Below are 55,829 nucleotides of genomic sequence, written 5' to 3'. Positions count from 1 at the left end.
GGCGACCTCGACAGCGGCCACCGCGCGCAGGTACTGCCATTGGGCAAGCGGCCTCCGCAATCGGTCGGTGAGCAGCCGCATCGGCCCCAGCGCCGCCTCCGCGTCGTCGACCCGGCCGAGCATCATGTACCCGTCGAACCGCCAGAGCCAGCCCCACAGCGTGGTCTCGTCGTCCTGTTCGGACTGGCCGAGGGCGTGCATCCGCTCGGCCAGCTCGAGCCGTTCGTGCACGCCGTCCGGGCCCGAGCGCGCCATCTGCCGGGACCGCAGCGCCGAGCGGAGCACCTGGGTGTCGCCGAGCCGTTCCGCCATCGCGAGCGCCTCGCCGGACACGCGTTCCGGGTCGACGCCGCCGACGAATCCGGCCTCGCCCGCCAGCAACGCGAGAAGCCGGGCGCGCATCGGGCTGTCCTCGTCGGGCAGCTGGGCCAGTGCCTCGGCGGCAAGCCGGTCGCCGCGGAAGCCGCCCCACGGATCGGAAAGCCCTTCCATGGCAAGGGAAACCGACCCGAGCGCGTACGGGTCGCTCGCTTCGCGCGCGGCGTCGGCCGCCCGGGCGAGGATCGCTCCGGCGGGCTGGATGTCGCCGTTGCGGGTCAACGCGGTGGCCTGCCGCAGCAACAACCGTCCCCGGTCGCCGGGCGACAGCGGCGCGCCGGCGTCCAGCGCCTGCTGGTAAAGATCGGCGGCCTGCTCCCAGGCGAGGCGGTCCAGCGCCAGGTCGCCCGCGCGCTCCGCCCACGCGACGGCCTCGCCCGGCTCCCCCACCGGCAGCGACGCCAGCCAGTGGTGCGCGATTTCCGCGGCCCGCTCGGCGGCGTCGGGACGAGCGGCCAGCCAGGCCGCCATCCGGGCGTGCGCTCCGGCGCTGGTCGCCGTCGGCAGGTCGGCTCGCGCGGCTTCCCGGATCAGGTCGTGGCGAAAACGCCAGCCATCGCCGCGGACGAGCAGACCCGCCGCGCCTGCCTCGTCGAGCGCGCCGAGCACGGCCTCGACCGGATGGTCGGTCACCGCGGCCAGTTCCGGTGCCGCAGGCTCGCTGCCCAGTGCGGCGGCGATGGCGATCAGCTCTCGGCAGCAGCCGGTGAGCCGGGCCAGCCGCGCGCGGACGGTGTCGAGCACGCCGTCGGGCAGCGTGTCGCTTTCGAGCAGCGGGGCCAGTTCGTTGACGAAGAACGGATTGCCTCCGGTGCGGCGGCTGACGACGGCGGCCACGTCCGGGCGCACTGCCTCGCCGGTCGCGAGTTCGAGCTGGCGCTGGACATCCGAAGGCGGCAGGCCGACCAGGCGGACGCGGGACTGTCCGGCTTCGTGAGCCAGCGCCGCCAGCGCCGAGATCAACGCCTCGCGGCCGCCGGTCTCAGTGTCGCGGTAGGTCGCCACGAGCAGCAGCCTCGACCGCGACATCCCGCGCGCGGCGTGCACCAGCAATGCCAGCGACGCCGCGTCGGCCCACTGCAGGTCGTCGAGCACCAGAAGCAGCCCGTCCGGCTCGGCAGCGTCGCGCAACTGGCCCGCGACGGCTTCGAACGCCTCGAAGCGAGCAGTCGCCGAGTCGGCCGACGGGTCGCCTTCGGCGAGCGCGGCGGGCAGCGTGCCGCCCAAATCGCGCACGAGCTGCCGGAAGATCCAGTACGGCGGGCTGCCTTCGTCGTCGCTGGCCCGGCCCCAGGCGACCGGGACGCCCAGCGCCGCGGCCCGCGCGGCGGTCTCCTGGGCCAGGCGGGTCTTGCCGATCCCGGGCTCGCCGGTGATCAGGACGAGCTGGCCGCGCCCGGACCGCGCCTCGTCGAACCGGGCGGCGAGCAGTTCGGCCTCGCGGGCCCTCCCGACGAACTCGCCTGTCATGCCCAGAACCATAAGGTTCGCCCTGCTTGTCCGCCTAGGCGTGGGAAAGCACTTTCCCGCCCCGGGCGTACACGGCGACGACCCGCCGCAGCGCCGCCGGATCGGCCAGCGGGTCGCCGTCGACGGCAAGGAGGTCCGCGTCGAATCCCGGCGCGACGCGGCCCTTGCGATGCCCGAGCCCGCACACCCCGGCCGCCACGGACGTCATCACGCGCAGCGTTTCGGCCGGGCTGAGGCCGATGCCGCGCAGCATCACCGGCGCGGTCGCGAGAACACCGTGCGGCTTGACCGGCGCGATGCCCGCGTCGGTGCCGGCGACGAACGGCGTGCCCAGCTCGTGCAGCCGCCGCAGGTTGCGCGTAAGGGCGGGCAGCCGGCTCGCGATCTCCGGCGGCGGCGCGATGCCGGGCACCGGCTCCATGCCGACCGTCGCCCCGACGACGACGCGCCGCGCGGCGATGCCGGCCATCAGGTCCTCGCGCACGTCGACGCCGGCCGCGGACCAGAACGTCACGTGCTCCATGCCGTCGACCCCCGCGGCCAGCGCGTCGGCGATCGCCGGGGTGCCGTGCGCGTGCGCGGTGACTGGCAGGCCGTGGCGGTGCGCCTCGTCGACCGCCGCGCGCAGCACCTCGACGTCGAACTGGGCGCACTCCTGGCGCGTGCCGGGGGTCATCGTGCCGCCGCTGGCCATGATCTTGACGACGTCCACCCCGTTCTCGACGTGCTCGCGCACGGCCTTGCGGACGCCGAACTCGGTCGGCTCGGCGACCCCTCCGAGGAAGTGGCAGTGCCCGGACGGGGTGGTGATCGGCGGTCCGGCGGCGACAATCGTCGGCATGTCCGGCCGACCGCGCAGCCGCAGGGACAGGTAACCGCGGTCGCCGAGGTCGCGAACGGTCGTCACGCCCGCCCGCAGCGAGGCCCGGCCCGCCTCCGCCATCGCGGCCAGCGCCTCGTCGTCCGTGCGAGCCGCGAGCGCGCCCACGGCGTCGGCGCTGGCATCGAACGCCAAGTGGACATGGGTGTCGATCAGCCCGGGCAGCAACGTCGCCCCGCCGAGATCGACGACGGGCACTCCTGCGGGCGGCGCCGCACCGGACTCGACCGAGCGGATCACCGGCCCGTCCAGCACCACGAGCGGGTCGGCGAGCAACCGGGATCCGGTGCCGTCGAAAAGCCACGCGGCGCGTATCGCGGTGAGTTCGCGCCGCTCGGTGACAATCAATCGGGTCATGCGGACGACAGTCGCGGGTCGGGAGCGCGGGCGCGTCCGCAGTAGTACGGAAATCCGCTACGCAATTGAGCTTTCGAGCTCACGCCGCGAAAAGCAGGCTAGCCAGCAAAACATGCACCGCAGTACCGCCGACGATGCTCAGTACTGCATTGCGGCGCCACAGATGCAGGGCGATCGTCACCGCCAGCGCGATGGTCGGGGCGAGGGCGCTCGGGGACGTCCATGACACGTCGCGCAGGCAGTAGATCAGCAGGATCACCATGACTCCCGCTGGCATGCGCGTGCTCAAGTACTGCACGGTGCGGCTGGCGCGCAGCGGGGCCAGGACGGCGAACGGGAGCGCGCGCAGGCCCCACGTGACCGCGGCGGATACTGCGACCGCGGCGAGGAGGTAGGCGGGGTCAGGCATTGCTCACGCTCCGTTCGGCGACGAGGCCGCGGACGATCAGGCCTCCGACGAACAGTACGAACGCCGCCAGCAGCATCTGCCCGGGGAAGACCACGCGGGCGACGACCGCGCTCAGTGCGGCGAGGACGGGGGTCGGCAGGTCGCCCTTGCGGTCGCGCACGGCGTCCAGCGCGAGGACGACGAACAAGGCGGTCATGGCGAAGTCCAGGCCGACGACACCGTTCGGGATCAGCGCGCCGAGCAAGCCGCCCGCGGTGGCTCCGCCGACCCAGAACAAGTGCAGGAACAGTTGCAGCCACAGGATTCGCGCGCCGTTCCATTCCCTGGCGGCGTCCGTTGTGGACAGTGCGTAGGCCTCGTCGGTGAGGGCGAAAGTGCTGTACGCGCGCGCTCCGCGTCCGCGTACCCGGTGCAGCGGGAAGGACAGCGCGTAGAAGACGTGCCGGACGTTGACCAGGAACGCCGAGAGCCCGATCGACGCCAGCGGAGCCGCCGTCGCGGCCAGGCCGATGAGCAGGAACTCGAACGAGCCCGCGTAGATGAACGTGGTGAAGACGGTCGCCCACCACCAGGCGAGGCCCGAATGGGTGAGGAACGCGCCGAACGCGAGGCCGAGCGGGACCAGGCCGATCCCGACGGACCCGCAGTCCTTCAGCGCGGCCAGCGCGGGCGAGCGATCACGAACAGCCAGGCCGGAGACGGTTTCCACGCTTGGAACACTACGTCAGCCCGCGGCTAATTTGGTGTCCGATCATGGCGCTAGAATGGGCCGGTGAGCAATGTAGTTAGGCTGGATGCGCTGGATCGGGATATTTTGTTTCACCTGCGTCAGGACGGCAGGCTGACCAACGTCGAACTCGCCAAACGCGTCGGGCTCACCCCTCCCCCGTGCCTGCGCCGGGTCAAGCGCCTCGAGGACGCGGGCGTGATCGCCGGCTACCGCGCGGTGATCGACCCGGCCACCGTCGGCCGCGGGCTGGAAACGCTCATCGACCTCGAGGTCTACGCGACCGACCGGGCGACGATCGAGGCGCTCGAGGACACCATCGCCTCCTACGAGGAGGTCATCGAGTTCCGCCGTCTGTTCGGCCGCCCCGACTACTTCATCCGCGTCGCGGTCGCCGACCACGCCGCGTACGAGGAGTTCCAGACCCGGAAGCTTTCCGGCCTGCCGGGCGTCCTGCGGGTCACGTCGCACCTGACGATGAAGAAGATCAAGGGCGACGCCTGAGCCCGGTGGCACGATCTCCGCGGTGCCGTCCGGAGTTGAACCGGTGAGGCGCGACGACTGGCACGAACCGGATCGCCCACTCGGAGCGGGGCCCGCGGCAGGGCCCCGTTTGCCGTGTCAGGGGCCGGAAATCCCTCCCTCTGAGACAGGTGAGTGATTCGAGGTGGGCACCATGGACGAAAACCTGGCCTGGCAGATCGCGCTGGCACTGCTCCGGGTCGCGATCTCGTGGGTGGCGCAGCAGACGAGGCCGATGCCGGCGATTCCCCGGCTCGGGCGTCGCGCTGCGCCGAGAAAGACCCGCTGAATTCCCCGGTGCCGGGTCGGGCGTCGATGCCCGACCCGGTGCTCGGTTCTTCCGGGAGTTCCGCGATCAGTCCATCCGCAAAACAACTTTGCCGAGCTTGCCCGGCGAGCCCAGCCGGACGTAAGCGTCACGCGCCTGCTCCAGCGGATAAACGCTGTCCACCGGCACCGTGAGCCGCCCCGCCGCGAGTGCGCCCAGGAGTCCTTCCCGCATCCGGCTCGCGAGCACCGCCTTCTCGACCGTGCTGCGGGCGCGGATCGTCGACCCGAGCACTCGGCCGCGGGCGCGCATCAGGTCGAACAGGCGCAGGGACGCCTCCTCCCCCGCACCGACTCCGATCACCAGGATCCGGCCGTACGGCTTGAGCCACCGCACGCGGCGCAGGCAATCCTTGCCACCGACCAGTTCCACGACGATGTCGTACGGGCCGTGTTCCTCTTCTTGCTCCGGCGTCACGACCGTCGCGTCGGGAACCAAAGCCTGGACGGCGGCGTGCGTCTCCGGGCGGCGCACGCTCGCGACGACATCAGCCCCGGCGAGTGCGGCGACCTGGAGCATCGCGGTGCCGACGCCGCCGGCCGCGCCGGTGATCAGGACTCGGTCGCCGGGGCGGACGTCGGCCTGGTCGACCAGGCCGTCCCAGGCGGTGCTGAACGCTTCGGGGAAACCGGCCGCGTGGACGTCGTCGACCGAGTCCGGGATCGGCAGCAGCAGGCTCGTCGGGACCGCGATGCGTTCGGCGTGGGCACCGCCGCCCACTACGGCCATGACGCGGTCTCCGGCGGACCAAACGGCCGTGGCCGATTTTTCGACCACCCCGGCGATTTCGAGTCCGGGAATGTCGTCCGGCCAGCCCGGCGGGGCGGGGTAGGTGCCTCGGGCCTGCTGCAGGTCCGCCGCGTTCAAACCGGCCGCGCGGATCCGGACCACGACCTGGTCGCCGCCCGCGGCCGGATCGGGCGCCTCGCCGAGTTCGAACTCGCCGTTCCTGATTTTCACCGCGCGCATGCGTGTTCCCCTCGCCCGAATAGCTCCCGCCGCTGCGGGAAATCACGCCACGACGTTAGCGCTCCGGCTTCCCGACACGACTGAGCGAGCCAGCGCCTGTCCCAGCCACTCGTTGATCACCCGCGTCGACTCCTGCCCCGGCTGGTCGGTCAGCGGGACTGGCCGGTGTTCGGGCCAGCTCGCGGCCAGCGTCGCCGGATCGGGTATCGGGCCCAGTGCGGTCAGCAGGGCCGGCAGGGTCGGGTGGAAGCGGGCCGGGCGGCCGGCTGATCGGAGGGACCAGCCGGCCGGTCCGGCGGTGACGCGGACGCCGGGGCGCAGCGTCGACAACCGAGCCGCGACGACAGTGCGGGCGTAGCTTCCCGACAGCACGCCGGTGAGCCAGTCCGTTCTGACAGTCCCGCAACTGCCGCACATCAGGGCATCACGTCGCCGCTGTTCGGGCCGAGCACCTGGCCGACATACAGGTTGCCGCCGGGGTTGGAGGCGAGCAGGACGGCGGTCGGCGCGATTTCCTCGACGGTGCCGAAGCGGCCGAGCGGCAGTTCCGCGGCTTTCGCCGAGCGCCAGTCGTCGCTGATTCCGGCCAGCAGCGGCGTTTCTACCGGGCCGGGAGCGATGGCGTTGACCAGCACGCCTCGGCTCGCCGCTTCCAGGGCGATCGACTTGGTCATCGCGATCACCCCGGCCTTCGCGGCGGCGTAGTGCGCGAGACCGACGCCACCCTTGATGCCCAGTTGCGACGCGACGTTGATGATCCGTCCGTCGCCGCGTTCGAGCATCGGGCCCAGCACTGCGCGGTTGAGCAGGAAGACACTGGTCAGGTCGATGTCGATAGTCTGCTGCCAGGTCTCTAGCGGCATCGTGTCGGCGGGAGCCTCGGTCAGCAACCCGTGCGAGGTCACCAGGACGTCGATCCGGCCGAGCAGACGGGTCGCCTCGGCGACGCCGTCCGCGACCGCTTGTTCGTCGGACGCGTCCATGACCACGGCACCGGTCGCGCCGAGTTCCGCCGCGCGTTCGGTGACCCGCGGCTGGACGTCGGCCAGCACGACGGTCGCTCCGGCGGCGACGAAGTGCTCGGCGATCGCGCGGCCGATGCCGCTCGCCGCGCCGGTGACCAGCGCGGTCCGGCCGGCGAGCGGACTGGGGTCGATCATGGGAATCCTTCCGGTTTCGGTGGTGCGCTAGCGATCACGGGCTCAATCCCGCATCGCGACGGTGAGCGCGCCGTCGACCGTGATCGCCTGGCCGCTGACGTACGAAGCCGCCTCCGAGCTGAGGAACTCGATCACGCTGGCGATCTCCTCCGGCTTGCCGACCCGGCCCCACGGGATCGTGGCACCGGCCCGGCGAAGTCCTTCGGGGCCAAGGGAATTGGCCGCGTCCAGCGACTGCGGCGTCTCGATCAGGCCCGGGACGATCGCGTTCGCCCGGATTCCGCGCGGGCCGAACTCGACCGCGAGGCTGCGGATCAACCCGAGCACGCCTGCCTTCGCGGTGGCGTAGTGCGCGTGCTCCGCCCAGCCGTACACCCCGCCGGCGATCGACGAAATGGCCACGATCGAACCGCCCTCGCGCAGGTGCGGGGCCGCCGCCCGGGCCAGCCGCATCACGCCGTGCAGGTCGACTTGCAGGACTTCGTCCCACTGGTCGTCCGTCATCGTGTCGAAGGCGGCGCGGCGCAGGATTCCCGCGTTGGCGATCACGTGGTCGACCCGGCCGAAGGCGTCCAGGGCCGCGGCCACGAAGGCTTGCGCCGACGCGGTCCGGCTGACGTCGAGTTCGACGATCAGCCCGGTGCCGCCCGCCTGCTCGACCCCGGCCAGCGTTTCCCCCGGATCGTGCGGGTCGCCGGGGAAACTGCCGATCACGACCCGGTCGCCGCGCGCTGCCAGGCGGATCGCGGCGGCCCGGCCGATGCCGGACGCCGCGCCGCTGATCACTGAAACCGCCGTCATGCCGCTTCCGCTTTCGTTCCGGCCGGGCGCACCGCGGCCCCGGCGTCGGGGGTCACTGTCTTGGTGCCCAGCATGATCAGGCCGGACGCGAACGTCCCGAGCGCGCCGACCAGCAGGGCGGCCGTGGAGAACGACATCGCGTCCGCGACCAGTCCGGTCAGGATCAGGCCGCCGACGATCGCGCCGGGCTGGCTCATCGCGCCGATGAACGTGCTTCCGGTCGCGCGGCAGTCGGTGTCGTAGCACTCGGCCTGGAAGAACATGATCGCGGCGTACGGGCCGAGCAGGAAGAACAGCCCCAGCATGTACGTGACCAGCACGTAGGCCGGGTTCTCCGGGCCGACCAGCATCGCGGCGAAGAAAACGCCCGCCAGCAGCCAGCCGGTCACGATCACCTTCTTGCGGCCGAACCGGTCGCCCAGCCAGCCGTGCGTGAGGTAGCCGAGCGCGCCGACCAGGTTCGACACCACGACCAGCACCAGCGCGTTGCCCGCCGAGATGTGCTTGCCGGATTCCAGCACCGTCGTGCCGAGCACCGAGAAGGTCTGGATGCCGAACCAGTTCACCAGCCAGGCCAGCGACAGCATGATCGTGTTCCGCAGGTGCTTGCCGGAGAAGATCCTCTTGAACGGAGCCGCGTGCTGCTCCTCGAGCCCGACCCGCGCGGCGAAGGCCGACGCCTCGTCGCCGCGGCCCTCCTTGCGCAGCCGCCGCAGGGTCTGTTGGGCGACGAACTGCGGGCTTTCCTTCAGCCGCAGGCACAACAGCGCCACCACGAACGCCGGGATCGTCGCCAGCAGGAACGCGATCCGCCAGCTGCCGGGGCCGAAGACCGCGGTGATCAGGCCGACGAACGCCGCCGCCAGCAGCGCGCCCAGCGGCCAGCCGGTCTGCACGATCGAATAGACGAAACCCTGGTGGCGCTTGATCTTCCGGTCCTCGGTCAGCGCGTAGAGCTCGTTGAGGTAGGTCGCGTTCACCGACTGCTCGGCGAGCCCGAGGCCGCTGATCCCGCGGACGCCGACCAGGCTCGCGGCGCCCGCGGTCGCGGCCGTCGCGGCCGAGGACAACGCGGTGCCGCCGACCGAGATGATCATGCCCTTGCGCCTGCCGAGCCGGTCGACCAGCGGGCCGACCGCCAGCACCACGACGAAGGTGCCGACACTGACCAAAGTGGACACCAGCAGCGCGAAACTCGCGTCCCAGTGGAAACTGTCGGAGATCCGGGGCAGCAGCGTGCCGAACATGATGAAGTCGTAGACCGCGACGGCCCAGGCGAAAAAGGCGATCTTGGTCGCCCGTCTGGTCTCCTTGACCGAGACGGCGGGCAGCCCGCTCCCGGGTGCTGAGGTGGTCATCTGGACGCTCCTGTCGTGAGCCGGGTCAGGCGGTGCGCGGGAAACGCGCCTGGAAGTCCTGGGCGATCTGGTCGAAGGTCGCCCAGCGGACGCCCTCGTGCCCGTTGATGTGCTCGATCAGCCGCTCCAGCATCAGCAGCACCTGCGGGCGGCCGGACACGTCGGGGTGCACGGTGAAGGTGAAGACCGCGTAGTCGAGTTCGCGGTAGACCCAGTCGAACTGGTCGCGCCAGATCTCTTCGAGGTGGCGGGGGTTGACGAACCCGTGGCTGTTCGGGCTGGACTTGACGAACATCATCGGCGGCAGGTCGTCGAGGTACCAGCTGGCCGGGATCTCGACCAGGTCGGTCTCGGCGCCGCGGACCAGCGGCTTCATCCAGGTCGAAGCCGGCTTGTCGTAGTCGATCTTGCTCCAGGAGTCGCCGACCCGGACGTAGTACGGCGTGAAGTCGCGGTGCATCAGCGAGTGGTCGTAGCGGATCTTCCGCTCCACCAGCAGTTCGTTGGTGACCGGCGAGAACTCCCACCACGGCGCGACGTACCCGGTCGGCCGCGTGCCGGTGCGCGCCTGGATCAGCTCCAGGCAGTAGTCGAGGATCTCCGATTCCTGCGCGCGGGTCATCGCGATCGGGTTCTCGTGGCTGTAGCCGTGCAGGCCGATCTCGTGGCCCGCCGCGACCACCTGCTCGAACTGCTCGGGGAAGGTTTCGATCGAGTGGCCGGGCCAGAACCAGGTCGCCGGGAGGCCGTAGCGGGCGAGCAGCTGGTTCAGCCGCGGCACGCCGACCTCGCCGGCGAAGATGCCGCGCGAGATGTCGCCCGGCGAGTCCTCGCCGCCGTACGACCCGAGCCAGCCGCCGACGGCGTCCACGTCGATGCCGAAGGCGACGAAAATTTCCTTGGCCATGCTCAGATTCCTTTCTCACGGTTCGCGCGGCGCCGCAGCCGGTCGGCGGCGGCGCCGGCGGGAAAACGGGACAGCAGCAGCGCGAGCAGGATCCGCGTCTGCGTGAACGGGAGGGCGGTCGCCGGGACCGCGCCGGCGGCGATCGCGTCGACCGCGCCGCCGCTGCCGTAGATGGCGGCGCCCGGTCCGAACGGGACCCGGCTCGACAGCGCCACGACGGTCCCGGCGTCGACGGCCGCGCGCAGCGAGCGCAGGTAGCCGCGGTTGAGGTTCCCGGAACCGGTCCCGGCCAGCACGATCCCGGGCGTCCGCTGCTCGACGAGGTGGTCGAGCAGTTCCGGGGTCGCGCCGGGCGAGAGGGTCAGCGTTTCGACGCGGAGCGAGCCGAATCCGGGACCGGGCAACGGAAGCGGCGCGGACCGGACCGGCCGGGCGGTGATCAGCGGGCCGTCGTCGAGCACCTGTCCGATCGGTCCGCCGGACTGCGCGGCGAACGGCTGCGGCAGCAGGGTGTGCGCCTTTCGCAGGCCCCGCGCGGCGAAAAGCTCGCCGGCGAACGAGACCAGCACGCCGAGCCCGCGGGCCTCGGGCGCGGCCGCGACGGCGATCGCCTGCCGCAGGTTGCGGGGCCCGTCGGAGCCGTCGCGGTCGGGCGCGATCTGCGCGCCGGTGAGCACCACCGGCCGGTCGTCGTCGTGGACCAGGTCCAGCAGGAACGCTGTCTCCTCGATCGTGTCGGTGCCGTGGGTGAGGACGATGCCGTCCACCTCGGGGCGGGCCAGCTGGGCGCGCACCGCCTCGGCGATCGAGGCCAGGTCTTCCAGGGTCAGGTTGAACGAGTTCTCCCGCAGCACGTCGACCGGTTCGACCTTGACGGCGGGGTCTTGCCCGGCCGCCGCGAGCAGCGCGCCGGCTCCGTCGGCGGCGACCGAGGCCCCGCCGGGACCCGTGCGGGAGGCGATGGTGCCCCCGGTGGCCAGGACCACGATGTGCGTCATGGGCGTTGAGTGTGAGCTACACAAACGTTTGAGTCAATCGTTTGTGTCAATCGTTTGTGGCGAGGTGCGCGCGGGCCGGGCATACTGAAGCCCGACGACAGGAGGCAGATGCCCGCGACCGTGCGGCCCTTCACCCAGCGGATGATCGCCGAGGACGTGGGCGTCAGCGTGACGACGGTGTCCCGGGTGCTCAATCCGGCGGAAGAGCATCCGGAGCGCTGGGCGTCGCCGGAGAAGGTCGCGGCGATCCTCGACTCGGCCGAGCGCAACGGCTACCGCCGCAATCCGCACGCCGCGAGCCTGCGCACCGCCCGGTCGAACGTGATCGGCGTGCTGGTCCCCCGGCTGCAGGACTTCGTGCTGGCGACGATCTACGAGGGCATCGACGAGGCCGCGACCGAGGCCGGGATCTCGACCTACGTCACGAACTCGCTCGACAACCCGGAGCTGCAGCGGCAGCGCACCCAGCAGATGCTGGACCGCCGGGTGGACGGGCTGATCTTCGGCGACGCGCACTCCGACGACACGTTCCTCGACGGCCTCGCCGAAACCGGCGTCCCGTTCGTGCTGACCTCGCGCAGGCTGGGCAGGCACGTCTCGATCACCTGCGACGACCCGGCGGGCGGGCGGCTGATCGCCGACCATCTGCTGGAGACCGGCCGGCGGGACGTCGCGATCGTCGCCGGGCTCCCGTTCGCGTCGACCGCGCAGGAACGGACCCAAGGGCTGGTCGACCGCTTCGCCGAGGCCGGCATCGAAATCCCCGCGCACCGCATCGTCTACAACGGATTCGACGCGGCGGCCGGACGCGAGGCAGCCGATCAGCTGCTGGCGCGCAAGCCCTATCCGGACGCGATCTTCGCGACCAACGACTTCGCCGCGATCGGCGCGATGGGTTCCTTGCGGGACAAGGGACTCCAGATCCCCGAGGACGTCGCGCTGGTCGGGTACAACGACACTCCCCTCGCCGCGTCGATCTCCATCCCGCTCACGACGATCCGGTCGCCGATGCACGAGATGGGGCGCCGGGCGCTGGCGACGCTGCTCCGCAAGCTGGCCGGGCAAGAGGTGGAATCGGAGCGACTGCAGCCGGAGCTGATCGTGCGGGCGTCGACGGTCGGCTGAGTTCCGCAGAAGTCCGTGAGGGGACCCCTGGCGGAATCTGATTCCTGCAGGGTTCCCCTCACGACCGGCCCGCCGCGCGGCGGCGGGTCACGATTGCCGGTCCATCGAGCCCCAGTCCGCGGGAGCTTCCTGATCGACCAGCCGCAGCGCTTCGTGCATGACGGCGTCCTCGATCCAGGCCAGCGGCTCCGCGTCCACGACCAGCGGCTCGTTGTCCGGGCCCCGCGCGATCTCCCTGCCCCGCAACAGCCACGGACGCACGCCGGGGCCGCCGCGTTCGCGCAGGTGCTGGTAGTCGTGCAGGCGCCGGGCCAGCCACAGCCGGAGCGAGCGGCCGCGCCACCACGGCTGCCGCGCCAGCGAGTTCGCCGACAGTCCCGGCAGCAGCATCCCGGTGAGCCCGTCGCGGCTTTCCTCGCCGGAGCGCAGGTCCGCGTCCGGGCCGCGCGACCACCGGATGTACAGGTCGTCCTCGCCGGCCCGGCGGAACGCCGAAACCAGTTCGTCGAGGTCGCGCACGACGGGCAGCCGGTTGTCCCATTCCGTCATGGGCCCGGGATTACCCGCGTCCAGCGGAGGCAACCTCAGCGGGCGACAACCCGCACGCCGCGCAGCAACGGATCCACCGGGTCGGGCAGGAACATGCCCGCGGCCACCCCGCTCCGCAGATAGTCGAGCATCGGACGGGTCAGCACCTCGCCAGGCAGCACGGCCGGGACACCGGGCGGGTACGGGCTCATCGTTTCGGCGACGATCCGTCCGGCGGCCTTCTCGACCGGGATCTGTTCGGCCGGGCCGAAGAACGCGTCGCGCGGCAGCATGGCCTGGTCCGGTTCCAGGTCCTCGGGCGCGGGCAGGTCCACCGATTTCGCGCGGGGCAGCTCCTCGGCGTGATCGGACAACGCTTGCAGCGCCTCGACCAGCCGGGCGGCCGTCTCCTCGTCGTCGCCGACGGTCAGCTGGGCGGCGATCCGGCGATGGTCGGAGAGTCCGACGTCGACCCGCTGGTGTTCGCGCAGCCAGTGGTTCGCGTCGTAGCCGGAGCAGCCGAGGCCGGACACGTCGATCAGCATTTTCAGCGGATCCCGGTCGTCCGCCCGGCCGGGGCCGAGGAGTTCGGCATCGCCCAGCACGGTGATCCCGGCGATTCCGGCCAGCCGCTTCCGGGTGTCCGCGGCCAGCTCCAGCACGGTGTCGAGCAGGCCCTTTCCGTGTTCGACCATCTGCCTGCGCCAGCCGTCGAGTCCGGCGTAGACGAGCGACGACGGGCTGGTCGTGTCGAGCAGGTCGGCGCGCATGGCGAGCACGTCGGCGTCGACCAGGTCGCCGCGCAGGTGGTAGACCGAGCCCTGTTCCAGGCCCGCGCCCATCTTGTGCACGCTCGTCACGCACAGGTCGGCGCCCGCGTCCATCGCCCACGCCGGCAGGTCCGGGTGGAACGGGAAGTGCGCGCCCCAGGCTTCGTCGACGATCAGCGGCGCCCCGCGCTCGTGGCAGATCCGCGCGACGCCGCGGATGTCCGCGCAGGACCCGTAATCGGTCGGCGTGATCAGCAGCATTCCCTTCGCCGCCGGGTGTTCCGCGAAGGCCGCCTCGGTCTCTTCCGGCCCGGGCGGATGGGCGAAGTGCAGGGTCCGGTCCCAGCGCGGGGACACCCACACCGGCCGGACGCCGCTCAGGATGAGCCCGGCGACCACGGATTTGTGCACGTTGCGGGAAATCAGCAGCTCTTCGCCCGGGCCCGCGACCGACAGCATCGCCGATTTGACCGACAGCGAACTGCCGCAGGTCGAGAAGAACGCGCGGTCCGCGTGCACCGCGTCCGCCATGAGGTCTTCGGCCTCGTTCAGGACGCCGCGGGTGAGCGCCCGGTCGTCGAGCCCGTTCATCAGGATGATGTCCGAGGCGAACACGTCGCGGCCGACGATCTCCGTCAGCCGGGGGTCGGCGCCACGGCCCTGTTTGTGCCCGGGCGGCAGGAAGGACACGTGCCCGGACGCGCGGAACCGCCGGATCGCCTCGAGCACTGGTGCGCGGGAATGATCGGCCACCCGCCCCGCTTACCCAGCCGGGCCGATCTCAAACAACGACCCGTTTCAGGGGCCCCGGAAGGGGTAATCCCCGCTGGTCTTCACCCGGAGACGGAGGAATCATGACTCAGATGACAGAACAACCGCAGCAGGCAGGCGGCTCGCTCGCGACGCCGCGGCGCACGTGGATCGGCGACCACGACCCGACGGACCAGAACTGGCAGGAGGTCGGCGACGAGATCCAGCTGGCCGCCCAGCGGGCCGGAAGGGCGTGGCAGCAGCCGGAAACCGATTGACCGAAACCCCGGGAACGACGACGGCGAAGAGGGATGATCGGGCAGGCGCAGGCGCCTGAACGTCCTCCGGCTTTCGCCGCCGTCGCTTTGTGCGCACCCTCGACCGCCGTCGCCGCACCCCTGTCGACGGCCGGGTCGTCGCAGGTCAGCGCGGCGCGGGTCGGCCAGATGGCCGATGCCCGGACGGGGTTGCCCGCCGACTGGCCTGAATGGACGGACTTTTCGGACGATCCTGTCCGTCCCCTGGTCTCCCTACCTTCGGAGCGCTCCCGCTTCCCGCAGAAGCGGACCGTTGCCGAAGGAGTGCGCATCGATGAAGATGCTCGTGGGGCTCGCCGCGCTCGCCGTCGCGGGAGGTCTGGTCGCCGCGATCTGCCTGGCCGCCGACTCCGGCGGCACCGACTGGCAAGCCGCGTGCGGAACGGCCCCGGCTTCGACGGCGGGCAAACATCCCGGAGCCGTCGCGGACGCCCGGAAAGCGTTGCTGAGCAACGGGAACGACCCCCGGCTCGAAATGGAGGTCGTCGACCTCGACGCGTGCGCGGTGGAGGTCGGCTGGAAGGCCGATCAGCCGCAGCCGACCGCGTCCGTGGTGAAACTGCTCATCGCGCTTGATCTCCTCGACCGGTCCGGGGTCCCCGAAGACAGCGAGGCCGACGCCGTCCACGCCATGCTCGCGGCGAGCGACGACCGGGTCGCCAGCCGGTTCTGGCAGCAACTCGGCGGACCGGCCATCGTCCGGCGGCAGGCCGGGAAACTGGGGCTCACGCACACTTCGCCGCCCGACGATCCCGGCCAGTGGGGGTCGACGAAGATGTCGCCGGAGGACGTCGTCACGGTGTACCGGCACATCACCTCGGCACGGTCCGACGACGAACGCGATTTTCTGACCGAGGCGCTGGAAAGCGCCCCGCTCACCGCCGCCGACGGGTTCGACCAGCATTTCGGGATCCCGCGCGCCTTCCCCGGTGCGACGTGGGCGATCAAACAGGGCTGGGGCACGTCGGAGGGGCGGCGGGTGCTCAACACGACCGGTCTGGTCCGGACCGGGTCGCGGACGTTCGCGGTCGCGGTGATGAGCACGTGGGACGACAGCATCGATGTCGGGACCGCGACCAAAGCGCTCACTACGGCCACGGGGGCGTTGAAGGATTCTCTTGTCGCCAACGGCAAGCTCACCTGAGTTCGTCCTTTGTGGACACGCGCGTGCTCTCAGTTCATGCTTTGGCGCTCTGCAGTTTCAGCGGATTCTTCGGCGCGTCCGGCCGCGCGTCGATCATCCGCTGCCCCAATTCCTGCAACTGCTTTCGGCCCATGGCCGAGCGGACCTCCGGGAACCACTCGTCCTCTTCTTCCTCGACGTGGTGGCGGACGTTTTCGGTCAGGACGGTCACCTTCGCGTCGAAGGTTTCGTCCTCCGGGTCCAGGTCGAGCAGCTCCGACAGCATCCACACCACGACGTGGTGCTCCTCGACGCTTTCCAGGACGTGGTCCTTGGTCTCCGGCACGGCTTCCTTGGCCGCCGGGTAGAAGATCTCTTCTTCGATGTAGGCGTGAATGGTGAGCTCTTCGATGATCGAGTCGACGATGCGGCGCTTTTTCCGGTAGGCCTTGTCGCCTGCTTTTTCGAACTCCTTGAAAAGCTTCTCCACCGTCTTGTGGTCGTTCTTGAGCAGCACGATCGCGTCGGTCGACATCGGGGTCCTCCCAGGCGGTCCGGGCGCGGGCAGCGCAGGGTCGCCCGCCCGCCGTTTCTTGCTCCGCGGATTACCCTTTTCCGGGCGGGGAAAACGTCGTTTGCGCGCGAGGCCGCCGGGGTACTCCGATGCCCCCGACCCCAGGAGAACCTCGGTGAACGACCAGACCGGCGACGAGCTGACCTTCGGCATCGAGGAGGAGTTCTTCGTCGTCGACCGCGACGGCCGGCTGGCCCAGGCGGACGACGTCGTCGACCGCGCCGCGGAAACGGGCGGCGACAACGGTGAACTGCAGCACGAACTGACCCAGGCGCAGGCCGAGATCGCCACCGACGTCTGCCGGACCCGTGGCGAGGCACTGCAGCGGCTGCGCGAGTTGCGCGAAGACCTGGCGGCGGCCGCGCGGCGGCAGAACCGCCGGTTGCTGCCCGCGGCCTCGCCGCCGGTGTCGGAGGAGGGGTTGCCGGACGTCACGCCGAGTCCGCGCTACGAGCGGATCGGCGAGCATTTCGGGGCGACCGCGCGGACGTCGCTGACCTGCGGCTGCCACGTGCACGTCGCGATCCCGGACAAGGAGACCGGCATCCAGGTGCTCGGGCGGATCCGGCCGTGGCTGCCGGCGCTGCTGACCGTGACCGCGAATTCCGCGATCGCCGACGGCTACGACACCGGTTACCGCAGCTGGCGCTACCAGCAATGGAGCCGCTGGCCCTCGGCCGGCCCGCCGCCGCGGTTCGCGTCGCTCGACGAGTACGAAAGCGTCGTCGACGCGTGGCTGCGCTCGGGCGCGATCCTCGACCGCGGGATGGTCTACTGGGACGCCCGGCTCTCGGAGAAGCAGCCGACGATCGAGTTCCGCATCGCCGACGTCGCCGCGACGCCCGAGGAGGCGGTCTTGCTGGGAGTGCTGGCGCGAGGCCTGGTCGCCACCGCACTGGCGGACGACAATCCCCCGCCGGACCTGCCGAACGAGGTGCTGCGAGCCCACCTCTGGCGCGCGTCGCGGGACGGCATCAGCGGTTGTTGCCCGCACCCGCGGAGTGGCGATTTGGCCCCGGCGAAGGCGGTGCTCGCGGATTTGATCGAGGTGACGTCGTCCGCGCTGGAATCGGCCGGGGATCTGGAGTTCGCGCAAGAGGCGACGGCGCAGCTGTGTGCCGAGGGCTGCGGCGCGGACCGGCAACGGCGGCGGTTCGCTGAGCGGGGGCGGGGCGAGGATGTCGTGGACCTGCTTGCGGGCACTCCCTGACTGCGGGCTCGTCAGCAACACCGCTCTGGCCGAGCTGACCTCATCCGAGATCCGCGCAGGAACCCACAGCGCAACTGTGCGCCGAAGGCTGCGGCGCGGACCGGCAACGGAACCGGTTCCCAGAGCGAGGCCGCGGCGAGGATGTCGTGGACTTGCTCGCGGGCGCTCCCTGACCGCCAGGCCCGTCAGCGCCGATGCGCCCACGCCGCAGCCAAGCAATAAACACCGAAGGCCGCGAGACCGAGCGCCACCACCGTCAGCAGCACCGCGCCGAACGGCTGGGCGGCGAGGGTTTTCAGGCTGGCATCCAACCCGCCCGCCTGTTTCGCGTCGGAGCGGAAACCGGCGTAGCCCAGCAGGAACGCGGTCACCGCGAAAACGACTGCCTTCGCCAGGTACCCGGTGCTGCCCAGCCATCCGACCCAGCGGCGGGTCTTGCCGGGCAGCCCGGCAAGGTCGAGATCCTCGAGGAAACTCTGCTTCACGCCCTTGACCCCGGCCGCGACAGCGACGCCGAGCACGATCGCGGCGGCGGCCACCACGAGTGCGGGACCGGCGGGCAACTGGAGCAGCTTCGCGGTGAATTCCTGCTGGGTCTGGTCGCTCGAACCACCGCCGCCCTGGCCCGCGGCGAGGCGGAAGGCGGTGGCGCCGATCGCGAGCACGACGATTCCTCGCGCGGCGGCGCCGAACCGTTTGCGCGTCCGTTTTCCGCCGCTGGTCCAGGTGTATCCGGTCGCGGCCATCAAGAACTGCCACAGCCCGAACGCGACGAGCCCGGCCGCGAGCACCCACAGCAGGACCTGGCCGAACGCCGTCGACCCGACCTCTTGCAACGCGCCCTTCTGATCGGGCTGTCCGCCGCTGCCGAAGGCGACCCGCAGGGCGAGGTAGGCGAGGATGAGGTGCACGAGCGCGTAACAAACCATTCCGGCCCGGCCGAGGAGCTGGGCGGTGTCGGTCTTTTCGCCTCGGGCGACCTTGGCGGCGATCCGGTTCATGGGGTGGGGATACCCGCTGTTGCCCCCGCTACCACTGGGCCAGGTGGCGCAATCCGCCACCTCGGTGAGCCACGCTCACGGAGGGTAAGTCCACAGAGGACGCGCTCGCTTGAGCCAAGGCGGGACCGGGACCGGCTGCGCGGTTCTGCGGCGCGTGCGCGCGTTCAGAACGGCGTCGTCGAGACTGCGCATGACGGGCAGCACGCGGTTGAGACCCAGCAACGCCAGCGGGCGCAGCACAGCCCGCTGTTGCGCGACCACCGCGAACCGCACCCCGGAGCCGCGGGCGTTCTCGGCCAGTTCGGCGAGGGATTTCAGGACCCGGGCGGAGCAGAACGGCACCTCGGTCAGGTCTACGAGCAGGGCAGGCGGCCGCAGCCCGAGTTCACCGGACACGATCCGGCGGAGCCGGGGAACGTCGGCGGCGTCGAGGTCCCCGGCGAGGGTGACCACAGTCGACTTCGCGGTGCGGGCGAGCGTCGTCGCGGGGCGGCCGGCCGGGCACACGACGGTCAGGCTCAACGGCGGGGCGTTGCCGTGCATGATTTTCGTTCCCTCCTCGCGAAAAGCGGGGCGGGGACCGGGAACACGCGGGGCCGGGCCTGCGGTCGGAACGCCCCCTCGTTCGGCTGGTCGGGTGCGGCGAGACCGGCGATGCCGCCAACATACCTTCGGGGCGCCCGTTTTGTGCAACCCTGCCTCACCCGGCCGGCGGTACGCGACGGCGTCAGGCGTCCTCGATCCGCCGGTCGATTTCGCGGATCACAGCAAGGCTGCCGTACTCCGCGTTCGACATGACCGCGCGCCGATCGGCGGGTAGCTGAAGATGTTCTGCCGCCACCCGGTGACCCGCCCCCGGCATCGACGACCGGATCGCAGCCCTCGGCAATGTCCACCACCGCTTCCCGGCGGTCGAAGAAATCCGACGCGGTCATGCCCCCTCCCCCGGCGGGAAATTCGGTGGCTTGGCGGCGAAATTCGGCAAATGGTGGCGCGTCCGGGGCAAGTCGACGATCTCGGTGATCGGCGTGTCCAGCTCCAGCCGTCCCTCGTCCACCAGCGGCAAGGCGGCCACCGCCGTGAAGAGCTTGGTGATGGACGCCGTATCGAACCGGAGGGCAAGCCGGTTCGGCACCGCCCACCGGCGGCTCGAGCGCTCAGCCAGGCGTCGAGGCCGGTGAAAGACATTCTCCGAAGGCAGCTCATCCCACCGTGACCACCCGGGCCCAATCGGGCGGGGCCTCCGGCCGGTAATCGGGGTCGTTTTCGTTCACCTGATGTTCCCGGCGGAACAGGCCCACCACCGTCCGGCACGGCGGTTTCGTGGCGGGCCAAGGGGTTTGGCCGTCGGTCAACGCCACGAGGACGTCCGGGCGCGGGCTGCGCTTCAGCGCTTCGGCGAAGCCGGCGCACAGATCCGTCCCGCCGCCGCCCAGCAACGGGATTCCCTCGTCTCGGCACAACTGCGTCACATACGCGGCGGCGTCGCACGACAGCACCGAAACCAGATCGCGTCGACCGCCGACCGCGCGGACGATCTCGGCGATTTCGAGGATCGCGCTGCCCAATTCGGCGTCGCTCACCGAGCCGGAAGTGTCGACGATGACGCAAACCTGCGGCGGGCGGCGGCGCAGGCTCGGCAGGACGACGCCGGGCAGGCTGGCCGATCTGCGCGCGGGACGGCCGTAGGTGTAATCCTCGCCCGCACCGGAAATCGCCGATCGGAGGGCCGCGCCCAGCAGTTTCCGCCACGGTTGCGGCGGGTGGAACGCTTCCTCGGCCCAGCGTTTCCATCCCGCCGGGACCGCGCCGGGGTTGCCGTTGATGCCTTGCGCGACGCGGAACCGGACGGCGTCTCGTTCCTGCTCGCTGAGTGCGTTCGCGCCGTCCGGGCCCAGCTCCCACTCGCGGTCCAGACCGTCGGCGCCGCTGCCGCAGTCGAGCCAGGCGTAACCCGCGGTGTAGGGGCCGAGGCGGAATTGCGTCAGGTATTCCTCCATCAGCTCCCCCTCGCGCAGCCTGAGCAACTGCGGGTCGACGGCGCCCTCCGGCCGGACCAGGCCGCCGCCGAAGACGTCGTCGTTGATTTCGCAGTCGGCGGCGATGTTCATCCGCAATCGCTCCCCCGGCCCGGTGAGCTCGTGTTCCGCGGCGAACCGGTCGCTGCGGCCGTGGTGGTCGCGCAGCAGGTGGGAGACCTCGTGCACCCAGACTCCGGCCAGCTCCTCCAGCGGCATGCGGTCCACGAACCCCGGCGACACGTAGCAGCGCCAGTGGCGGTCGACGGCCATCGTCGGCACTCTCCGTGACTCCACCACATGCAAGGCGAACAACGCAGTCGCCAGATACGGTCGCTGCCGGACGGCGTATAGCCGCGCGGCGTAGAGCTTCTCCTCGTCCATCACTTCTCCCCCACGCGGTCCGCGCGCCGGGACAAGGCGACCGCTCCGGAAAGCCGCTCGATCGCCGGTGGGACCTGCCAGTCGTCGCGGCGCAGCGAGGCGAGTGTCGACGCGGGCACGACCACCAGGTCCGGCGCGCCGGTTTCCAGTGCCAGCACCAGCAGCGACCACGCCGCGTCCCAGCGGGACTGATCCGGTCGTTTCCGTACCGCTTCCACCACACCGTCGAGCACGGTCTGGCGGAGGTCGCCGCGTTCGGGCAAGACGGCAGTGTGCGGGTTCGCGAGCAAGGTTTCCGGGTCTGGCAAATCCATCCGGTCCAGGCTGGCCAGCAGCTCCAGCCCGGGACCGTCGCCGACCGTGCCGCGCACCAGCATGGACAGCACTTCCCGGGAGGCGCCCGCGGCGGTGGCGAAGGCGATCAGGCGCAGGGTCATTTCCCAGCTGCGCGGCGAGGGCCACGGACCGCCGCGGCGGGTTTCGCTCTTCGGCAGTTGGTGCACGAGGCCGGGCCGGGCGGTCAGCAGTCCGCAGACCGCCCGGCGAGCGAACGTCACGGCGTCCGGCAGCAGCACTGGGTCTAGCTGGGGCAGCGTTGCCTTCGGCCACGTGCCGCCGAGTCCGCGTACCACGACGTCGTGGTCGTAGGTCCACTGCAGGTGTACGAAGCGGTTGGCCAGCGGCGGGCTCAGTTCCCAGCCGTCGGCCGCGGAGGAACGCGGGTTCGCGGCGGCCACGATCCGGACGCCCGGCGGAAGCCGCAGCGCGCCGACCCGTCGTTCCAGCACGACCCGCAGCAGCGCGGCCTGAACGGCGGGCGGCGCGGTGGAAAGCTCGTCCAGGAACAGTAATCCCTGCCCCGCTTGGACCAGGCGCACGGCCCAGTCCGGCGGGGCCATCGGCACGCCCTGCACGGCGGGGTCGTCGCCGACCACCGGCAGGCCGGAGAAGTCGGATGGTTCGTGCACGCTGGCGATCACCGTCGTCAGCGGGAGTTCGAGGGCCTCAGCGAGGTGGTTCAGCGCGGCTGTCTTGCCGATGCCGGGCTCGCCCCACAGCAGCACCGGCAGATCGGCGGACACGGCCAGCGTCAAGGCTTCCAGCTGACTGTCCGGGCGCGGTTCGGTTTTCGTGTCGTCCAGGAGGACGAGCAGATCGGCGGCGACGTCCAGCGGGCGTCGGGTTTCAGCAGAAATTTCCATGGCAGCAGACAGTTTTGATCACCTTGGGGGTTGGTTCAGCGAGTGGCGGCGGCGCGCCCGCCGGGTGGTGTCCGGAGCGGACCGAAGGGGTCCCCGACCGGCGAGTCCAGCCCGGTAGAGGCCATGGACGACTTGGCCGCGCACAGCCGTTTCGAGTTCTTCGCGCAGAGCTCCGCTGCGCAGGAGCACGTCCGGTCCGAGCAGACTTTCGACGATGGCGAGGGCACCGGCGGCGTCGCCATGGTCCAGCCGCGCGCGGACGTCCACGAGGTTTTCCGGCGACCGGTGTGCTTCGTCGATTGCCCGCAGGCACGGCAGTTCGGGGCCGCCCAGCGCGCCCAGGAGTTCCTCGCGGCGGATCTCGCTGGGGTCGTGGTCCAGCGGGACGAGCACGCCGTCCACCACGCCGATCCGATGGGTGGCACCGCGGCATTCGACGGGACGGGAATTCCTTGGGTGGCTGGGGTTTTGTGCCGTGCTGGGCCGAGGGCCGGGCCGGAGTGCCGCCGCGACGAGCGGATGCAGCTGACTGGCTTCGAGCAGTCCGGCGTGGAGCAGTTCCAGGTCGGGCAGGACCCAGGTCGCGGCGTCCGGCAGGACCGGGATCCTGCCGGTGGGGTTTCGCCCGCCCAGGTTCAGGGTCAGCCGGTGCCGGGAGGTGAGCCGGACGGAGACGAGGCCGCCCGTGCTCCCCTCCGCGCGCAGCAGCAGCTTCGCCTCGGCGCGCCACCGGTCTACGGCGCAGGGGCCGATTCCGGGCGGGATCGGGCTGGTGCGGTCCGGCGGCCGATGGCTCGACCGTTCGCGCAATTCGCCCGCGCTGTGGCCCATTCCCGGCGGGAACGAGCTGCTCTGGTCCGGCGGCCAGCGGCCCGACCGGTCCTGCAACTCGACCGCTCCCGGCAGGAACGACCAGGTCCGGCCCTGCGGCCAACGGCCCGGCCGGTCCCGAAACTCGCCCGTTCCGGGCAGGATCGGGCTGGCGCGGTCCGGCGGCCAGCGCCCCGACCGCTCCCCCAACTCGCCCGCGCGGCGCACGTCCCACAGGTGGCGGTGCAGATCCAGGCGATAACGCCGGTCAGGCCGGGGATGCGGGTGCAGACCGGCGTCGCGCTGCGAGGGTGACCACAGCGCAAGGCTGATCCGCTGCCCGGCAGCCGCCCACGCCGGCGGCGTGCGCGCGACGAGCTGGATGTCGCCGTAGCGGGCCAGGGACACGGTGAGTCCGGGACGCAGCAGGCCGTCCGGGGCGATTCTCGGGAAATGCCAGCGGAGCAGGTCAGGAGCCAGCTGCCGGAGATCGGCGCGGATCTGTGCGGCCAGCCCAGCGCCGTGGGCCCGGCTTGCCGTTCGCAGGTTCAGATCCACGTCGACGCGGGCGGCGGCGCAGGCTCCGGCCCAGTCGCCCGCGGCCCGGCGGGCAGTCGCTGACTCGATCATAGACGGCGGCACGGCGAACTGTCGCACGCGCGCCCAGGAAAGAAGACGAGGATTTTCGTTCGCGGGGAATGGGTGCATCAGCACTCACCCGGGGCGAACGGAACCTCCGATCTGCACGAGTAGTCGTTCATCACACCCGAGCGTAGCAGGATCGCCGCGAGCCGCGCCCGAACGTGTCATATTCTGACACCCGTGGCCGGACGGCGCGTTGTTCCGCAGAGCGGTCAGCGGGCAGCACCAGGCGCGTCCGGGCGGCTACGGTCCATGCACGCGACAGGGAGGGAGTCCTGGTGACGGAGCCGAAACGGCAGACCCTCACCGAGCGCCGGGCCGAGGAGCTGCGGATGAGCATCGCGCTCACCGCACGCGACCTGTTCGTGGCCGAGGGCCACACGGCGGTCACTGTCGAGCGGATCTGCGAGATCGTCGGGATCAACCCGCGGACGTTCCACCGGCACTTCCCGGTCAAGGAGGACGTCCTGATGCCGCTGCTGCGCCGCAGCGAACGGGTCATCCTCCAGGGACTCGAGGACGCGCCGGACGACGCGGACCCGGTCGAGATCCTGACGGCCGCGCTCACCACGGAGCTGAACCGGCGGCAGGTGCCGGAGTACGACCACCAGATCATGACGCTGATCGTCAACACGCCGCAGTACCGGCTCCGGTTCGTGGAGTGGTGCGAGGGGCTCAGCGAGGCAGTGACGCGGTTTCTGGCGCGGTATTACGAGCTCGACGAGGACCCGTTCCTGCGCGAGCTTCCGGCGCTGCTGGTGATTCAGACGATGCGGCACGCGCTGATCCAGTGGGTGCAGAACGGCGGGTCCGATGACTTCGCCGACATCGAACGGTGGGAAGCGCGCGGATTGCGGCTGGCATTGAGCGGATTGACCCGACTCCCCAAGTAGTCCTTTGTGGACCGAACACAAACCCCGCCCGGTCCACAAAGGACGTTACGAAGACGCGCCCGCCGCGTGCAGAGCGGCGATGTACCCGTACACCACGCCCTGTCCGATCGTCGCGCCCGCGCCCGGGTACGACGCGCCGAAGGCGTTCGCCGCCGTGTTTCCGATCGCGTACAGGCCTTCCATCACAGTACCGTCCTCGCGCAGGACTCGGGCGTGTTCGTCGGCGACCAATCCCCCGCACGTGCCGAGGTCGCTCAGGACCACCTTGACCGCGTAGTACGGCGCGCGGCGCAGCGGGGCCAGGTTCGGGTTGGGGACGATCGTGGGGTCGCCGTAGTAACGGTCGTACGCGCTGTCGCCGCGGCCGAAGGCGGTGTCGCGTCCGGTGGCGGCGAGAGTGTTGAACTGCTGGAAGGTGTTCTGGAAGGAATCCGCCGGAACGCCGATCGCTCGGGCGAGTGCGCCGAGGTCGTCCGACTTGTGGGCGATTCCTGCCCGGTACCACGATTCCGGGAGCGGCTGCCGCGGAAAGCAGCGGCCGGCGAGGATGTAGCTGTCGCGGTAGCGCTGGTCGAAAACCAGCCACATCTCCTCGACCGGCGTCCCGGCCCGGTCGCGCGCCAGGATTTCCTGCCCGAACGACATGTAGTCAGTCGCCTCGTTGATGAACCGTTTCCCGGTCTGGTCGACGATGAACGAACCCGGCAGCGAACGTTCGGCAAGCATGACCGCCGGGGCGCCGCCCGGCACCGGGGCGAAGGCCGGGAACCACCAGGCCTGGTCCAGCAAAGCGGTGCCCGCGCCGAGTTCCTGGCCGGCCAGGATGCCGTCGCCGGTGTTGCCTTCCGCACCCAGGCTGTACTCGCCGAGCCGAGGCGACTGGAACTTGTGCCGTGCGTCGACGTCGTGGTCGAAGCCGCCCGCGGCCAGGACGACGCCGCGCCGGGCCTGCACGGTGACTTCGCGATCCCCTTGCCGCAGAACGGCTCCGGTGACCCGGTCGCCGTCGCGCAGCAGGCGGACGAGGGCGGTCTCTGTCCACACGGGAATGCCCGCGCGCAGCACGCCCGCGAACATCCCGGCCGCAAGCGCTTGCCCGCCCGCGAGATAGTCGCGGCCGATCAGCATGCCGCCGATGCCCAGCGCGGCCCGGGCGAAGATCCGCGGCAACGCCTTGAGCGGCTTGCGCGCCACCAGGTTCATCCACTTGTAGTCCGCGCCGGTGACCGGCATCGGGACCGGCGCTTCCATCACGCCGGGACGCAGCCTGGGGCGCTCGTCGCCGAGGACGGAGGCGTTGAACGGGCGGCATTCGCACGTCCGGCCTTCCGGACGGCCGCCCGCTTCCTCGGGGTGGTAGTCGGAATAGCCCTTGGCCCAGAAGAACCGCATGGGAGTGGTGCGGCGCAGCATGTCGACGGCGGCGGCACCGTGCTCAAGGTAGGCGCGGCCGCGTTCGGCCGGGGCCGAGTCACCGACCACGGCGTTCAGATAGGTGCCCGCGTCGGCGACCGAGCGGTCCGGCAACGCGGCGTTCCCGGGGATCCAGAACGCCCCGCCGGAACGCGCGGTCGATCCGCCGACATAGCCGGTCTTCTCGACGACCAAAGTGGACAGTCCGCGTTCGTGGGCCGCGAGCGCGGCGGCCATCCCGGTTCCCGAGCCGACGACGAGGAGATCGACGGTCGTGTCCTCGGCAGGCACGAGCGCGGGCATTTTCTTCTTCATGTCCTTCGAACTCCACTTCGTTCTCGGCAGGAGGCCGGGTCACCGTATTTCGCCGGGTGCGCCGGTCCCCCGGCCGAGTCCAGTCAGCGGAACATCAGCGGCCGAGGAAAGCCAGGACAGTGGCTTCCCAGGCGGCTTTCTGTTCGATCATGACCCAGTGCCCGCAGTTCGGGAAGATGTGCACCTCGCCCTGCGGCAGCGCACGCATCGGAAGCAACGCCATGTCGACCGGGCTGACGCGGTCGTCGCGCCCCCAGGTGACCAGGGTCGGGACGTCGAGGCGGCGAAGCTGGGCCCAGGCCGGGGTTTCCGCGCTGCGTGCGGCGGCCGCCATCGCGGCCAGTGCCGCCGCGCCGTACATCCGGCGCGAGTTCTCCAGCGTGGCGGGATCCGTCGCCTGGCTCCAGCGTTCCTCGATCAGTTCCTCGGTGACCATCGCCTGGTCGTAGACCATCGAGCGCAGCCAGGCGACGAGCGCGTCGCGGGTCGGGTTTTCGACGAACTCGCTGAGCCGGACGATCCCTTCCCCGGGCTGGGCACTGAAAATCGGGGTTCCGATGCCGCCGATCGTGACCAGCCGCTCGACGCGTTCGGGGGCCGCGAGGGCGAAATCCGTCGCGACGAACCCGCCCATCGAGTTGCCGACCATGCGCACGCGATCCAGGGAGAGACCGTCGAGCAGCGCCCGCACGGCGGTCCTGGCGGACTGCATCGGGTGCACGGCACCGAAATCGTCGCTGACCCCGAAACCCGGGAACTCCAGGACGATCGTGCGATAGTGCGGGGCGAAGGCCGGCAGGTTGGCGCCGAAGTTGCGCCATCCGGTCACGCCGGGCCCGGAACCGTGCAGCAGCACCAAAGGCGGGCCGTCGCCGCTTTCCCGGTAGCGCAGCACACCGTGTTCGGTGGGGAGTTCAAGCAGTTCGGGGGTCATGGCCCGACCTTGCCAGCGGAACCGGGGCCGGTCGATCGCCCTTCCCGATCAGCGGACGCCCGCGCTGATCCGCCCGTAGCGGCCCCGGAAAAAGACCAGCGGCTCCAGGTCCGACGAGTACAGATGCCGCACCCGCGAAACCACGATCGCGTGATCGCCTGCCACGTGCTCGGCATCGAGTTCCGCCTCGATCCACGCCAGCGAACCGGCCACCACGGGCGCGCCCGAAGGCGACGGCGTCCAGTCGATCCCCGCGAACTTGTCGGCGCCCCGGGCCGCCAGCTGACGGCACACCGCTTCCTGCGACTCGGACAGGATGCTGATCGCGTAACACCCCGCCGAGCGCACCCGCGGCCACGAAGTGCTGGTCGCGGCTACGCAGAAGGCAACCAGCGGCGGATCCAGCGACACCGACGTGAACGAGTTCGCCGCCAGCCCGACCGGCGAGCCGGTTTCCTCGTCCATGCCGGTGATCGCCACGACGCCGGTCGCGAAATGCCCCAGCACGGTGCGCATCAGGGCGGGGTCGGACGGTTCGGTCACTGCACTTCCCCCTTCGCCGCCGCGCGCCCGGCCCGGCGTCCGTAGAAACTGCCGTCGCCCAGCGAAGCGCCGCTGACGTAACCGCCGGTGCAGATCCCCGCCGTGCAGCGGCCCGCCGCGAACAACCCCGGGATCGGCGCCCCTGACACGTGCAGCACCCGCGAGTCCAGGTCGGTCCGCAGTCCGCCCAGCGGGAAGCCTGCGGTGGCGCCTCGCAGGTCGAAGGCAGCGACCGCGCCGGTAAGCGGGCGCAGCCATTCCGGTTTCTTGCCGAACAGCGGGTCCCGGCCTTGCGCCGCATACGTGTTGTAAAGCTCGACCGTGGTTTGCAACGCCCGTTCCGGGAGGCCCATGTCGGCCTCGAGTTCGGCGATGGTCTCCGCGGCCCAGGTCGGCGGGACGCGGAAGTTCGGGGTCGCGGTCTCGGTCGCGAGCGCTTCCTCGTGCGCCTGTTCGTCGATCACCAGGTACGCCTGGTTGTCCTGGTGGAACAGCGTCGCCTGGCCGATCCGGCCCGGGTACGTGTCCTCGGTGACGTAACGCTGGCCCTGGCCGTTGACGAGGATGCCGCGCGCCATCATCTGCGGGTCGCCGAAGAACGCGACCTCCGTGGCGTCCATGTGCGCGGTCGCCGCACCGAACGCGGTGGCCGCCAGGATGCCGACGCCGTCGTGTTCCTCGATCGCGGCCCCCGGGCGGCCGATCAACCGCGGCGCGTGATCGGCGACCATCTGCTCTGAGTAGGCGAATCCGCCGGTAGCCAGGACGACACCGAGGTCGGCCCGCACGGCGATCTCGCGTCCGTAGCGCCGCGCGAGCACTCCGACGACTCGGTCTCCGTCCACAATGAGACTGCTCAGGCGGACGTCGTAGGAAACGCGCACGCCGAGCGCTTCCGCGGTCTCCGCGAGCGGCTTCATCAGCATGTATCCGCCGCCTTGCTCGCCCGTGCGCTTGTTGCTCATCCGCGGCACGTGCCCGCGCGGCGCAGGCCTGGCGACGGCGTTGAACGGGGCCGCGTTCTCGCCGCCGGAGTACGCCAGGCCTTCGTCGTGCGGCGGTTCCCAGCCGGGCTCGTCCCAGAGCGCCTCGCGGAAGGGCACGCCGTTGCCGACGAGCCAGTCGTAGTGCTCCAGGCTGCCGCGGCAGTAGTCGGCGATCTTGGCTCCGTCCGCGCCCGGGCCGACGGCCGCGAGCAGGAACTTCTCCATGTTCTTCGCGCTGTCCGCGAAACCGAGGGCGCGCTGGAGCGGAGTGCCGCCGCCGAGGTACACGAACCCGCCGGCCAGCGCCGCCGCGCCGCCCCAGCCGCTCGTGCGTTCCAGGATCAGCACCTGCGCGCCGGACCTCGCCGCCTCGATCGCCGCGGACACCCCGGCGATGCCGTACCCGGCGATCACCACGTCCGCGGAGTCGTGCCATTCGGCGATCGCGGCGGCCGGGACGGGACGCAGTCGGTCGGTCGTCATGGATCAGTCCTTCCTAGGCCAGGAGGTCCCGCATCATCTGCCAGAGCTTCTCGCGCGCGGGTTCGGTCAGGGACAGCGCCGGGATCGTCAGGAAACCGTGGAACAGTCCCTCGAACCGGTGCGCGGTGACTGCTGTCCCGGCCTCCCGCAGGCGCTGCGCGTAGTCGTCCCCGGAGCTGCAGAGCGGGTCCAGTTCGGCGGTCGCGACCACGGCGGGCGGAAGGTCTGCCAGCGACTCTGCCCGGGTGGGCACCAGGTAGGGGCTGTCGGTTCCGTCCGGCGCGTATTGCGCCCAGTACCACCGCATGGCGCTCTCGGTGTTGTAGTCACCCTCGCCGTACCGGCTATAGGACTCGGTGGTGAAATCGTCGTCGATCACCGGGTACAGCAGGACTTGCCCGGCGATGCGCGGGCCGCCGCGGTCGCGGGCAGCGAGGCACACCGTGGCGGCCAGGTTGCCCCCGGCGCTGTCGCCGGCCACGCCGATCCGGGCTGGGTCTCCCCCGTATTCAAGGGCGTGTTCAGCTGCCCAGACCACGGCCGCGTACAGGTCCTCCATCGCCGCGGGTCCGGGATGCTCCGGGGCCAGCCGATAGTCGACCGCGATCACGACGGCACCCACCGCGGCGGCCATCGAGCGGCAGAACTCGTCGTGGCTGTCGAGGTCGCAGAACACGAATCCGCCGCCGTGCGCGAAGACAACCACCGGAAGCGGCCCATCGTGCTCTGGCGCGTAGATCCGCAGCGGCAGGTCTCCGCCGGGGCCTTCGATCACGCGGTCCTCCGCGATCCGCATCGCGGGCTGGTGGGTCAGCGGCGCCCGCCGGGACCGGATGATCGCCCGCAGTTCGGCGGGCTCGTGCTGGGTCACGTCCGGGAAATCGGCCAGCCCGGCCAGCATCGCCTTCACCTCGGCGCCCGCGGGATCGTCCAGCACGAACCCGCGATACCCGGCGGCCGCGACGTCGTCGCAGATCGAGCGGTACTTGCCGAGCCCGCCGATGTAGGGCATGAACACCCGGGGCTTGCCGGGGATGTTCGCGCCGAGGTACCAGGAGTTGGCGGCCGGGAACAACGTCGCCGCCGCGTTGGCGTTGCACTCGACCACCCAGTGTGCGACAGCTTCTTCGGTCGCCTCGATGGTCGACACCCGGTTTTCGTCGAGATAGTCCACACAGGACGCGATCCAGTCCACGTGTTGTTCCGCGGTCAGCACCATGTTCGCCAGGACGCTCGGGCTGCCGGGCCCGGAAACGACGAACATGTTGGGGAATCCGGCGACCGTCAGCCCGAGGTAGGTGCGCGGGCCCGCCGACCACGCGTCGCGCAGCGTGCGCCCGTTCCGGCCGCGGATGTCGATCCGGGACAGCGAACCCGTCATGGCGTCGAAGCCGGTGGCGAAGATCAGCAGGTCGAGTTCGTGGAGAGCGTCCGACGTGCGTACTCCGTCGGGCGTGATCTCGCTGATCGGCGTACGCCGGAGGTTGACCAGCTTGACGTTGTCCCGGTTGTACGCCTCGAAATAGCCGCTGTCGGTGACGATGCGTTTCGTGCCGATCGGATGGTCGTCCGGGATGAGCTGCTCGGCGATCTCCGGATCGTGCACGAGTTCGCGGATCTTCGCCTCGACGTACTCGCGGGCGGTGTCGTTGGCGGCGAGATTCGTGGTCTGGTCGGGAAAAGCCTTGGCGAACAGGTATCCCCCGCGCTCCCACCACTGGTCGTAGATCCGGGTCCGTTCGGCGGCATCGACCTCGAGCGCGCCGCGCGGGTGCGGGCTGTTCGGCGTGCCGCCGCCGCTGATCCGCGACAGCCGCCGCCGTTCGGGGTAGCCGGCTTTGATTTCCGCGACGTACTCCGGGGTGAGCGGGTGGTTCCGCGCGGGAATCGAATAGTTGGGGCTGCGCTGGAAAACCGTGACCCGCGCGGCGGTTTCGGCGACGACCGGAATCGCCTGGATCCCGGACGACCCGGTCCCGATCACGCCGACCCGCTTGCCCGCGAAGTCCACGGCGTGCCGCGGCCAGGCGCCGGTGTGGTACAGCTCGCCCGCGAAACTGTCCCGTCCGGGAATCTCCGGCAGGTTCGTCGCGGACAGGACACCGGTGGCCAGCACGAGGAACCGCGCGCTGACGGTCCGGGCGGTGTCGGTGCTGACCGTCCACCGCCCGGACCGTTCGTCGTACTCCGCCGCCGTCACCCGGGTCGAGAACTCGTACGCGGGACGCAGGTCGTGCCGGTCCGCGACGTGGTCGAGATACCGCAGGATCTCTTCCTGGGTCGCGAACCGTTCGCTCCACGTCCAGTCCTGCTGCAGTTCCTCGTCGAACGAGTAGGAATAGTCGATGCTTTCGACGTCGCACCGCGCACCGGGGTACCGGTTGTGGTACCAGGTGCCGCCCACCCCGGCCGCGCTCTCGAAGCCCCGCACCCGCATGCCGTGCGCGCGGAGTTTGTGCACCGCGTAAAGACCGGCGATCCCGGCCCCGACGACGACTGCGTCGAAACAGTTTTCCACGTTGGTTCCCCTAGGTGCGGCAGTCGGCTCAGGCTTCTCCGCGCGCGGCGGCTTCCTTCATTTCCTTCATCCAGAGCCATTCGTGGCCCCAGTAGCTGTCCGCGGTGATTTCCTCGGCGGTGTAATAGCTTTCGTCGACGAGCTGGCCGCCGTAGCCGTATTCGATGTCCCAGCCGCCGGGGACGCGGACGTAGAACGAGATCATCTTGTCGTTGGTGTGCCGCCCCAGCGTCGAGGACACCGGGAAATCGCGCGCCAAGACCTGGTCGTAGGCGCGGCCGACCGCGTCGAGCGAATCGACCTCGACCATGACGTGGATCAGGCCCGGGTCGCGGCCCTCCAGGCTCGGCATGATCGCCAGGCTGTGGTGGCGCCGGTTGATCCCGAGGAACCGGATCCGCAGCGGGCCGGCTTCCGGCGGGCCGGGCATCCGGAACGCGCCGCGGGACAGGAAGCCGAGCGTTTCGGTGTAGAACTCGAAGGACTCGTCGAAGCTGGTGGTCGGCATGACCACGTGCCCGAGGCCCTGCGCGCCGGTGACGAACTTGTGGGCGTACTTGGTGAGCACCGGGCTGTGTTCGAGGACCGGCCCGTGGAAGAACTCGAGCGGCGTGCCGCCCGGGTCCTCGGCGGAGAACCCGGCCTCGACCTTGCGCCGGTCCGCGAGTTCCTGCGACATCGGCGTGCAGTCCACCCCGGCCTTTTCGAGGGTCTCGCGGAGCCGGCGCAACGCCGGGGCGTCCCGCACCTCCCAGCCGACCGCCGTCACGCGGTCGGCGTCGCCGTGCTCGACGGTGATCCGGGACGGCCGCTCGTCCATCCGGAAGTGCAGCGCGTCCTTCTCGTCGCCGAAGCCCGGCGCGAAACCGAGCACGTCGAAGCCGAGTTCGCGCCAGCGTTCGAGGTCGGTGGCGATGACCCGGACGTAGCCGAGTCCCTTGATTTCGCTCATCGTGGGTGTCCTTTCTCAGATCATCACGCGCAGCGGGCCCTGCGGGACTTCGACGTTCAGCGACGCCAGCGCGGCGGCGTGGTAAGTGGTGCTCGTGACGTGGATGGCGTGGTGCAGACCGGCGTGCGCGTCGCGCCAGAAGCGCTGCAACGGGTTGTCCATCCGCAACGCGTTGCCGCCGGCGCGGTCGAAGATCTCGTCCGCGGCGCGCACCGCCCGCCACGCCGCGCGGGCCTGGTCCCGGCGGATCCGGGCACGGGTGGCGAAGTCGATCTCCTCGCCGCGGTCGACCTTGTCCCACACGCGGTCCACATTGGACAGCAGCTGCTGACGCGCGGCGTCGATCTCCGCGGCCGAATCGCTGAGCGCGTGCAGCACGTACGGGTCGTCCTTGACGAGGGTGCCGGTCGCGCCGACGCGGTTGCGCTGGTAGTCGATCCCGGCGGCCAGCACGCCTTCGCAGATGCCGATGGTCGCCGAGGTGATGCCGAGCGGGAAGATCGTCGACCACGGCATCTTGTACAGCGTCTCGGTGACGCCGTACTCCCTCGCCGCCGAGCCGTCGATGACCTTGTCCGCGTCCATCACCCGGTACGCCGGCACGAACGCGTCCTTGACCACGATGTCCTTGCTGCCGGTGCCGCGCAGGCCGACGACGTCCCAGGAACCGTCGATGATCTCGTAGTCCGAACGCGGCAGGATCACGTGCATGCTGTGCGGCGGCATCAGCGGCTGGCCGTCCTTGCCGCCGAGCAGCGCGCCGAGGAAGATCCAGTCGCAGTGGTCGGTGCCCGACGAGAACTGCCAGCGGCCGTTCAGCACGAAGCCGCCATCAGCCGGAACCGCGACCCCGGCGGGCATGTACGGCGACGCCTGCCAGGTGTCGGTGTCCTCGCCCAGGATCTCTTCCTGCACCTTCGGATCGGCGAAGGCGAGCTGCCACGGGTGCACGCCGACGATGCCGCCCACCCAGCCGGCCGACCCGTAGATGCTCGCGGTCTTCATGACGGTTTCGGCGAACTCGCGCGGGTGCGCCTCGTAACCGTTGTACTTCTTGCGCTGCAGCAAGCGGATGATGCCCGCTTGCTTGAGCCGCTTCGCCATGTCGTCCGGCAACCGGCCGAGCGACTCGCCTTCGTCGGCGCCGGCCCGGAGTTCCTCGGCGATCGCCTCGATGTTGTCGATTGCTGCATGCGGCATGACGGCTCCTTGTGTGTGGGTCGAGCTTGCCAACCGGGAAACCGGATCGGGCCCGGTCTCCTGATGAGTGGAACAGCGGTTTCAGTACTCGATCGCGATCTCGTCGCTGACCGGTTCGGCCTGGCACGCCAGGACGTAACCCTCGGCGAGATCGTCCTCGGTGAGAATCTCGTTGCGCGCCAAGTTCACCTTGCCTTCCGTCAGCGAGCACACGCACGCGCTGCAGGCGCCTTCGCGGCACGAGTACGGCGCGTCGACGCCCGCGGCCAGCAGCGCGTCGAGGAGTTTCGCCCCGGCTTTCCATGGGACGACGTGGTCCTCGCCGTCGAGCGAAACCCGCACGGTGCACGCGACCTCGCCGGTCCCGGATTCCGCCGGCGCGAACGGATCTTGGTGCAGGGAAAGAAAGCGTTCGGAGTGCACCCCGGCCATTCCGACGCTCGCGGCGACCTCCGCGGCCACATCCATGAGCGGCTCCGGACCGCAGAGATAGAGGTCGCGGTCGGCGAACGGATGCAGCAAGACTGTCAGCAGGTTCCGGCTGGGATAGCCCTGTAGTGATTCCAGCAGGTGTATCACCGTGAAGCGATCGGGAAACTTGCTCTCGAGGGCGGCCAGTTCGGCGGCGAAGATCACCGACGCTTCGTCGCGGTTCGCGTAGAGCAGCACGACGTCCCCGCTGCCGCCGAACAGAATCGACTTCGCGATGGCGATCACCGGCGTGATCCCGCTGCCGCCCGCGAGCAGCACCACGGACTGGTCCAGGGAGGCGGGCGTGAAGGTCCCCGCCGGCGGGAGCACGTCCAGCTCAGCGCCCGCGGTGACGGTGTCGCACAGCCAGTTGGACCCGTGCCCGCCCCGCACCCGTTTGACGGTGAACTTCATCGCCTCGTCGCAGTGCGGCGAACTCGACAGCGAGTAGCAGCGGGCGGAACCCGTTCCGGCGTCCGGGACCCGCACGGTCAGGAACTGCCCGGCGCGGTAGCCGAACGCGGGGTCGCCGGCCGGCTCCACGACGAACGAGCGCGCGTCGGCGGTCTCCTCCACGACGGCGGTCACCCGGACCCGTTTCCCGCGGCCGGTACTCGTTTCGGCGGACATCCACCCTCCTGGTCGTCGTCCCTCGCCCCGCCGGACGGGGCCTGCGCACGGTACGGCCGCGCCCGCCCGCCGGATCCCGGTCGTTTCGCTGACTGGGAGACGAGTCGCGAAAGATCTTGTGCGGCAGGCGCTTCCGCCCAGGTCAGCGACATAATGCGGCACAGCTTCCCACCAAGCGGTTGCTCGGGCTCGCTCCCGGCCCCGGGTGTGCTTGCATCCCCCGCATGCTGACCACCGACAAGATCACCCGCACCGTCGCGGAGTACGCGCGCAGGCTCGAAGCAGGCGACCCGGCGCGGATCGCCGCCCTTTACGCCGAGGACGCCACCGTCGAGGACCCCGCGGGCAGCGCCGTCCGCAAGGGCCGGGAAGCCATCGCCGCGTTCTACAGCGAACTCGAAGGCCTCGCCCTCACCGCCGAGCTGCTGACCGTCCGGGCCGCCGGCGACACCGCCGCCTTCCACCTGCGCGTGATCACCACGACCGAGGAGTTCGTGAGCGCGATCGAGCCGATCGACGTCATGACGTTCGACGAGCGCGGCCGGATCACGAGCATGCGCGCGATCTGGAGCCCGGCCGACGTAGTGCACCAGCGGCGTTCCAGTCAGTGAACTGTGACCGGGTTCATGGCCCCGGCGCTTGTTAGAACCGGAACGCACCGGACCGACAGCTCCCCACCAACCCTTCCCAGGAGAGCGCGATGACTTCTCTGCACCAGGACGAGATCCGCCGGATCGAAGCGGATTCCGCCCCCGCCCGCTTCGCCCGCGGCTGGCATTGCCTCGGTCTCGTCCGCGATTTCGCCGACGGGAAACCGCATACCGTGCACGCCTTCGGCACGAAACTCGTGGTGTTCCGCGGGGCGAACGGTAAGATCAATATCCTCGATTCCTACTGTCGGCACCTCGGCGGCGACCTGTCCCAGGGCGAGGTCAAGGGCGACGAGATCGCCTGCCCGTTCCACGACTGGCGCTGGGGCGGCGACGGCCGGTGCAAGCAGATCCCGTACAGCAAACGGGTCCCGATGCTCGCGCGCACGCAGGCGTGGACGACCTTGGAGCAGGATGGTCTGCTGTTCGTCTGGAACGACCCGGAAGGCACGAAGCCGACCGACGAGGTCGCCATCCCCCGCATCGAGGGCGCGGAAAGCGACGAGTGGACCGACTGGCACTGGTACACGACCGTCGTCAACACCAACTGCCGCGAGATCATCGACAACGTCGTCGACATGGCGCATTTCTTTTACGTGCACGGATCGCTGCCGACGTACTTCAAGAACGTCTTCGAGGGCCACGTCGCGACCCAGTACATGAACGGAGACTCCCGCGACGACTACCCCGCGCCCGAAGGACAGCCGAAAATGCTCGGCAGCACCTCCGTCGCGTCGTATTACGGCCCGTCGTTCATGATCGACGACCTGACTTATCACTACGAATTCGGCGACCACCACACGGTTCTGCTGAACTGCCACTACCCGATCACGGCGGATTCGTTCGTGCTGCAGTACGGGATCATCGTCAAGAAATCGGCCACGCTGCCCGAGGACGCCGCGATGCGCTCGGCGATCGCGCTCGGCGACTACATCAAGGTCGGCTTCGAGCAGGACGTCGAGATCTGGAAGAACAAGGCCCGGATCGACAACCCGCTGCTGTGCGAGGAGGACGGGCCGGTGTACCAGCTGCGCCGCTGGTACGAGCAGTTCTACGTCGACGTCGCCGACATCCGCCCGGAGATGGTCGACCGCTTCGAGTACGAACTCGACCTCACCCGGCCGACCCAGGCGTGGCACGACGAGGTGGCCGCCAACATCGCCCGCCAGGCCAAGCCGACGGAGACCGCGCCGTGAGCGAACCGAGGACCGACAACCGGCTCGACGACATGCCGATGCAGCCGCTGCACTGCCAACACTGCGAGGCGCGGCTGCTGGTGCGCAAGAGCACGGTGCACCAGACGAGCCTGCAATGGAACGCCGCCGCGATCGAGGCTTGCGCGGAACTCGGCACGTCGCCGATGCCGGGTCCCGCACTGGCGGGGTGTTCGCGGCTCAAGGAGTCCCTCGACGCCGAGGTCGCCGCCGGGCGGCTGCGGATCGTCCAGACCGTATGACCGCACAGATGCGCCGTGTCCGGATTCCTCGGGCACGGCGCATCTTGCTGTCCGGAGGCGGTTTACAGCCGAGCTCCGGTGTGCCTACACTCCAAGGTGTCAGATTCTGACAGGTAGTCTCAATCTGACATACGCAGTCTGGAGGTGGTGTTGCAATGGCGCACATCGAGGAAGCCCCCGCGGCGATGATCGACCGCGTCGCGTCGCTGCTGGAGTCCTTCGTGGGCGAACGGCCGCTGACTCTGGCCGAACTCGCCCGCCGCTCGCACGTGCCGCGGTCTTCGGCGCACCGGATCCTGCAGCGGCTGGTCGAGCTCGGCTGGGTGGAGCGCAAGGAGTTCACCTACACGCTCGGGGTGCGCATGTTCGAACTCGGCTCGCAGTTCACCCGCCGGCGCACTGTCCCCCGCGCCGCCGTCGCGGTGATGGCTGAGCTGCATCGCCGCAGCGGGCTGACGGTGTACCTCAGCATGCTGGTCGGCGCGGAGATCATGCACCTCGAACGGATCGGCTCGTGGCCGTCCGCCTCCGGGCAGTGGAGCGCGGGCGCCCGGCAGCCGGTCACGCTCACCGCCCCGGGCCGGGCGCTGCTCGCCACTCTCTCGCCCGACCAGTGGCCCGAGCTGCATTTCGGCTACGCACCGACCCAGTACTCCATCCAGACCCGCAGCCAGCTCATGCGCGACCTCGCCCGGGTCCGCGACCGCGGCGGCGTGGCCGTGGACGCGCAGGGCACCCATCACGGCGTGACCGTGGTGGCCGCGCCCATCACGACCATGGACGACGACGGGCACTTCGCGCTGTCGGTGTGCGGGCCGACGCGAGCGCTCGATCTGGTCGCCACGATCACCGAGGTGCGCAATGCCGCGGCGACGGTATGGCGAGTCGCCAACGGCGTGCCCACGCTGCGACCGCGGGCGGTGCCGGACTTGCCGCCCTCGGGCGTCGAGTTGCAGCTGGCCAACGGCGGGTCTGCTTCCGGCTGATCGGCCCTTCGCCGCGGAGGGCCGATCAGCCGGTGCATCAGGCAGTTTGGCCGCCGTCGATCACGAAATCCTGCCCCGCAGGAATGCCACCAGCGCCGCCACCTCGCCGATCATGCCGTGGCGGCGGATCGGCTGCCCCGCCACGGAAAGCCGACCCAGCCGGTGCGTCAAGCGGTTTGGCCGCCGTCGATCACGAAATCCTGCCCCGTGCAATAACTGCTCGCGTCACTGGCCAGAAACGCCACCAACGCCGCCACCTCACCCGTCGTGCCGGGACGGCGGATCGGCTGCCCCGCCACCGCGCCGCCGCCCGCGCGGGTCGTTTCGGAGATCATCTGCGTGTCGATCGCGCCGGGGCAGACGCAGTTGACCCGGATGCCGAACTCGCCGAGTTCCTTCGCCGCGGATTTGCTCGCGCCGCGCAGCCCCCATTTCGACGCGCCGTATCCCAGACCGCCCGCGAAACCGGTCAGCGCCGCGGTCGAGGCGACGTTGACGATCGAACCGCCGCGTTCGCGCATCAACGGCAGCACGGCCTGCATCCCGAGGACCGGGCCGATCAAATTGACCCCCAAGGTATGCGTCAGGTGGTCCTCCTCGAAGCTCTCCAACGGGGCCTTGCGGTAGAAACCGGCATTGTTGACGAGGACATCGACCCGGCCGAATTCGGCGCGGGTGCGTTCCATCGCAGCGGCCCAGTTTTCCTTGCTGCGCACGTCCAATCCGACGGCGAGCGTCTCGCCGTCGATTCCGTCCGCGACCGCGGCGACGGCGCTTTCGTCCAGGTCCGCCAGGACGACGCGGGCGCCCAGCCGCGCGGTGGTCCGGGCGTGCTCGGCACCCTGGCCTTGCGCGGCACCGGTGACGAACACGACTTTGTCCCGCAGGTCGACGAGTTGATCGGGCACGTTCCACTTCCTTCGGCTCGGAGCACTCAGTCGCGCGAAGGTACCTTCGCCGGAAGCGGCCGCGGAGGGCATGCGTCGGCTCAGCGAACACCTGATTTCGCCGTTTGACCGGCACCGCGCGGGACCGTAAGCTCTTACCAAGCGCTTGCTTTGCGCTGACGGAAGAAGGCTGCCCTTGAAGGATTTCCACGGCAAGCCGGGCGTCGCGGTCGTGACCGGCGGCACCGGAGGGCTGGGCTCCGCGATCTGCCGGACCCTCGCCGCGCGCGGCTCCGCGGTCGCCTTCACCTATCGCAGCGATCACGAAGCAGCCAAGCGGCTAGCCACCGAACTCGAAGCGACCGCGGATCCCCTGGACCTCACCGATGCCCGGCAGACCAAGGCGTACATCGAGCGTTTCGGAGCGATCCACACCCTCGTCCACGCCGCCGGACCGCTCGTGCCGCAGCAGCATCTGTCCACAGTAGACCCTGCCGATTTCGGCAGGCATCTCACCGCGGAAGCCGCCGCGTTCTTCAACCTCGTCCATCCGGCATTGCCCGCCCTGCGTGCCAGCAAAGGTTCGATCGTCGCGGTCACCACAGCCGCGACCAAGCGTTACCCAGTCCGCGACGGTCTTTCCGCCGGACCCAAGGGCGCGGTGGAAGCGACCGCCCGGGCACTCGCGGCCGAGGAAGGCCGGTTCGGCGTCCGGGTCAATTGCGTCGGGCCCGGAATGCTGACGGACGGGATGGCCGCGGACCTGATGGCCAACGGCAACCTCGACGACCGTGCGCTCGAAGCGGCCCGGCGCGCCATCCCGTTGCGGACCTTCGGCAACGCGCAGGACGTCGCGGAAGCGGTGTGCTTCCTGGCGTCGGACCGCGCCGGGTTCATCAGCGGGCAGAAGCTCGACGTCGACGGCGGATACGGCGTCTGACCGGCAAGAACCCCGGACGCCACCGGCCCGGGGTCCCTGCGCACCTGTCACTTAGCCTTGTTCTTCGCCTCTTTGGCCTTCCCCTTCAGCGAACCCACCGCGTTCTGCGTCGGCGAGTACGTCCCGTACAGCGCGGGGTCCGGCTTCGGCGCCGTGCCGGGGCCGCCGAGCGGTTTCGGGTCGGTGAGGTACTCGATGCCTTCCCCGCCGAAGCTCCAGCCCGCCTTCGCGCCGTCCGGGCCGTCGGACAGATGCCACACCGTGTTGTTGTGGTCCTGGTTTTCCTCGTCGAACAACGCGGTCGGCGCGATGTCGCTTTCCAGGCCGTCGGCCTTGAGTTCCTCGATCGCGGCCAGCCATTGCTTCTGGTGCACGGTGTCGCGCGCGAGATTGAACTGCAGCATCGCCTTCACGCCGGGGTCGTCGGTCATCCGGTACAGCCGCGCGGTCTGCAGCCTGCCCTGCGCCTCGGCCGCCGCGTTGGCGCGGAAGTCGGCGAGAAGATTGCCGGACGCGACGATGTACTTGCCGTTCCACGGCGTGCCGTTCGAGTCGGCGGGCAGCGCGCCGCCGCCGGCCACGATCGCCTGCTGCGGGTCCATCCCGCCGATCACCGCGGCCATCACCGGGTCCTTCACCGCTTCCGCGGTCGCGGTGGCCGGCGCGCCCTCCAGCAGCCGCGCGACCATCGTGGCGAGCATTTCGACGTGCCCGATCTCCTCGGTCGCGGTGTCCATGATCAGGTCCTTGTACTTGCCCTCGATGCGGCAGTTCCAGCCCTGGAACAGGTACTGCATGGTCACCGTCATCTCGCCGTACGCGCCGCCGATCAGCTCCTGGAGCTTGTGCGCGTAGACCGGATCCGGCTTCTCGGGCTTCGCCTCGAACTGCAGCAGCTTGGTGTGTCGGAACATCAGCGTCCTCTCCCGGGGATTCGAGCCGGGCGGCGCGCCCGGCGAGTCCGGCAGGAATGCCCGCGATCATCCGTCCTACACTCGGCATTCCGGGGTCTTTTCAGGGATTTCGGCGGGGCAGCGGCGCGGTGGCTGGCCCTTCGAGAACGGTGCCGTCGACGTCGAATCGCGAACCGTGGCACGGGCAGTCCCAGCTGCGCTCGGCGGCATTGAACCGCACGAAACAGCCGAGATGCGTGCAGCGCATGGAAACCGCGTGCAATGTTCCTTCCCGGTCGCGGTAAACGCCTTTGCGACCGTGTCCGTCCGCCAGCACTTTCGCCTGGTCCACGGCGATGTCGTCGGTGCTTTTCGCGTCGGCTTGCGCGAGCCGGTCGCCGACGAAGTCCTTCGCCACCTTCGCGTTCTGCTGCATCAGCTTCGACGCCGACTTCAGCGAAATCCGTTGCGGGGAAAAGAGGTCCCGATGCGGATTGGCCGATCCGGTGATCCCGTCGGCTACCACGGTCGCCGCCGCGGTCCCCATCGCCAGGCCCCATTTTCCGAAACCCGTTTCGACCCACAGCTTCCGGGCGCCCGGGAAGTACGGCCCGGCGATCGGGATGGTGTCGTAGGCCTTCGGGTCCTGCGCGGACCACCGGTGCGTGACCTCGTCGACGTCGAAGTGGCGCGCCGCGAATTCGCCCAGCTCGGTGTAGCGCGCGAAGTCGACCGGGTCGCCAGCCGGATGTCCTTGTCCGCCGAGGATCAGCCGGTTCTCGTAGGAGGCGAAAGACCACAATGGACTCCCGGCGCTGATCGCCAGCTCCTGCGGCGGCCTGCCGGATTTCAGTGTCGCGGCGACGCAATACGACCGTTGGACCTCCAGCCGCGGGAAGAACAGCCCGCGGTCGAGGATCGGGTAATGCGTTGCGACGACCACGTTTTCGGCGTCGAGCGCACCGTCCTCGGTCGTGATGCGGTACGGCGGTGCGGCGCTGACCTGCCGGACGCGACTGTTCTCGAAGACGCGGCCGCCCTCGGCCTCGACCGCATCGGCGAGCCCGCGCACGTAGTCGGCCGGATGGAGCGCGAGTTGCCCGGGCAGCCGCACCGCGCCGTGCACCGGGACCGGCAGATCGAGCGCGGTCGTCCATTCGACCGGAAGACCCGCCTGCGTCGCGGCCTCGTACTCCGCTCGCACGGTGTCCACCTCGTCGGCGTCCATCGCGAACGTCGCGGCGGGCAGCCTGCGCAGGCCGCAGTCAATGGGTTCGGCCAGCTCCGCGACCAGTTCGACCCCGGCCAGCGCCGCCTCGGCGTAGGCCGTCGCGGTGGCCGCGTCGTGCTCGCTGAGGAGCGTCGAGTACACAGTGGACTGCAACGCGGTGACCTTCGCGGTGTTGTTGCCGCTGGCCCCCTCCGCGATGCGCCCCGATTCGAGGACGGCCACGTTCACGCCTCGCCGGGCGAGCAACAACGCGGTGGTCATCCCGGCGATGCCGCCGCCGATGACGGCGACCTCGGCGCGTTCCCGCCCGCGCAAGGACGACCGGCCGGTCGCCGACGCGGTCGCGAGCCACAAGGACTGATCTGCGGTGGTGGTCATCAGAGGCTCCTCCGGGTGCCCATCGGGAGGACGCCGAGCACGATCATCGCCACCGCCAGGCCGAGGTGCAGCCAGTTGTCGGCGGTGTTGACCGGGATGAAGTTGGCCGGGCTGCCGTGGTCGATCACCAGCCCGTACACCCACAACGCCAGGTAGACCACCCCGCCGACGACGAGGAAGTTCTTCGCCCCGGCCGGCGTGCGGGCCAGCGCCAGCCCCGCGACGCCGAAGGCCAGGTGCACGACGTTGTGCAGGATCGAGACGCTGAACAGCCCGAGCAGCAATGCGCCCGAATGGTGCCCGGCACCCGCCAGCTGGTCGTAATGCGTGGTGACGCCCGGGATGAACCCGAGGATGCCCACGAGCAGGAACACCGCCCCCACACCGGCGGCGACGAGCTGGCGCGGAGTGCGCTGCGCGACGGCAGTACTCATGACCGGAGCCCTCCCTGAATCCCCCGCACCGGGTCCGGCGCGGAGATATCCGGATAACCGGTGCGGGACCGGGCAAACCTCGACTGCCGGTCGCGCGTCCGGAATCCGGTTTGAAGCCCGCCGCCGCGGGCAACCGCGAGCATGCGGTTACGGCGGAGCGAGCTGTCCTCGCCAGGCATCAAGCGGCAGCGACGCGGCCGCGGCTTCCGGTACCTCGCGCCGGACGGCTCCCCGGTGACCGACTCCGAGGTGCTCGAGCGCATCCACGATCTCGTGATCCCGCCCGCGTGGCGGCGAGTGTGGATCTGCCCCCATCCGACCGGGCACATCCAGGCGGTCGGAACCGACGACGCGGGCCGCCGCCAGTACCTCTACCACCCTGAATGGCGTCGAGCGCGCGACGAGGAGAAGCACGACCGGGTGCTCGCCCTGGCCGCGGAACTGCCGAACGTCCGCGCCGCCATCCAGGAGGATCTGCGCCGGCGCCACCTCGACCGTCGGCGAGTCTCGGCCGCCGCGCTGCGGATGATCGACCGGGGCGTCTTCCGCAGCGGCGGCGAGGAGTACGCCGAAACCAACGGTTCCCACGGCGCGACCACGCTGCTGCGCGAACACGTGAAAATCAGCGGCGACGAGCTGACCTTCTGCTATCCCGCCAAAAGCGGCCTGGTCCGGTCGCTGAGCATGCGCGACGGCGAACTCGCCGCCGTCCTCAAGTCGCTCCGCCGCTGTCGCACCGGCACCACGCGCCTGTTCGTGTACCGCGCCGACGACGGCTGGCACGAACTGCACGCCAGCGACGTCAACGAACGGTTCAAGGAACTCGCCGGCAAGGAGTTCACGGTGAAGGACCTGCGGACCTGGCACGCAACGGTGCTCGCTGCGGTCTCCCTCGCCGCGCGGGAGGAACCGACGTCCCAGCGCGGCCAGGCGAGGGCCGAGACCGCAGCGATGAAGGAGGTCGCGGAGGAACTGGGCAACACGCCTGCCGTCGCCCGGCGCTCGTACGTCGACCCGCGCGTGCTGCGGGAATTCGAGCGGCACAGCACGATCCACCGCGCGGTGCGCAAGGCCGATGCGGACGGGCTCGCGGAGGAGGAGCTGCGGGAGCGGATCGAGAAGGCAGTGATCCGGCTGCTGCGGCGAGCCTCGTGACGATTCGGGTCTTCAATCATATGTACCGCTAATGGTATGTTGCGCTCATGACTCTAGCCGGAAAGACCGTCCTCATGTCCGGCGGCAGCCGCGGCATCGGCCTGGCCATCGCGACCCGCGCGGCGCGGGACGGGGCGAATGTCGTTCTGCTGGCCAAAACCGCCGAACCGCATCCGAAGCTGGAAGGCACCGTCTACACCGCCGCGAAGGAGATCGAAACCGCCGGCGGGCAGGCGCTGCCGATCGTCGGGGACGTGCGCTCCGAGGACGACGTGCTCTCCGCGGCCGAAGCGGCGGCGACGCAGTTCGGCGGCATCGACATCGTCGTGAACAACGCCAGCGCGCTCGACCGGTCCGGCACCGAAGACCTCTCGATGAAGCGCTACGACCTCATGCAGGACATCAACACGCGAGGCACGTTCCTGCTCAGCAAGGCGGCGATCCCGCACCTGCGCAAGGCCGCGAATCCGCACATCCTGACGCTTTCGCCGCCGCTGAACCTCTCCCCCGCGTGGATCGGCGCGCACCTGGGCTACACGCTCTCCAAGTACGGCATGAGCCTGTGCACCGTGGGCCTCGCGGAGGAACTGAAAGCGGACGGAATCGCCGCGAATTCACTGTGGCCGCGCACCCTCATCGACACCGCAGCGGTGCGCAACATCATCGGCGGCGCAAGCCAAGCGCGCACGCCGGAGATCATCGCCGATGCTGCGTACGCGATCCTCACCCGACCGTCGCGCGAATGCACGGGGAATCTGTTCATCGACGACGAAGTGCTCGCCGCCGAAGGCGTGACCGACCTCTCCGGCTATCAGCGCGGCGAAGGCGAACTGGCACTGGACATCTTCGTCGACCCGGCCTGATCCCGCATCCGGTCGAACTCCCCGGGCAGCGTCTCGCCCTCGTTCATCCTCGCCAGCAGCTTGTGCAGCGAATCGTGGGAACGCTGCGGAAGGTCGCTGAGCACGTGCTGGTCGAGGTCGACCAGCAGCTCGTTCGCCTTGCCCAGCGTCTTCCGCCCCGCGTCGCTGAGGTCGACGACGTAGCGCCGCCGGTCTTCGGGGTCTCGGGCGCGGGCGGCGAGCCCGAGGGTCTCGAGGTCGTCCAGGCTGCTGACCATGGTCGCCGGGTCGATGCGCAGGTACGCGCCCAGCGACAGCTGCGACATCGGGCCGTTGTCGGCCAGCGCCTGGAGGACGCTGTAGTGCCGCACCCGCAGGCCCAGCCCGTGCAGCCGGTCCTCGGCGAGCCGGAACACGACCTGGCCGAGTTTGACCAGCAGACAGCTCGTGTGCTCCCCGATCCCGCCCGGCACCAGCGGACCTGACATCGTTTCCCCTGCCCATCATTAGCGGACCGTACGAATCCGATGATACGGGCCGGTCACGCCCGCAGCCGCACACTGCCGTCCATGGCCGCGAAAGCGCGCCGCACGTGCGCGGGGAGTTCGCCCGGCGCGCAGTCGGGCAGCCATTCGTCCAGCGCGCACCGCCAAGCCGCGACGCAGAACTCGACGAGCAGCCGCAGTTCGAGGCTGGAATCCCCGAGCCTGCGCACGATCTCAGCCTCGGTTTCCGCGCAGTGCCGCAGGGTGTGCCCGTTCAGCGCCGGGGATTCGTCGATCAGCCGGAGCGTCGCGGGGAACCGCTGGTACCAGTTCTCGTCCATCCGGCCGAGGGTCGCGAGCATCGCGTCGCGGAAGACGTCGGCGAGCGGGCCGGACTTGGCGGTCTCGTCCAGGACCTCGAGGTAGGCGCTCCAGAGCTCCTTGACCGCGGCGAGCGCGACGTCCTCCTTCGAGCGGAAATTGCGGAAGAACGTCCGGCGCGACACCTCGACCTCGTCGAGCAGCGCGTCGAGCGGGGTGGCGTCGAATCCGCGTTCGCTGAAGATCGCGATCGCGGTTTCCACCAGCGCTTGGCGGGTGCGCTGCTTCTTGCGCTCGCGCAGCGTGAGCGGTCCGGGGTCGGTCATCCGCGGCAGTTTACCCAGCACGCACCGCGGGCGCATATGCTATACAGAAGCAAATGCCACACTGTGGCACATTGACTTCCAGGGGGGTTCCCGACCGTGCGTGCACTCGTTGTCGACCACACCGCGCCCGCGCATTTGTCCCTCGCCGAGGTCGCCGACCCGGTCCCCGCGCCCGGCGAGGCGCTGGTCCGGGTCGCCGCGGCGTCGCTCAACTTCGGCGAGGTCAAGGACGCCGCCGATCCGTCCGCCCCGAACGGCACCGTGATCGGCTGGGACGCGGCGGGCGTCGTCGTCCAGGCGGCCGCCGACGGTTCCGGCCCGGCCGCCGGGACGCCGGTCGTCACCCTCGGCACCGCGGGCTGGGCCGAACTGCGCGCGGTGCCGACGAACCTGGTCGGCACCGTTCCGGATGGCGCTGACCTGGGCGCGATCAGCACTCTTCCGGTCGCCGCGCTGAGCGCTCTGCACGTGCTGCGCCGGATGGGCCCGATCCTCGGACGGCGGGTGCTGATCACCGGCGCGTCCGGCGGAGTGGGCCGGTACGCGGTGCAGCTCGCCGCCCGCGCCGGGGCGGAGGTCGTAGCGATCAGCCGGGATCCCGCTCAAGAGAAAGGCCTGCTCGCGCTGGGTGCGGCCGAGGTGCGCACGTCGGTCGCCGATGTCGACCGGCCGGTGTTCGCGGTGCTGGACAACGTCGGCGGGCCGGATCTCGTGGCCGCCTTCGCCGCGTTGGAGGCGGGCGGCACGCTGATCAACGTGGGCCGCTCAGCCGAGGCGGACGCGGTGCTGCCGCCGGAGGCCTTCTTGGGCACCGAGGGGCGGCACGACCGGTCGATCCGCACGTTCTTCCTGCTGGCCGATCCCGCGGCCGGCTTCTCCGCCGACCTGACCTGGCTGGCCGCCGAAACCGCCGCCGGACGGCTCGACCCGGACATCAGCTGGCGCGGGCCGTGGGACCGGTACGCGGAGGCGGTGCAGGCGCTGGTCGGCCGGAGGTTGCGCGGAAAGGCGGTACTGGAGATCGGCTGAGCGGACCGGACGCGGCACGCGTTAACCTGGCCTCACCCGACAGCGCGAGAACCACGGAACCCAGGTGAACCAGACCGGAGCACAGCCGCCAGCCGGAACGCAGGCCATCCGCCGGGCGCTCGGCATCCTGCGGCTCCTCATGGACGAGGACGGGGAACTCACGCTGTCCGCGATCGCCCGCAAACTGGACCTCACGCCGGGCACGACGCACCGGGTAGTGGGCGCGCTGAGCGCCGACGGGCTCGTCGCGCACAACCCCCGCACCGACAGCTACCACCTCGGCCCCGGCTCGATCCTGCTCGGCCAGGCCGCCCAGCGGGTGCACGGGCTCCAGCTCGCGCTGCCGGTCATCCAGCGGATCAACGCCGACACCGGAGAATCGGTCAACATCACGATCCGCGAGGGCCACGAATCGGTGGTGCTGCTGCGCGCGCAGTCGACGCTCCCGCTGCGGTTCGAGCAGCACCCCGGCGCGCGTTTCCCGTTGTACGCCACGGCTTCCGGCAAGGCGATGCTCGCCCATTCCCTCGACGCGGAGTCCTACCTCGCGAGCCTCCCGGAGCAGCTGCCCGCGCTGACGCCGCACACCCTCGCCACCCGCGACGCCCTCGCCGTGGAGCTGACCGAGACGCGCGATCGCGGGTACAGCATCGACAACGAGGAAAACGTCGCCGGAGTGCGCTGCGTCGGCGCGGGAGTCCTGGACGACCGCGGTCTGGCCCGGGCTGCGGTGGTGATTCAGGTGCCGACTGTCCGGCTGCCCGAGGATCGGATTCCCGAACTGGGCGCTCTTGCGATCGAGGCGGCGAAGGAAATCGCGCCATTCCTGCCGCCGGACCGGCTCACTCGCTACTGACGTCGCCAGGCGTACGTGAGGGGAACCCTCAGGGAATCTGATTCCCTCAGGGTTCCCCTCACGTACCTTCGTCCCCGCCGGACTGCGCCCCATCGATAGTCATTCAAGTGCCGACTGTCCGGCTGCCCGAGGACCGGATCCCCGAGCTCGGCGCCCTTGCGATCGAGGCGGCCAAGGAAATCGCGCCGTTCCTGCCGCCGGACCGGCTCACTCGCTACTGACTCCGAGGGCCCGCGCCGTCAGCGAAGCAAGATGCGCAGGCTGATGCTCGGACAACTGCCGAATCTGCGTCCGGCAGCTGAACCCGTCCGCATGCACCACCGTGCCCTCCGGCGCCGCGCGCAGAGCAGGCATCAGCTGGTGCTCCGCGACCGCGACGGAAACGTCGTAATGCCCCCGCTGGAACCCGAAATTCCCTGCCAACCCGCAACAACCCTCGTGCAGCACTTGCGAATGCTCGGACAACCGCCCGAGCAGCTGCGAATCGGCGTCGTAGCCGAGGTCCGCATGTTGGTGACAATGCACCTGCGTGAGCACCGGCGCCGCGGACTTCGTCAACGCTGGAAGCTCGCTCTCCCCGACATGCTCCGCGAACGTCCGGACGCTGCGCTTCAGCAAGGCCGTCCGCGGGTCCTCCGGCAGCAGCTCCGAGCCGTCCTCCCGCAGGGTCGCGGTGCAGCTCGGCTCCAGGCCGATCACCGGAATTCCCTGTTGCAGCCACGGATCCAGCGCATCGAGAGACCGGCGCAAGACCCGGCGCGCGGCGCTCAGCTGGCCGGTGCTGTGCCAGGTCAGTCCACAACAGACGGTCCGCTCCGGGATGACCACCTCGTGGCCAAGGGCTTCCAGCACGGCGACCGCGTCCCGGCCGACCTGGGGGTCGAAGAAGTTCGTGAAGGTGTCCGGCCACAGCACGACTTTCGACGAGGACGTCACCCGTTCCCGGTGGCGGAACCACGAAGCGAACGTCGGCGACGCGAGCTCCGGCAATGCGCGTTCGGCGGCGATCCCGCCCAGGCGGTTCAGAACCGGCCGGAGCGGGCCGCCGGCGACGGCGTTGATCGCGCGGGCGAACGGGGCGCCCAGCCGGAGCCATCGCGGCAGCGCGCCCATCGTGTAGTGCGACATCGGGCGGATCCGTCGCTCGTAGTGACGGCTGAGGAATTCGGTCCGGTAGGAGGCCATGTCGACGCCGACCGGGCAGTCGGATTTGCACGCCTTGCAGCCGAGGCAGAGGTCGAGCGCGTCGCGGACTTCGGGTGAGCGCCAGCCGTCCTCGATGACGTCTCCGGCCAGCATTTCGAACAGCAGACGCGCCCGGCCGCGGGTCGAGTGCTCTTCCTTGCCGGTGGCGCGGTAGCTCGGGCACATCATCCCGCCGGACGCGGAGACGCATTTGCCCACGCCCACGCATCGCCGGGACGCCGCGGCCAGGTCGCCGTCGTCGGCGTGCAGGGCGAGCCGGGCCCGGGTCGGCAGGATCGGCGGGGCGATGACCGTGCGCAAATCGGCGTCCAGCGGCGCGGGATCGACGACGCGGCCGGGGTTCATGCCGTTCGCGGGGTCGAAAGCGGCTTTGAAGTCGGCGAACGCCTGCATCAGCCGCGGCGAGAACATCAGCGGCAGGAGTTCCGCCCGCGCTTGGCCGTCGCCGTGTTCGCCGGACAGCGAGCCACCGTGGGATACCACGAGTTCCGCGGCCTCGACCATGAACGACCGATACGCTTCCTTCGCTTCCGGGGCGGCCATCGGGAAATCGATCCGCACGTGCAGACAACCGTCGCCGAAATGGCCGTAGACCACGCCTTTCCGGCCGTGCTTGTCCAGCAGCAGGTCGAATTCGCGCAGGTACGCGCCGAGCCGGTCCGGCGGGACCGCGGAGTCCTCCCAGCCCGACCACGCCTCGGAGCCGTCCGCCAGCCGCGTCGCGAGACCGGCGCCTTCTTCCCGGATCCGCCAGAGTTTCCGCTGGGCAACAGGATCCTCCACGACCAGCGACGAAGCGCCGACCTGCGGGGCGCGCGCGGCGACCTGGCGGGCGACGGCCAGCGCCTCCGCCGCGTCGTCACCGCCGGTTTCCAGGTACAGCCACGCCGTTCCGTCCGGCAGGGTGCTGCGGTCGCCGGGTTTCCGGGCGTCGAGAGCGGCGACCAGACCTGCCTCGATGCCTTCCATCGTCAGCACTGGCAGGTCGAGCAACGACGGGACCGCGTCGGCGGCGGCGATGCTGTTCTCGAAACCCAGCACGGCGAGGGCACGCGTCGCCGGGATCGGGGCCAGGTCGACGACCGCGCTCAGCATCGTCACGCAGGTGCCCTCGGAGCCGACGAGGGCCTTCGCGACGTCGAAACCGTTCTCCGGCAACAGGTATTCGAGGTTGTACCCGGACACGCGCCGCGGCAGTTTCGGGTAGCCGAGCCGGATGTCGGCCAGGTACTCGTCGCGCAGGTCCCGCAAGCCGCGGTAGAGCGCGCCGACCGAATCCGAGCGGGCGCAGAGTTCCGCCAGCTCCGCCGGTGAAGTGGGACCGACCTCGAGCCGAGTTCCGTCGAGGAGGGCGATTTCCAGCGCGCGGACGTTGTCGACCGTCTTGCCCCAGGCCACCGAATGCGACCCGCAGGCGTTGTTGCCGATCATGCCGCCGATCGTGCACCGGCTGTGCGTCGACGGGTCCGGTCCGAAGGTGAGCCCGTGCCCGGCGGCCCGTTCGCGCAGCCGGTCCAGCACGAGACCGGGTTCGACGTGCGCGGTGCGGGCGGCGGGGTCGAGGTCCAGCACGCGGTTGAGGTGCCGGGTGAAATCCAGGATCACCGCGCGGTTCGCGGCCTGCCCGCCGATGCTGGTCGCCGCGCCGCGCGGGAGGACAGGCGCGCCGTGGTCCGCACACACCCGCAGCGCCGCCACCACGTCGTCCGCGCTGCGCGGCCGCACCACGAGCAGCGGGACGTGCCGGTAGTTCGACGCGTCGGTGGAGTGGGTGGCGAGCGTGGCCGGGTCGCCGGCGACCTCGCCGGACACCGCCCGCGCGAGTGCTTCCTGCAGTGCCGATTGCGAACGGGCTCGGGCCGGCATGGGCGTCTCCTGGGAAATCGGGGGTTCACAGCGCCGCGGTCGCCGGGCTACCGTGAAGGCTCGCCACATAGTGGATATAGCTTCCACATGTTGTCAACATCGACGTGAGGAGTGGTCTCCTTGACCGACATGCCCCGCAACGAAAGCGTCTTCACCTGGGCCGCGCCCCCGCTGAAGTTCGGTGCCGGCGCCCTCGACGAGCTGGGCGCGGAGGTGGCCGCCCGGCAGGCCAGGTCGTGCCTGATCCTCACCGACCCCGGCGTCCGCGCCACCGGCATCCCGGACCGGGCGCTCGACTCGATCCGCGCGGCCGGCGTGAAGAGCGAGATCTTCGACGGCGTCGGCGTCGAACCGACCGACGCGAGCATCGTCGAGGCCGTCGCCTACGCCCGCCAGCAGGAATGGGACTGCTTCGTCGCGATCGGCGGCGGCTCGGCGATCGACACCGCCAAGGCCGTCAACCTGCTGACCACACACCCCGGCGAACTGCTCGACTTCGTGACCCCGCCGATCGGCGCGGGCAAGGCCCCGTGGCTGCCGCTGAAGCCGCTGATCGCCGTCCCGACCACCGCGGGCACCGGGTCCGAATCGACCACGATCTGCGTCGTCGACCTGCTCGGCCTGCACCTCAAGGCCGGGGTGAGCCACCCGTCGCTGCGCCCGTCGCTGGCGGTCGTCGACCCGCGCACGACGATCAGCCTCCCCTCGGCGGTCACCGCGGCCAGCGGCATGGACGTCCTCTCGCACGCGCTGGAGAGCTACACCAGCGTCGCGTTCGACGCGAAGCCCGCGCCGGAAGACCCGATGAAACGGCCGGCGTTCTGCGGCTCCAACCCGATCAGCGACGTCTGGTGCGAGATGGCGCTGACGTTGGTGGGCAAGCATTTGCGCGCCGCTGTCCTCAATGGACGCGACCTGACCGCGCGCACCCAGATGGCGCTCGCGTCGACCTACGCCGGAACCGGTTTCGGCAACGCCGGCACGCACCTGCCGCACGCGAACGCGTACCCGATCGCCGGTGCGGTGAAGCAGTACCGCGCCGAGGGCTACCCGGAGATGCCGATGGTCCCGCATGGCCAGGCCGTGTCCGCGACCGCCGCCGAGGTCTTCCGCTGGACCTATCCCTCGGCGCCCGAACGGCATCTGCACGCCGCGCACCTGCTGTCCGGCGGCCAGACCTTCACCGCCACCGACGGCGCCGACGCGCTCCCCCACGTGCTCGCCGAGCTGATGGCCGACATCCAGATGCCGAAGGGACTGCACGCGTTCGGATACGGCGACGAGGACATCGACACCCTCGTCGACGGCACCCTCAAGCAGACCCGTCAGCTGGCTGTCGTGCCCCGTCCGGTCACCCGGGCCGCGCTCGAAGACATCTTCCGCCGTTCGCTCTGACCCTCGGGAGTTATCAATGGCGACAACTCCGGAAAAGAGCACCGACGTCCGCCTGGTGGTCGCGTCGAGCGTGTTCGGCACGACCGTCGAGTGGTACGACTTCTTCCTCTACGGCACCGCCGCGGGACTCGTCTTCAACAAACTGTATTTCCCCGGCTCCGATCCCCTGGTCGGCACCGTGCTGGCCTTCGCGACCTTCGCGCTCGGCTTCCTCGCCCGCCCGGTCGGCGGATTCGTCTTCGGCCACCTCGGCGACCGGGTCGGGCGCAAGAAGATCCTCGTCGCGACCATGCTCATCATGGGCACCGCGACCTGTCTCATCGGGCTGCTGCCCGACTACCGGATGATCGGCCCGGCCGCCCCGATCATCCTCGTCGTCCTCCGGCTGGCCCAGGGCGTCGCGGTCGGCGGCGAATGGGGCGGCGCGGTGCTGATGGCCACCGAGTACGCCCCGGCCGGGAAACGCGGGCTCTACGGCAGTTTCCCGCAGATCGGGCTGGCCATCGGGCTCACGCTGGGCACCGGCGTGCTGGCGCTGCTGAACGCGGTCACCAGCGACGAGGCGTTCCTGTTGTGGGGCTGGCGAATCGGCTTCCTGCTGTCCGCCGTGCTGGTGGTGGCGGGCCTGCTGATCCGGGTCAAGGTGATGGAAACCCCGGCCTTCCGCACGATGGCGGCCGAGGAGGGCACCGCGACCGTGCCCGCCGTCGAACTGGTCCGCGACCGGCTCTCCCGGCGGCATCTGCTGCTCGGCATGGGCAGCCGCTTCACCGAGGGCGTGGCGTTCAACGCGTGGGCGGTCTTCGTGATCTCCTACGGCAGCGGAACGCTGAAGCTGGACCGGCAGCCGCTGCTGGTCGGCGTGATGATCGCGGCCGCGGTGATGGTGGTGTTCATCCCGGTGTTCGGCCGGGTGTCCGACCGGCTCGGCCGACGCCGGACCTTCACCACCGGAGCCGTGACGACGCTCGTGCTGGCGATCCCCGCACTGGCGGCACTGCACAGCGGCAATCCGGTGCTGATCACGCTCTCGCTGATCGCGGTGCTGGGCATCAGCTACCCGGTGATGTACGGCCCGCAGGCGGCGTTCTATGCCGAACTGTTCCCGATTTCGCGGCGATGCACCGGGATTTCGGTGGTGTACCAGCTTTCCGGCGTCGTGGCTTCGGGGCTGACCCCGCTGATCCTGGCGTATCTCGCCGGGAAGACCGGCACGACCGGCATCCTGGTCTACCTCGCCGCGACGACGGTGGTGAGCGTGGTCTGCACGCTGGCGATCCGGCAGAGCGACCTGTTCGAGGACGACGAGCGGATTTCCGCGCCAGTCAAGGAGGTTCCCCGGTTCACCTGAGCGGCGAGCCTCGTGAGCGGCGGTGCCGGTTTCTCACCGGCACCGCCGCTCACGAGGCCGGACCGGCCGCCTCGGTGAGCTGCTCCCGCAGCGTGCCCAGCGTCCGGGCCAGCAACCGCGAAACCTGCATCTGCGACAGTCCGACCCGTTCGGCGATCTGGCTCTGCGTCATGTTCGAGAAGAACCGCATGACGACGATCGCGCGCTCCCGTTCCGGCAGGCTCCGCAGCAGCGGCTTGAGCGTTTCCCGGTCCTCGAGCTTCTCGATTTCCGGATCCTCGTCGCCGAGGGTGTCGGCCAGCGCGATCGAGCCGCTGTCGTCGTGGGCCGGATAGTCGATGGACGCGGCCTGGTACGCGTTCCCGGCGTGCAGGGCTTCGGTGACCTCGTCCAGATCGAGGTCGAGATGGTCGGCGAGTTCGCGCGCGGTGGGCGCGCGGCCGAGGCGCTGGCCCAGGTCGGTGGCGGCCTGGCCGATCGTCACGTGGAGTTCCTTGAGCCGCCGCGGGACGCGGACCGACCAGGTGTGGTCGCGGAAGTACCGGCGGACCTCGCCCATCACCGTCGGGACGGCGAAGGCGACGAAATCCGTCTGCCGCGCCGGGTCGTAGCGGTCGACGGCGTTGATGAGGCCGATCCGCGCGACCTGCAGGAGGTCCTCGGACGGCTGGCCGCGCCGGGCGAAGCGGCGGGCGATGTGCTCGGCCAGCGGGAGGTGTTCCTCGATGAGGCGGCGGCGCAGCCGGGAGTGCTCGTCGGTGTCCTCGGCGAGGCGGCTGATCTCCTCGAACAGCACCGCGCAGTGGCGGTAGTCGTCGCGCCGGGTGCGGGTCATGGTCGCCGCGGTCATGTAAATCCTCCTGACAGCCGAAGGGAACGTGACTCGTGTAGTGCCATGGAGCGCATCGCGTCGCCGACGCTAATCATCCTTAGTGGACAGTGCTCGGCGCCGCAAGGCGAGCAGGCGGCGGCTCCGCGTGCTCGCCGGGGCGCCAGGCAGCCGGAGTGTCATGGCCGGGTGGTACCCGCCCGAGAGCAAGATCAATCAGGCGGCCACCCGAATGGGGGCTCAAGTCACATCGCGCCGACGCGGCAGAGTGGCGCGATCGCCGACGGAACGCGAGACCGGCGAGGCGAGCTGCCCGATGCGGTGACCGTCCCTCGCGCGATGCGGTGACGAACCGGCGAACCTGCGGAACGATGCTGGCATTGGCGAAATAGCGGAGAACGACGAGATCTTCGCCGGAATCGATTTCGATCGCGGTCAACCATCCGTGGACCTGGGTCGAGAGCGCCGAATTGCGGACGGCTCTCCAGCGGGAAGGATCAGCTTCCGGACCGCCATCGCCCGCGCACCGAACGGCGGTCGGCGCGGCTGAGCACGCCCGAGGTGTCGCGCGTCCAGTGTCCGCCGCGGGAATCGGTGAAGGACAGGCCGGGCACAGCGGCCGCGGAGTACAGGTCGTCCACCGGCATGGCGTCCTCGCCGAACGGCAGCGCGCGGACGGCGGTCGCGCCCGGCGGGATGATCGCGAGCCGGGTGCGGTGCGGCTCGTCCTCGTCCGGGCGGCTGATCTCCAGCGAGCAGTCGAACACCGGTGCGTCGCCGCTGTTGTGCGCGCACACGACGTAGTCCTCGTCCCGGTCGTGCCGGGCGCCCTCGTCGAGCCACGCGGAGACCGACTGCGCCTGCTGCTCCTGCCGGACTTCCGCCTGGTCTTTCCGGTTGAGCAGCATGATCCACACATACGAGGCGAACCCCAGCAGCGAGCCCGCGCTCCCGATCGCCGATACCCACGTCGCGGTCAGTTGTGATCCCATTTCCGCTGATCTTCCGCGATCCGGCCGCGCCGAAACCCGGTCCGGCAGAGGTTTGGACCTTCACCGGCCGGGGTACCAAGAGCGCGGCGCGGAACCCCTTCCGCTCCCGGACTTTCGTTGCCGCGGGGACGCCGGTGGTGCCAAGACACCGCCGACGTTTCTGCTGTCCACAGTGGACTCAGGCGCTCAGGTCTTCAGCCAAGCAGGGCGAGCGCCCTTGCGCAGCGTGCGCCATTCGTCGGCGAACCGGTCCTGCAACATCTTC

56 protein-coding genes (2 of these 56 cut by a window edge) are annotated in these 55,829 nt (G+C 70.2%); 18 read left to right on the top strand and 38 right to left on the bottom strand.

All coding sequences use genetic code 11. The features are described from left to right. The 4 genes from WA670_RS40350 to WA670_RS40335 all read right to left on the bottom strand — a co-directional run. Window positions 1-1,848 carry the 5' portion of a helix-turn-helix transcriptional regulator gene (locus tag WA670_RS40350; RefSeq protein ID WP_336161370.1) on the bottom strand. Its footprint begins 909 nt before the window's first position, so only the first 1,848 of its 2,757 coding nucleotides appear in the window; its start codon is at window positions 1,846-1,848; the stop codon falls past the left edge of the window. Window positions 1,849-1,882: 34 nt separating this feature from the next. Next, window positions 1,883-3,085: a metal-dependent hydrolase family protein gene (locus tag WA670_RS40345; protein WP_336161369.1), complete on the bottom strand. Its 1,203-nt coding sequence runs from the start codon at window positions 3,083-3,085 to the stop codon at window positions 1,883-1,885. Window positions 3,086-3,164: 79 nt separating this feature from the next. Continuing rightward, on the bottom strand, window positions 3,165-3,494 hold the full coding sequence (locus WA670_RS40340; RefSeq protein ID WP_336161367.1) for a branched-chain amino acid transporter permease: 330 nt from the start codon (window positions 3,492-3,494) through the stop codon (window positions 3,165-3,167). Continuing rightward, window positions 3,487-4,203, bottom strand: a complete 717-nt coding sequence (locus tag WA670_RS40335) for an AzlC family ABC transporter permease (RefSeq protein ID WP_336161365.1) — start codon at window positions 4,201-4,203, stop codon at window positions 3,487-3,489. Before WA670_RS40335 ends, WA670_RS40340 begins: the two co-directional genes overlap by 8 nt. Window positions 4,204-4,266: 63 nt before the next feature. On the opposite strand from WA670_RS40335, the gene WA670_RS40330 reads away from it, so the two are divergent. Both WA670_RS40330 and WA670_RS40325 read left to right on the top strand, forming a co-directional pair. Continuing rightward, window positions 4,267-4,725 (top strand): Lrp/AsnC family transcriptional regulator, encoded by a 459-nt coding sequence (locus tag WA670_RS40330; protein WP_037810799.1) that lies wholly within the window; start codon window positions 4,267-4,269, stop codon window positions 4,723-4,725. Between the two features lie 172 nt (window positions 4,726-4,897). After that, on the top strand, window positions 4,898-5,032 hold the full coding sequence (locus WA670_RS40325) for a hypothetical protein (RefSeq protein ID WP_255443643.1): 135 nt from the start codon (window positions 4,898-4,900) through the stop codon (window positions 5,030-5,032). Window positions 5,033-5,098: 66 nt separating this feature from the next. Here WA670_RS40325 and WA670_RS40320 read toward each other — a convergent pair whose 3' ends face one another. The 7 genes from WA670_RS40320 to WA670_RS40290 are packed head-to-tail and all read right to left on the bottom strand — an operon-like array spanning window position 5,099 to window position 11,264. Then, window positions 5,099-6,040, bottom strand: a complete 942-nt coding sequence (locus WA670_RS40320; protein ID WP_336161362.1) for a zinc-binding dehydrogenase — start codon at window positions 6,038-6,040, stop codon at window positions 5,099-5,101. A gap of 42 nt (window positions 6,041-6,082) precedes the next feature. Further along, window positions 6,083-6,412, bottom strand: a complete 330-nt coding sequence (locus tag WA670_RS40315; protein WP_158714444.1) for a hypothetical protein — start codon at window positions 6,410-6,412, stop codon at window positions 6,083-6,085. 44 nt (window positions 6,413-6,456) lie between these two features. Next, on the bottom strand, window positions 6,457-7,200 hold the full coding sequence (locus tag WA670_RS40310) for an SDR family NAD(P)-dependent oxidoreductase (protein ID WP_037810795.1): 744 nt from the start codon (window positions 7,198-7,200) through the stop codon (window positions 6,457-6,459). A 42-nt stretch (window positions 7,201-7,242) separates the two neighbouring features. Beyond that, window positions 7,243-8,001: an SDR family NAD(P)-dependent oxidoreductase gene (locus WA670_RS40305; protein WP_037810793.1), complete on the bottom strand. Its 759-nt coding sequence runs from the start codon at window positions 7,999-8,001 to the stop codon at window positions 7,243-7,245. Further along, complete coding sequence (locus WA670_RS40300) at window positions 7,998-9,359, bottom strand: MFS transporter (protein ID WP_336161358.1); 1,362 nt, start codon at window positions 9,357-9,359, stop codon at window positions 7,998-8,000. The genes WA670_RS40305 and WA670_RS40300 overlap by 4 nt, the downstream gene beginning before the upstream one ends. A 25-nt stretch (window positions 9,360-9,384) precedes the next feature. After that, a complete protein-coding gene (locus tag WA670_RS40295) occupies window positions 9,385-10,266 on the bottom strand; it encodes a polysaccharide deacetylase family protein (RefSeq protein WP_043839932.1) in 882 nt (293 codons plus the stop codon). A 2-nt stretch (window positions 10,267-10,268) separates the two neighbouring features. Beyond that, entirely contained in the window at window positions 10,269-11,264 is a 996-nt protein-coding gene (locus WA670_RS40290) for an asparaginase (RefSeq protein WP_336161357.1), read from the bottom strand. Window positions 11,265-11,372: 108 nt separating this feature from the next. Between WA670_RS40290 and WA670_RS40285 the strand changes: the two genes are divergently transcribed. Then, window positions 11,373-12,389: a LacI family DNA-binding transcriptional regulator gene (locus tag WA670_RS40285; protein ID WP_037810787.1), complete on the top strand. Its 1,017-nt coding sequence runs from the start codon at window positions 11,373-11,375 to the stop codon at window positions 12,387-12,389. Window positions 12,390-12,476: 87 nt separating this feature from the next. Here the strand turns inward: WA670_RS40285 and WA670_RS40280 are convergent, their stop codons facing one another. Both WA670_RS40280 and WA670_RS40275 read right to left on the bottom strand, forming a co-directional pair. Further along, a complete protein-coding gene (locus WA670_RS40280) occupies window positions 12,477-12,938 on the bottom strand; it encodes a DUF6098 family protein (protein WP_037810785.1) in 462 nt (153 codons plus the stop codon). 35 nt (window positions 12,939-12,973) lie between these two features. Further along, window positions 12,974-14,440, bottom strand: a complete 1,467-nt coding sequence (locus tag WA670_RS40275) for an aminotransferase class I/II-fold pyridoxal phosphate-dependent enzyme (RefSeq protein WP_336161355.1) — start codon at window positions 14,438-14,440, stop codon at window positions 12,974-12,976. Between the two features lie 101 nt (window positions 14,441-14,541). On the opposite strand from WA670_RS40275, the gene WA670_RS40270 reads away from it, so the two are divergent. Then, a complete protein-coding gene (locus tag WA670_RS40270) occupies window positions 14,542-14,715 on the top strand; it encodes a hypothetical protein (protein ID WP_158691544.1) in 174 nt (57 codons plus the stop codon). Window positions 14,716-15,028: 313 nt separating this feature from the next. Continuing rightward, window positions 15,029-15,898: a serine hydrolase gene (locus WA670_RS40265; RefSeq protein WP_238605613.1), complete on the top strand. Its 870-nt coding sequence runs from the start codon at window positions 15,029-15,031 to the stop codon at window positions 15,896-15,898. A gap of 34 nt (window positions 15,899-15,932) precedes the next feature. Here WA670_RS40265 and WA670_RS40260 read toward each other — a convergent pair whose 3' ends face one another. After that, a complete protein-coding gene (locus tag WA670_RS40260) occupies window positions 15,933-16,412 on the bottom strand; it encodes a hemerythrin domain-containing protein (RefSeq protein WP_336161353.1) in 480 nt (159 codons plus the stop codon). Window positions 16,413-16,566: 154 nt separating this feature from the next. Here WA670_RS40260 and WA670_RS40255 point away from each other — a divergent pair, with 154 nt between their 5' ends. Then, window positions 16,567-17,661 carry a carboxylate-amine ligase gene (locus WA670_RS40255; protein ID WP_336161350.1) on the top strand — a complete coding sequence of 365 codons (1,095 nt, stop codon included), beginning with the start codon at window positions 16,567-16,569 and terminating at the stop codon, window positions 17,659-17,661. 185 nt (window positions 17,662-17,846) lie between these two features. On the opposite strand, the gene WA670_RS40250 is transcribed toward WA670_RS40255, so the two are convergent. The 6 genes from WA670_RS40250 to WA670_RS40225 all read right to left on the bottom strand — a co-directional run bounded on the left by WA670_RS40250 (window position 17,847) and on the right by WA670_RS40225 (window position 23,733). Beyond that, on the bottom strand, window positions 17,847-18,662 hold the full coding sequence (locus tag WA670_RS40250; protein WP_134729005.1) for a DUF1206 domain-containing protein: 816 nt from the start codon (window positions 18,660-18,662) through the stop codon (window positions 17,847-17,849). 75 nt (window positions 18,663-18,737) lie between these two features. Continuing rightward, entirely contained in the window at window positions 18,738-19,205 is a 468-nt protein-coding gene (locus tag WA670_RS40245) for an STAS domain-containing protein (protein WP_238605610.1), read from the bottom strand. Window positions 19,206-19,593: 388 nt separating this feature from the next. After that, entirely contained in the window at window positions 19,594-19,797 is a 204-nt protein-coding gene (locus WA670_RS40240) for a serine hydrolase (protein WP_336161347.1), read from the bottom strand. A gap of 67 nt (window positions 19,798-19,864) precedes the next feature. Continuing rightward, window positions 19,865-21,064 (bottom strand): vWA domain-containing protein, encoded by a 1,200-nt coding sequence (locus WA670_RS40235; protein ID WP_336161345.1) that lies wholly within the window; start codon window positions 21,062-21,064, stop codon window positions 19,865-19,867. Further along, window positions 21,064-22,266 carry an AAA family ATPase gene (locus tag WA670_RS40230; RefSeq protein ID WP_336161343.1) on the bottom strand — a complete coding sequence of 401 codons (1,203 nt, stop codon included), beginning with the start codon at window positions 22,264-22,266 and terminating at the stop codon, window positions 21,064-21,066. Before WA670_RS40230 ends, WA670_RS40235 begins: the two co-directional genes overlap by 1 nt. An 18-nt stretch (window positions 22,267-22,284) precedes the next feature. Beyond that, a complete protein-coding gene (locus WA670_RS40225) occupies window positions 22,285-23,733 on the bottom strand; it encodes a hypothetical protein (protein WP_336161341.1) in 1,449 nt (482 codons plus the stop codon). A 263-nt stretch (window positions 23,734-23,996) separates the two neighbouring features. Between WA670_RS40225 and WA670_RS40220 the strand changes: the two genes are divergently transcribed. Beyond that, window positions 23,997-24,611, top strand: a complete 615-nt coding sequence (locus WA670_RS40220; protein ID WP_336161339.1) for a TetR/AcrR family transcriptional regulator — start codon at window positions 23,997-23,999, stop codon at window positions 24,609-24,611. Between the two features lie 45 nt (window positions 24,612-24,656). On the opposite strand, the gene WA670_RS40215 is transcribed toward WA670_RS40220, so the two are convergent. From WA670_RS40215 to WA670_RS40180, 8 genes are all read right to left on the bottom strand, one after another. Continuing rightward, window positions 24,657-26,339: a 3-ketosteroid-delta-1-dehydrogenase gene (locus tag WA670_RS40215; RefSeq protein WP_336161337.1), complete on the bottom strand. Its 1,683-nt coding sequence runs from the start codon at window positions 26,337-26,339 to the stop codon at window positions 24,657-24,659. Between the two features lie 94 nt (window positions 26,340-26,433). After that, window positions 26,434-27,273, bottom strand: a complete 840-nt coding sequence (locus WA670_RS40210; RefSeq protein WP_134729001.1) for an alpha/beta fold hydrolase — start codon at window positions 27,271-27,273, stop codon at window positions 26,434-26,436. 48 nt (window positions 27,274-27,321) lie between these two features. Then, entirely contained in the window at window positions 27,322-27,816 is a 495-nt protein-coding gene (locus WA670_RS40205; RefSeq protein WP_205673144.1) for a flavin reductase family protein, read from the bottom strand. Beyond that, window positions 27,813-29,285 carry an FAD-dependent oxidoreductase gene (locus WA670_RS40200; RefSeq protein ID WP_134729000.1) on the bottom strand — a complete coding sequence of 491 codons (1,473 nt, stop codon included), beginning with the start codon at window positions 29,283-29,285 and terminating at the stop codon, window positions 27,813-27,815. The genes WA670_RS40205 and WA670_RS40200 overlap by 4 nt, the downstream gene beginning before the upstream one ends. Before the next feature lie 13 nt (window positions 29,286-29,298). After that, window positions 29,299-31,803, bottom strand: a complete 2,505-nt coding sequence (locus WA670_RS40195; protein WP_167754121.1) for a flavin-containing monooxygenase — start codon at window positions 31,801-31,803, stop codon at window positions 29,299-29,301. 28 nt (window positions 31,804-31,831) lie between these two features. After that, the gene (locus WA670_RS40190; RefSeq protein ID WP_336161332.1) at window positions 31,832-32,755 is read right to left on the bottom strand and encodes a VOC family protein; all 924 of its coding nucleotides are present in this window, start codon (window positions 32,753-32,755) and stop codon (window positions 31,832-31,834) included. A 15-nt stretch (window positions 32,756-32,770) separates the two neighbouring features. Next, window positions 32,771-33,955: an acyl-CoA dehydrogenase family protein gene (locus tag WA670_RS40185; RefSeq protein ID WP_336161330.1), complete on the bottom strand. Its 1,185-nt coding sequence runs from the start codon at window positions 33,953-33,955 to the stop codon at window positions 32,771-32,773. Between the two features lie 81 nt (window positions 33,956-34,036). Continuing rightward, window positions 34,037-35,056, bottom strand: a complete 1,020-nt coding sequence (locus WA670_RS40180) for a 2Fe-2S iron-sulfur cluster-binding protein (protein WP_336161329.1) — start codon at window positions 35,054-35,056, stop codon at window positions 34,037-34,039. A gap of 224 nt (window positions 35,057-35,280) precedes the next feature. On the opposite strand from WA670_RS40180, the gene WA670_RS40175 reads away from it, so the two are divergent. The 4 genes from WA670_RS40175 to WA670_RS40160 all read left to right on the top strand — a co-directional run bounded on the left by WA670_RS40175 (window position 35,281) and on the right by WA670_RS40160 (window position 38,148). Beyond that, a complete protein-coding gene (locus tag WA670_RS40175; RefSeq protein WP_037810752.1) occupies window positions 35,281-35,667 on the top strand; it encodes a nuclear transport factor 2 family protein in 387 nt (128 codons plus the stop codon). An 89-nt stretch (window positions 35,668-35,756) separates the two neighbouring features. Then, on the top strand, window positions 35,757-36,902 hold the full coding sequence (locus tag WA670_RS40170; RefSeq protein ID WP_037810750.1) for a Rieske 2Fe-2S domain-containing protein: 1,146 nt from the start codon (window positions 35,757-35,759) through the stop codon (window positions 36,900-36,902). After that, the gene (locus tag WA670_RS40165) at window positions 36,899-37,162 is read left to right on the top strand and encodes a ferredoxin (protein WP_238605598.1); all 264 of its coding nucleotides are present in this window, start codon (window positions 36,899-36,901) and stop codon (window positions 37,160-37,162) included. The genes WA670_RS40170 and WA670_RS40165 overlap by 4 nt, the downstream gene beginning before the upstream one ends. A gap of 155 nt (window positions 37,163-37,317) precedes the next feature. Beyond that, window positions 37,318-38,148: an IclR family transcriptional regulator gene (locus WA670_RS40160; protein ID WP_336161325.1), complete on the top strand. Its 831-nt coding sequence runs from the start codon at window positions 37,318-37,320 to the stop codon at window positions 38,146-38,148. Window positions 38,149-38,315: 167 nt separating this feature from the next. Here the strand turns inward: WA670_RS40160 and WA670_RS40155 are convergent, their stop codons facing one another. Further along, window positions 38,316-39,056, bottom strand: coding sequence for an SDR family NAD(P)-dependent oxidoreductase (locus WA670_RS40155; protein WP_238605596.1), 741 nt, complete (start codon window positions 39,054-39,056; stop codon window positions 38,316-38,318). 175 nt (window positions 39,057-39,231) lie between these two features. On the opposite strand from WA670_RS40155, the gene WA670_RS40150 reads away from it, so the two are divergent. Next, window positions 39,232-39,975, top strand: coding sequence for an SDR family NAD(P)-dependent oxidoreductase (locus tag WA670_RS40150; RefSeq protein WP_336161322.1), 744 nt, complete (start codon window positions 39,232-39,234; stop codon window positions 39,973-39,975). Between the two features lie 47 nt (window positions 39,976-40,022). On the opposite strand, the gene WA670_RS40145 is transcribed toward WA670_RS40150, so the two are convergent. The 3 genes from WA670_RS40145 to WA670_RS40135 all read right to left on the bottom strand — a co-directional run bounded on the left by WA670_RS40145 (window position 40,023) and on the right by WA670_RS40135 (window position 42,911). Further along, window positions 40,023-40,889, bottom strand: a complete 867-nt coding sequence (locus WA670_RS40145) for a manganese catalase family protein (RefSeq protein ID WP_037810738.1) — start codon at window positions 40,887-40,889, stop codon at window positions 40,023-40,025. A gap of 100 nt (window positions 40,890-40,989) precedes the next feature. Continuing rightward, window positions 40,990-42,477, bottom strand: a complete 1,488-nt coding sequence (locus WA670_RS40140; RefSeq protein WP_336161318.1) for an FAD-dependent oxidoreductase — start codon at window positions 42,475-42,477, stop codon at window positions 40,990-40,992. Then, complete coding sequence (locus WA670_RS40135; protein WP_134669227.1) at window positions 42,477-42,911, bottom strand: DUF4383 domain-containing protein; 435 nt, start codon at window positions 42,909-42,911, stop codon at window positions 42,477-42,479. Before WA670_RS40135 ends, WA670_RS40140 begins: the two co-directional genes overlap by 1 nt. Window positions 42,912-43,052: 141 nt before the next feature. Between WA670_RS40135 and WA670_RS40130 the strand changes: the two genes are divergently transcribed. Then, window positions 43,053-44,066 carry a DNA topoisomerase IB gene (locus WA670_RS40130; RefSeq protein WP_336161316.1) on the top strand — a complete coding sequence of 338 codons (1,014 nt, stop codon included), beginning with the start codon at window positions 43,053-43,055 and terminating at the stop codon, window positions 44,064-44,066. Window positions 44,067-44,113: 47 nt separating this feature from the next. Continuing rightward, complete coding sequence (locus WA670_RS40125; protein WP_336161314.1) at window positions 44,114-44,929, top strand: SDR family oxidoreductase; 816 nt, start codon at window positions 44,114-44,116, stop codon at window positions 44,927-44,929. Here the strand turns inward: WA670_RS40125 and WA670_RS40120 are convergent. Both WA670_RS40120 and WA670_RS40115 read right to left on the bottom strand, forming a co-directional pair. After that, the gene (locus WA670_RS40120) at window positions 44,878-45,396 is read right to left on the bottom strand and encodes a MarR family winged helix-turn-helix transcriptional regulator (protein WP_238605590.1); all 519 of its coding nucleotides are present in this window, start codon (window positions 45,394-45,396) and stop codon (window positions 44,878-44,880) included. The two genes, WA670_RS40125 and WA670_RS40120, sit on opposite strands and share 52 nt — an antisense overlap. Window positions 45,397-45,449: 53 nt before the next feature. Beyond that, complete coding sequence (locus WA670_RS40115; protein WP_238605589.1) at window positions 45,450-46,040, bottom strand: TetR/AcrR family transcriptional regulator; 591 nt, start codon at window positions 46,038-46,040, stop codon at window positions 45,450-45,452. 96 nt (window positions 46,041-46,136) lie between these two features. On the opposite strand from WA670_RS40115, the gene WA670_RS40110 reads away from it, so the two are divergent. After that, window positions 46,137-47,069: a zinc-binding dehydrogenase gene (locus WA670_RS40110; RefSeq protein ID WP_336161313.1), complete on the top strand. Its 933-nt coding sequence runs from the start codon at window positions 46,137-46,139 to the stop codon at window positions 47,067-47,069. A gap of 64 nt (window positions 47,070-47,133) precedes the next feature. Beyond that, window positions 47,134-47,925 carry an IclR family transcriptional regulator gene (locus tag WA670_RS40105; RefSeq protein ID WP_051728781.1) on the top strand — a complete coding sequence of 264 codons (792 nt, stop codon included), beginning with the start codon at window positions 47,134-47,136 and terminating at the stop codon, window positions 47,923-47,925. A gap of 207 nt (window positions 47,926-48,132) precedes the next feature. Here the strand turns inward: WA670_RS40105 and WA670_RS40100 are convergent, their stop codons facing one another. Further along, a complete protein-coding gene (locus tag WA670_RS40100; RefSeq protein ID WP_336161312.1) occupies window positions 48,133-50,997 on the bottom strand; it encodes an FAD-binding and (Fe-S)-binding domain-containing protein in 2,865 nt (954 codons plus the stop codon). A gap of 129 nt (window positions 50,998-51,126) precedes the next feature. On the opposite strand from WA670_RS40100, the gene WA670_RS40095 reads away from it, so the two are divergent. Continuing rightward, complete coding sequence (locus WA670_RS40095) at window positions 51,127-52,392, top strand: hydroxyacid-oxoacid transhydrogenase (protein ID WP_336161379.1); 1,266 nt, start codon at window positions 51,127-51,129, stop codon at window positions 52,390-52,392. 16 nt (window positions 52,393-52,408) lie between these two features. Then, on the top strand, window positions 52,409-53,743 hold the full coding sequence (locus WA670_RS40090; RefSeq protein ID WP_238605586.1) for an MFS transporter: 1,335 nt from the start codon (window positions 52,409-52,411) through the stop codon (window positions 53,741-53,743). A 49-nt stretch (window positions 53,744-53,792) separates the two neighbouring features. On the opposite strand, the gene WA670_RS40085 is transcribed toward WA670_RS40090, so the two are convergent. From WA670_RS40085 to WA670_RS40075, 3 genes are all read right to left on the bottom strand, one after another. Then, entirely contained in the window at window positions 53,793-54,593 is an 801-nt protein-coding gene (locus WA670_RS40085; RefSeq protein ID WP_037810723.1) for a SigB/SigF/SigG family RNA polymerase sigma factor, read from the bottom strand. A 476-nt stretch (window positions 54,594-55,069) separates the two neighbouring features. Continuing rightward, window positions 55,070-55,564, bottom strand: coding sequence for a hypothetical protein (locus WA670_RS40080; protein ID WP_037810721.1), 495 nt, complete (start codon window positions 55,562-55,564; stop codon window positions 55,070-55,072). A 186-nt stretch (window positions 55,565-55,750) separates the two neighbouring features. Continuing rightward, window positions 55,751-55,829: the final stretch of a CYTH and CHAD domain-containing protein gene (locus WA670_RS40075; protein WP_238605585.1), read on the bottom strand. 1,349 nt of this gene lie beyond the right edge of the window; only the last 79 of its 1,428 coding nucleotides appear in the window; the start codon falls outside the window, past its right edge — the gene reads right to left on this strand; it ends in the stop codon at window positions 55,751-55,753.

The sequence above is a fragment of the Amycolatopsis sp. VC5-11 genome, from assembly GCF_037034185.1.
Taxonomy (GTDB): Bacteria; Actinomycetota; Actinomycetes; order Mycobacteriales; family Pseudonocardiaceae; genus Amycolatopsis; species Amycolatopsis nivea.
This window is presented reverse-complemented; position numbering and strand designations above follow the sequence as displayed.

Excerpts from the sequence above, each read along its gene's own strand:
- WA670_RS40080 (WP_037810721.1), bottom strand. The coding sequence starts at position 55,564 with ATGGGATCACAACTGACCGCGACGTGGGTATCGGCGATCGGGAGCGCG.
- WA670_RS40340 (WP_336161367.1), bottom strand. The coding sequence starts at position 3,494 with ATGCCTGACCCCGCCTACCTCCTCGCCGCGGTCGCAGTATCCGCCGCG.
- WA670_RS40170 (WP_037810750.1), top strand. The coding sequence starts at position 35,757 with ATGACTTCTCTGCACCAGGACGAGATCCGCCGGATCGAAGCGGATTCC.
- WA670_RS40115 (WP_238605589.1), bottom strand. The coding sequence starts at position 46,040 with ATGACCGACCCCGGACCGCTCACGCTGCGCGAGCGCAAGAAGCAGCGC.
- WA670_RS40250 (WP_134729005.1), bottom strand. The coding sequence starts at position 18,662 with ATGAACCGGATCGCCGCCAAGGTCGCCCGAGGCGAAAAGACCGACACC.
- WA670_RS40135 (WP_134669227.1), bottom strand. The coding sequence starts at position 42,911 with ATGAGTACTGCCGTCGCGCAGCGCACTCCGCGCCAGCTCGTCGCCGCC.
- WA670_RS40260 (WP_336161353.1), bottom strand. The coding sequence starts at position 16,412 with ATGTCGACCGACGCGATCGTGCTGCTCAAGAACGACCACAAGACGGTG.
- WA670_RS40100 (WP_336161312.1), bottom strand. The coding sequence starts at position 50,997 with ATGCCGGCCCGAGCCCGTTCGCAATCGGCACTGCAGGAAGCACTCGCG.
- WA670_RS40085 (WP_037810723.1), bottom strand. The coding sequence starts at position 54,593 with ATGACCGCGGCGACCATGACCCGCACCCGGCGCGACGACTACCGCCAC.
- WA670_RS40215 (WP_336161337.1), bottom strand. The coding sequence starts at position 26,339 with ATGAAGAAGAAAATGCCCGCGCTCGTGCCTGCCGAGGACACGACCGTC.
- WA670_RS40290 (WP_336161357.1), bottom strand. The coding sequence starts at position 11,264 with ATGACGCACATCGTGGTCCTGGCCACCGGGGGCACCATCGCCTCCCGC.
- WA670_RS40345 (WP_336161369.1), bottom strand. The coding sequence starts at position 3,085 with ATGACCCGATTGATTGTCACCGAGCGGCGCGAACTCACCGCGATACGC.
- WA670_RS40310 (WP_037810795.1), bottom strand. The coding sequence starts at position 7,200 with ATGATCGACCCCAGTCCGCTCGCCGGCCGGACCGCGCTGGTCACCGGC.
- WA670_RS40320 (WP_336161362.1), bottom strand. The coding sequence starts at position 6,040 with ATGCGCGCGGTGAAAATCAGGAACGGCGAGTTCGAACTCGGCGAGGCG.
- WA670_RS40175 (WP_037810752.1), top strand. The coding sequence starts at position 35,281 with ATGCTGACCACCGACAAGATCACCCGCACCGTCGCGGAGTACGCGCGC.
- WA670_RS40090 (WP_238605586.1), top strand. The coding sequence starts at position 52,409 with ATGGCGACAACTCCGGAAAAGAGCACCGACGTCCGCCTGGTGGTCGCG.
- WA670_RS40280 (WP_037810785.1), bottom strand. The coding sequence starts at position 12,938 with ATGACGGAATGGGACAACCGGCTGCCCGTCGTGCGCGACCTCGACGAA.
- WA670_RS40160 (WP_336161325.1), top strand. The coding sequence starts at position 37,318 with ATGGCGCACATCGAGGAAGCCCCCGCGGCGATGATCGACCGCGTCGCG.
- WA670_RS40300 (WP_336161358.1), bottom strand. The coding sequence starts at position 9,359 with ATGACCACCTCAGCACCCGGGAGCGGGCTGCCCGCCGTCTCGGTCAAG.
- WA670_RS40200 (WP_134729000.1), bottom strand. The coding sequence starts at position 29,285 with ATGACGACCGACCGACTGCGTCCCGTCCCGGCCGCCGCGATCGCCGAA.
- WA670_RS40125 (WP_336161314.1), top strand. The coding sequence starts at position 44,114 with ATGACTCTAGCCGGAAAGACCGTCCTCATGTCCGGCGGCAGCCGCGGC.
- WA670_RS40295 (WP_043839932.1), bottom strand. The coding sequence starts at position 10,266 with ATGGCCAAGGAAATTTTCGTCGCCTTCGGCATCGACGTGGACGCCGTC.
- WA670_RS40140 (WP_336161318.1), bottom strand. The coding sequence starts at position 42,477 with ATGACCACCACCGCAGATCAGTCCTTGTGGCTCGCGACCGCGTCGGCG.
- WA670_RS40270 (WP_158691544.1), top strand. The coding sequence starts at position 14,542 with ATGACTCAGATGACAGAACAACCGCAGCAGGCAGGCGGCTCGCTCGCG.
- WA670_RS40190 (WP_336161332.1), bottom strand. The coding sequence starts at position 32,755 with ATGAGCGAAATCAAGGGACTCGGCTACGTCCGGGTCATCGCCACCGAC.
- WA670_RS40130 (WP_336161316.1), top strand. The coding sequence starts at position 43,053 with ATGCGGTTACGGCGGAGCGAGCTGTCCTCGCCAGGCATCAAGCGGCAG.
- WA670_RS40095 (WP_336161379.1), top strand. The coding sequence starts at position 51,127 with ATGCCCCGCAACGAAAGCGTCTTCACCTGGGCCGCGCCCCCGCTGAAG.
- WA670_RS40120 (WP_238605590.1), bottom strand. The coding sequence starts at position 45,396 with ATGTCAGGTCCGCTGGTGCCGGGCGGGATCGGGGAGCACACGAGCTGT.
- WA670_RS40305 (WP_037810793.1), bottom strand. The coding sequence starts at position 8,001 with ATGACGGCGGTTTCAGTGATCAGCGGCGCGGCGTCCGGCATCGGCCGG.
- WA670_RS40180 (WP_336161329.1), bottom strand. The coding sequence starts at position 35,056 with ATGTCCGCCGAAACGAGTACCGGCCGCGGGAAACGGGTCCGGGTGACC.
- WA670_RS40230 (WP_336161343.1), bottom strand. The coding sequence starts at position 22,266 with ATGGAAATTTCTGCTGAAACCCGACGCCCGCTGGACGTCGCCGCCGAT.
- WA670_RS40285 (WP_037810787.1), top strand. The coding sequence starts at position 11,373 with ATGCCCGCGACCGTGCGGCCCTTCACCCAGCGGATGATCGCCGAGGAC.
- WA670_RS40325 (WP_255443643.1), top strand. The coding sequence starts at position 4,898 with ATGGACGAAAACCTGGCCTGGCAGATCGCGCTGGCACTGCTCCGGGTC.
- WA670_RS40185 (WP_336161330.1), bottom strand. The coding sequence starts at position 33,955 with ATGCCGCATGCAGCAATCGACAACATCGAGGCGATCGCCGAGGAACTC.
- WA670_RS40235 (WP_336161345.1), bottom strand. The coding sequence starts at position 21,064 with ATGGACGAGGAGAAGCTCTACGCCGCGCGGCTATACGCCGTCCGGCAG.
- WA670_RS40145 (WP_037810738.1), bottom strand. The coding sequence starts at position 40,889 with ATGTTCCGACACACCAAGCTGCTGCAGTTCGAGGCGAAGCCCGAGAAG.
- WA670_RS40245 (WP_238605610.1), bottom strand. The coding sequence starts at position 19,205 with ATGCACGGCAACGCCCCGCCGTTGAGCCTGACCGTCGTGTGCCCGGCC.
- WA670_RS40210 (WP_134729001.1), bottom strand. The coding sequence starts at position 27,273 with ATGACCCCCGAACTGCTTGAACTCCCCACCGAACACGGTGTGCTGCGC.
- WA670_RS40265 (WP_238605613.1), top strand. The coding sequence starts at position 15,029 with ATGAAGATGCTCGTGGGGCTCGCCGCGCTCGCCGTCGCGGGAGGTCTG.